Below are 57,671 nucleotides of genomic sequence, written 5' to 3'. Positions count from 1 at the left end.
ACGGCGATGGCGATCAACATCAGCCCCATAGCGCGATAGCCCACCGCCGGGGAAAGCATATAGATAACGCTGGCTGCTGCCAGCCCCAATGCTAAGAGGGTGAGATGATTTTCGGCGCGAGTTCCGGCCATGGTTACGCGCGCTAATTCCATGCGCTCGCCGATGATGGTGGCCACGGCATAAAGCGCGCACAGCGGCATCGCAGTAGCAAACCCTGGCCCCATGGCCCAGAGGGCGGCGGCGACCACTCCCCCAATGACGCTGACTGCCTGCACCAGGATCGCGCGGCTCGTCTGACGGCGGTAGATAGTGGCATAGATGCAGCCAAGGACAAGGAAGCCGGCGGCAAAGAACATGGCTGCGACCCCACGCGGTAGGCCGGCGAGAATGCTGAGCACGCCAGCGACGTGGCACACGGGCCCCGCCCAGGCCCACGTGGTGCGCGCGGCGACGGCGCGTTCGAGGCCTATGGCTCCGCCTACGAAACCAAAGACCATTAGCGGCCCGTGGTCGGCAGCAAAGGATGCTCCCGGGGTGGCGTTCAAACCCAGGAGGGAGGCGCCCGCACCCAGCCCAACCAGCAGGGATACCCCTGCACAGGCGAGAAAAATAAGGCGATGCGCCACGCTATTATTTTGCACGAGTTTTATCGTACTAATATTGGGGTCAGAGCGAAACTAGCACCCCAGTAGAAAGGACTACTTGCCATGCAGCTGCCCATTTCCGATGCCAATAGGCCGCATTCCATCCCCACCCTCAACGCCTCAGAAATTCCGCACGCCGTTCGCCACGGTGCCATCCATGGCGCATTGGGCACCCTTAACGTGGGAGAGTCTATGATCCTCATCGCCCCGCACAACCCCATTCCGCTGCTCAAAGAAGTCGAGTCCCGCGAGGAGAAGTTCGAGCTCGACTACCTCCAGGAGGAAGAAAACGACTTCCACATCAAGTTCACCCGCGTGAGCTAAACCTTTGTTCGGTGGAGGGCTATTCTAGGTAGGTCATACTCACCGCCAAAGAAGCCGAAAAGGAGCTCTCCGCAGATGCACAGACGCGTCACCGCACTCCTCGTTGCCTTGGGAATCGCTCTTTCAGGCTGCGCTCCACACACGTCAGTAACGTCGTCACAGGATACGGCGGATACCACGCTCACTGTACTGGCGGCCTCATCCACCCGCGTTATCAATGATGAACTTACCGAACGCGCCGGCCAGCTCGAATCTCCGGTGAATTTGAGCTTTGAAAATGGCGGCTCTTCCGATCTGGTGAGCAAGCTGCGCGAGGGTGCCCCGGCCGATCTTCTCCTCACGGCTTCCAAAAAGACCATGGATAAGGCGGTCCAGGATGGAACCGTGACCGCCCCCGAGGTGCTCGCCACGAATGTCATGGTCATGGTGGTATCTAAAGGAAACCCGGCGGGAATCCATTCCGTGCACGATCTATCCCACTCCCATCACTTCGTACTCTGCGATCCGCAAGTACCCTGCGGCGATATTTCCTCCCAGATCATCGATGACCAGCATTTGGACGTGCACCCCTCCTCCCAGGAGCGCCAGGTAGCGGATGTTTTAGGAAAGGTGGCCTCGGGTGAAGCCGATGCTGGATGGGTCTACTCCACCGATGCCGCCGCGGCCGGCAATGATGTTGAGGTGATTGATATTCCTGGGGCGGAGAAATTCTCTAATCAGATCCTGGGCGCCGTTGCCACGGACGCCTCTCATCCCGACCAGGCTCGCGCGGTGCTCAATTTGTTGGCCAGCGACTTTGATTCCACCTGGCACCACCTTGGCTTCAGCCCAGCGAAGTAGTCTATGTCCGCCCCTCAGCCTGTCCGCCCCAAGTACCCGCTGCTTATCGGCCTCATTGGTCTCATTGCGGTAGCTACCATCATTGTTCCCGTGGCAGCTCTCGGGCTGCGGGTGCCATGGGCGCGCATCAGCGATTACCTTGGCCGCGAAGAGATTCGAGACATGCTGCTCATCTCCGTGGCGGCGGCTTTCCAATCCATGCTGCTCGCGCTCGTAATGGGCTTGGGCCTGGCATTATGGGTCCAGCAGCTCGGCCGCGGCAGCACCATCATCCGTCTTTTGGTCTACCTTCCTCTGGCTATGCCACCGGTGGTCGGCGGTTTGGCCCTTACCGCAGCCTTTGGTCGCAAGGGCTACCTCGCCCCGCTTCTCGACGCCCTGGGCATCCACCTCGCCTTCGCTTTCCCCGGAGTCGTGGTGGCCCAAACCTTCGTGGCACTGCCCTTTGTGGTGGTAGCGGTCGATTCGGCACTGCGCCAACTAGACCAGGAAATCCTCGCTTCTGCGCGGGGCGTGGGCTTGGGGCGTTGGGAAATACTCGGCAAGATCACCCTTCCTTCTATCGCGCCGGCTGTGGCTACCGGCGCGGCGCTGGCCTTCGCGCGCTCATTGGGCGAATTTGGCACGACACTGACCTTTGCCGGCTCTCAGCCAGGGGTTACCCGCACGATGCCGCTGGGCATCTACTTAGAGCGCGAGGTCGACGCGGACGGCGCCTACGTGCTCTCCGCCCTGCTTATCGGGCTGGCCTTGGTCTGCCTGGCGCTTGCGGGCTTGCCGGCCCTGCGCAGGCGGCGCTACCAGCCGCAGGCAAGGCAGCTGCATTCACTGGACGTGGACAAGCTCCGCGAGCTCACCCAGCCCACGAATGCGCAGGCGGTATCCGTGACGGTCGAAGGCGTGCGCACGGCTTTGTCTCCGCGAGCCATTACGGCCGTGGTGGGCCCGAACGGCTCCGGAAAGACCACTTTCATGGGACGCATTGCTGGGCGCCTAAGCGGCGGTGAGGTTTCTCCAGGCGCAACCGGCATCGTCTTACTCACCCAGCGGCCGGGCTTGCCGCCGCGCTCGACGGCCCAGCAAGCGGTCGCCATGGTTACCCGCGATAGGACCCGTGCGCATGAGCTTCTCGCGGCAGCAGGATTGCACGAGCTTGCCGACGTCCCAGTAACAGCCCTCTCCGGCGGCCAGGCCGCCCACGTGGCCCTGGTGCGCGCGCTAGCCGCACGACCAGCCGTTCTCATATTGGACGAGCCACTTGCCGCAGTCGACGTGAAATCGGCTGAGAGGTGGCGCCACTTTCTGCACGCTGCCCGCGAGGATAGGACCACCCTGCTCGTTACCCATAACGCGCTCGACATTGCGAACCTGGCGCAAGACATGCTGGTCATGGAAGCCGGACAGGTGCGAGCGCACGGCGCTACCGCGCGGCTCCTTGATGCCCCGCCGACTGGCTTCGTTGCGGCACTCGCGGGGCTTAACCGCATTGAAGGAACGGTGACCGCCACAGATGCCTCCACTGTGGAGGTCGCCTGCGGGGAGATTACTATTTTGGCAACGACGGAATACGCGCCTGTTCAGCCCGGGCAGGAGGTGGCGGTGACATTCGATCCGCATGCGGTCACCATCGGTGCCGTGCCGGAAGCCTGCAACCAGTGGGCTGTGCGAGTCCTAGCGGTCGAGGCCACCAGCCTCGCAGCCGCTCAGCTGCGCGTGGATCTGGGCGGTTACGAGGCCACCGTACCGGTAGACCGCGAGTCTGCTTTAGGTTTTGCGGTGGGTAGCACCGTATCCTTGGCAATATCTACAGCAAACGTTTTTGTCCACCCCAAATAAAATCTCTGTTATGCAGACCCCAAGGCGGATTTCCTACCATGCCTGACTCACTACCCCGGCCCACCACCGAACTCTTCCCCGAGGCCCTCAATCTCTCGCCAAAGCAACGCGAGGTACTCGCAGCCTTACAACGCCACCCCAATGGCGCCAAAGCTGGCACCGTGGCCGAGGAGCTTGGCATGCACGTCAACACCGCCCGTGGCCACATCGATGAGCTGGTCAACGCCGGAGCTATAAACGTGCTATCCGCGCCGAGTAAGGGCCGGGGACGCCCTTCCCTGATTTTCCAAGTCCGCGTCCCAGACAATAAGACCGTGGCAGAGGAATACATCACCCTGGTAGAAGTGCTGACCACCATGCTGGCGGGCAAGGAAGAGCTTGACGACGCCGCGTCAGCCAAGGCCATCGAGATCGGGCGCCGCTGGGCACGCGCTGCAGGCGCGGAGGGCTCCGATCGCGCACTCGATACGCTCTTTTCCACGCTGCGCGATATGGGCTTTGACCCCGCCATGCAGCCAGACTCTACCGACATGGAGCTCCGTGCCTGCCCGTTTGTGTCTTCGGGACTCCAGCCTTCACCATTCCTCTGCGCGGTACACGCTGGCTTCCTGCAAGAAACTACCGATGAAGGCACCACCATTAACCTGGTACCGCGCCAGCCGCACAACGTATGCAGGCTGGAAATTAAGCCTGCGTAAGCTCCACGCTGACTGGGCCGGCGATGGCGAGGTCGAGGACGCGGAGGCTTTGCTCGCGGGCGTCGGCAAGAATGCTCTCATCGATGTCCTCGGTATGCAGCACCATTACGGTCGGACCGGCGCCGGAGAGGTAGGCTGCGTATCCTCGGTTGCGCAGACGGTTGACCCACTCCGCGGTCACAGGAAGCACATCCGCTCGGTACGGCTGGTGCAGGCGATCGCGAGTGCCTTCCCACAAAAGGTCCGGATAGTTTTGCAATGCAGCCACCTGCACCGCGGTGCGCGAGACGTTAAACGCCGCATCCGAATGCGTCACGTGCGACGGCAAAACGCGACGCACCGCCTGGGTAGACGCGTGGAAATCCGGCACGAGCGCGGTGGCACGAATATCTTTATGCACCTTGATGGAAGCAGCGCGATAGTCCGGCAAGGAGTGACCATCGACGGGGACATTGGTCCACGACACCACGGCATCACCCAGCACGGAGGCGGCCGCATTATCGGGGTGGCCCTCAAAAGCGGAAGAAAGCTGCACCACCTGCTCTTGTGTAAGGGGGCTTCCCGCCAGTGCATTGCCAGCGGCCACGCCCGCCACAGCGGCAGAGGCGGAAGAGCCTAAGCCACGCGACTGCGGAATATTATTATGCGAAACCACCCGCAGGCCCGGCACGGTAGCATCGGCTGTCGAAAGCGCGGAGCGAATCGCCTTAACCACTAGGTGGGAGCCATCGCGCGGCAGGTCTTCTGCGCCCTCACCAAAAATCTCTACCTCCAGCCCAGAGGTGGTGACCTCTACCTCGACGGTGTCATAAAGGCTTAGCGCCATGCCCAAGGTGTCGTAACCGGGGCCAAGATTCGCCGTAGAAGCGGGAACGGTCACGATTGCTTTGGTGCCGACTTCAACTTCGATACTCATAGCTATTCAGTCTATTGCGTCGGGCTAGCTGCCGAGGCGGATTACGGAATGGACGGCCTTGACCTCATCTAGCTCATCCAAGTCAGCCACGATCTTGTCCAGGGTGGCTTCCTTGGCAGCATGAGTGACCACGATGAGGCGAGCAGTATCTTCGCCGTCCTCTTGGCGTACCGTGCGCAGGGATACGCCATTATTGGCAAAGGCCGTAGAGATAGCCGCGAGCACACCGGTGCGGTCTTGTACCTCCATATCGATGTGATAGCGGGTTTCCACCTCACCAAAGTCGGCGATAGGAAGATTGGCGTAGGTATTTTCACCCGGTGCGCGGCCGCCGTGGACGATATTGCGGGCTGCACCGACGACGTCGCCAAGCACGGCAGAAGCCGTAGGATTGCCACCCGCGCCATTGCCGTAGAACATCAGGGAACCTGCGGCCTCGGCCTCGACGAAGATGGCGTTATAGGACTCGCTGACAGAAGCCAGCGGGTGCTCCTTGGGCACCAAAGTGGGGTGTACGCGGGCGTTGACGGCTTCGGAGCCGTCCTCTCGCTGGAGGCGCTCGCAGATGGCCAATAGCTTGATGGAATAACCAGCGTCATTAGCCGCCGCGATATCCGCGGCCGTGACCTTGGTAATGCCCTCGCAGTGCACGTCTTCAAACTTCACGCGGGTGTGAAAGCCCAAAGATGCCATAATGGCGGCCTTGGAGGCGGCGTCGTGGCCCTCAACATCCGCGGTGGGATCAGCCTCGGCGTAGCCTAGGCGGGTGGCCTCGGCCAGTGCCTCATCATAAGAGGCACCCGTGGACTCCATGGCATCCAAGATGAAGTTGGTGGTGCCGTTGACAATGCCGGAGATGCGCTCTACCTGATCGCCGGCCAAGGAGCGGCGCAACATGCCCACCACCGGGATAGCGGCGGCCACGGCAGCCTCAAAGTAAAGGTCCACGCCGGCACGGTCGGCGGCTTCTGCCAACTCATCCGCATGCGCGGCCACCAGCGCCTTATTAGCGGTAACCACGGATTTGCCGGAATTAAGCGCGGCGAGGACCAGCTCGCGCGGAAAATCAATGCCGCCGATGACCTCGACTACAAGGTCGATATCGTCGCGGGCGACAAGTGCCTTGGCATCATCGGTCAATAGCTCCTGGGGTACCCCTGGGCGCAGCTTATTCTTATTCTGGATGGCGATGCCGCGAATCTCGGCTGGGCCGCCAATGCGGTGAGCAAAGGCATCAGCATTCTCTCCCAGCAAGCGGAAGACCTCAGCACCAACGGTGCCAAAGCCCAGCAGCGCGATACCAACGGTCTCACCCTCGCCCTTGCCGGAATGCTTTTGTGCCTGAAGCTCGCTAGTCGATGCAGCCATAGTCCGTCTCCATATTGAAGTTGGGGTTAACGTGTCGTTCCCGCTCAGTGCGGATACAGGACACTATACAGAACAAGCTGTCTACTTTCGCCCTAAATAGACCCATAGATAGAAAAAGCCCCGCCACAAGGCCTGAATTAAAATAGGTTTTGTGGCGGGGCTCGCGTGCCAGCTAGTCCACTTCGAGGGAGAGAAGATCCTCGATGGTCTCGCGCCGCAGCATTGGCTTGGTATGTCCCACGCGCGTGGCGACGACCGCGGGGCGCACCGCACCGTTATAGCGCGAGGACATCATGTACTGGTAACCGCCCGTAGCCGCAAAGGCAATCAAGTCTCCCGGCTGGATATCATTGGGCAGCTCGCCATCCTCAAGGAGGATATCTCCGGATTCGCAGTGGAAACCCACCACACGCGAGGGCACCTCTTCCCCATCGCTAAAGCGGTTGACCACGCGCACGTCATACGCCGAACCGTAGAGCGCTGGGCGAATATTGTCCGACATTCCGCCATCGACAGAGATATAGCGGCGCAGGGGCAGATCGGACTTGCCGGTTTCTACATCCTTGACGGTACCCACTCGGTAGACGGTCACCGCAGAGCCGGCGACCAAGGAACGGCCAGGCTCGACTAGGAGGAAGGGCGCATCGATGCCCAACTCCTCTGCGGTGTGCTTGACCGCACCGAGCATATCGCTGGCCACGCGCTCGATATCCAGTGCCTCCTCATAAGGCATATAGGGAATGCCGAAGCCACCGCCCAAATCAAGCTCTGCCAGAGTTACACCCAGCTCGGTGTAAATCTGGCGGTACAGGCCCATGACGCGCTCGGCAGCTAGTTTGAAGCCCTCCGCATTAAAGACCTGGGAGCCCACATGGCAGTGCAGGCCGCTCAAGTGCAGGTTCTCGGCTTCCAAGCAGCGCTTAGCTGCGGCGAAAGCCGCACCGGTGGCTAGCGAAATGCCGAACTTTTGATCCTCATGCGCTGTAGCGATGAATTCATGCGTATGCGCATCCACGCCCGGCTTGACGCGGATCATGACCGGCTGCACCTTGCCCGCTTCCCCAGCGATGCGATTGAGTTCTTCGAGTTCGTGCTCATTATCGATGACGACGTGACCCACGCCGGCATCTAGACACAGCTGCAGATACTCTTCGTCCTTATTATTGCCATGCGTAGTAATGCGGCCGGCTGGGAACTCTGCAGCCAGTGCAATCTTGAGCTCGTTAAGGGAGGCCGCATCCAAGCACAGGCCTTCCTCATTGACCCAATTGACAATCTTCTTGGAAATGAATGCCTTGGAGGCATAGTGCACATGCTCCGGGCCGCCAAAGGCACGCGCCATGTCCTGGCAGCGGGACCGGAAGTCATCTTCATCGAAAACGTAGAGCGGGGTGTGGAATTCCTCCGCCAAGTCCGGCAACGGAACGCCGGCGATGGTAACTACGCCGTCTTCCTCGCGCTGCGCATTGCGCGGCCAGACATGGGCGGGCAACTCATTAAAATCCGCCATTTACATCTTCTCCGGGGTGCTTACGCCCACCATGGTCAAGGCATTAGCCAGGACCACGCGGGCTGCCTGCGCCAATGCCAGGCGGGCGCCATGGATAGGAGCCTTTTCCTCGCCGGCCTTGGGCAGGACCTGGCAAGAGTCATAGAAACGGTGGAATACCGCAGCGAGGTCCTCGGCGTAGCGGGCAATGCGGTGCGGTTCGCGCAACTGCGCTGCCTCTTCCACTACGGCCGGGAATTCACCCAGCGTACGGATGAGATCTCCCTCGCGTTCATGGGTGAGCAGGGAAAGGTCCGCACCTTCGGCATCAACGCCCAGCTCGGCTGCCTTGCGGCCGATAGAGCACAGGCGGGCGTGGCCGTACTGCACGTAATAGACCGGGTTATCGGAGGATTGGGATTCCCACAGACCGAGGTCGATATCGATGCTCTGGTCCACAGAGGAACGCACCAGGGAGTAACGGGAGGCGTCCACGCCGATGGCGGCCACGAGGTCCTCCATGGTGATAACCGTGCCCGCACGCTTGGACATGCGCACTGGCTTGCCATCGCGCAAAAGGTTGACCAGCTGGCCAATCAGTACCTCGACAGCATCGGCATCGTAGCCCAGGGCGGCTGCCGCCGCCTTCAATCGCGGCACATAGCCGTGGTGGTCCGCACCCAACATGTAGATATTCAAATCATGGCCGCGGTCGAATTTATCAGCTACATAGGCAATATCGCCTGCGATATAGGCTGCATTGCCATCGGACTTAACCACCACGCGGTCCTTGGAATCGCCGTAGTCGGTGGATTTGAGCCACCACGCATTCTCGGCCTCATACATATTGCCTTCAGCCTTGAGCTTGTCCAGCGCAGCGTCGACCGCACCGGACTCAAAGAGGGAGTTCTCGTGGAAGTAGACATCAAAGTCCACGCCAAACTCATGCAGAGATTGCTTAATCTGCGCAAACATCATCTCTACACCGTCTGCACGGAAGGCTTCCTGCACTTCTTCATCGCTGCCCTCCAAGGCGGATGGATTCTTCTCTACCACGGCCGCAGCGATGTCTTGGATATAGGCTCCGCCATAGCCATCCTCCGGAGTTGGCTCACCCTTCGCGGCCGCCACGAGGGAGCGGGAGAAACGGTCAATCTGGCCGCCATGGTCATTGAAGTAATACTCGCGGGTAACCTCCGCGCCGGATGCCTCCAGCACGCGACCCAAGGAATCTCCTACTGCGGCCCAACGAGTACCGCCGAGGTGGATCGGACCGGTGGGGTTAGCGGAGACGAATTCTAGATTGACCTTCTTGCCTGCAAAGGAATCATTAGAGCCATACTCCTTGCCGGCGCGGAGAATCTGCGCGACGATCTCCCCCTGGGCATCGGCAGCAAGGCGAATATTAAGGAAACCAGGACCGGCAATGTCGGCCTCCGCAATGGCGTCATTTTCCGCCAGGGACTCTGCCAACCAGCCTCCTAGCTCGCGCGGGTTAGCTCCGGCCTTTTTGGCCACCTGCAGTGCCACGTTGGTGGCATAATCGCCGTGTTCAGGATTGCGAGGGCGTTCGACGGTTACCGTTTCGGGCAAGACGGAGGAGTCAAGGTCATGGCTTTCCATGACCTTGGTGGCAGTTTCTTTAATCAGTGTGGCCAAATCAGCTGGTGTCATGTCGCACGATTCTAGTGGACTGAAAAGTCAAGTGTGAAAAGGGCCGTGCCCTAAAAGTCCCCTTTACTGCACAAACGGCTGATAGAGACTTTCTGCAACACTAATATTGCAAAATAATCGCTGGTCAACGAGGAGACGCATTACGCACGTACTGCTTAAAGGGAGTAAGGTTGTGGCTACCCCATGTCAAAAATCAACGAGGAGCACCGTATGCGCATTGCGCTATTTTCCACTTGCATTGGTGACGCCCTTTTCCCGGACGTACAAAAGGCAACGGCACTGGTTCTCTCCCGCTTGGGCCACGAGGTGGTCTTCCCGGAAGAACAGACCTGCTGCGGCCAGATGCACATCAATACCGGCTACCAAAAGGAAACGTTGGGCATGATCCGCTCTTATGCGGATGCCTTCGCAGATCCCTCTATTGACTACGTAGTTGCGGCCTCCGGTTCCTGCGTGGGCGCCGTTCGTGAACAGCACGAGCGCATCGCCGACCGTTTCGGCAACTCCGCCGACGTCGACGGCGCCCGCAAGACCACCCAAAAGACCCTGGATCTACCCGAATTCTTGGTCGACGTTGCCGGCGTGACCAATGTGGGCGCATTCTTCCCGCACCGCGTGACCTACCACCCCTCCTGCCACGGCTTGCGCTTCCTGAAACTGGGCGACCGCCCGCTGCAGCTGCTCCAAGAAGTAGAGGGCATCGACCTGGTCACCCTTCCTAATAAGGAAGAATGCTGTGGCTTCGGCGGTACCTTCGCAATCAAGAATGCGGAAGTATCCCGCGCGATGGTCACGGATAAGACCCGCCACGTTAAGGAGACCGAAGCAGAATTCGTCACCGGCGGTGACTCCTCCTGCCTGATGAACATCGGTGGTGCCCTGAGCCGCCAGCGTTCCGGTGTCCGCGCCGTTCACATGGCTGAGATCTTGGCTTCCACCAAGGAGCACCCATGGACTCCTACCTCCGCCGCCTACTCCAAGGAGACGATGCTCTAATGACCTCTTTCCTCGATACCACCCCACCGCGTGCGCCGGAAGGCTACGGTAACCTGCGCGGCAGCAAGGCCTTTGTTCCCCTCGCACACGTTGGCCTAAACAACGCCACCCAGCGCCACAACCTGCAGCATGCCACTACCTCCATTCGTGAGAAGCGCTCTGGCGCTGTAGAAGAGCTGGATGATTGGCAGGAGCTGCGCGCCGCTGGTTCCGCAATTAAGGAAGATGTCGCCGCCCGCATGCCAGAACTGCTCGAACAGTTCGAAGAGGCAGTTAAGGCGCGCGGTGGCACTGTCCACTGGGCACGCGATGCCAAGGAAGCTAACCAGATCATCGAGGGTCTGATTCGCGCCACCGGCGAGACCGATGTGGTCAAGGTTAAGTCCATGGCCACGCAGGAAATCGGCATGAACGAGCACCTAGAGGCGGCCGGCATCAACGCTCGCGAGACCGACCTCGCGGAGCTCATCGTGCAGCTGGGTGAAGATAAGCCATCCCACATTCTGGTTCCGGCTATCCACCGCAACCGCGCGGAGATTCGCGATATCTTCGTCAACAAGATGCCGAACACCGATGACTCCCTGCAGGCAGAGCCGGCCGAGCTGGCAGAGGCATCCCGCCAGTTCCTGCGCGAGCAGTTCATGAAGGCCAAGGTTGCCATCTCTGGCGCCAACTTCGGCGTAGCAGAAACCGGCACCATCAACATCGTGGAGTCCGAGGGCAATGGCCGCATGTGCCTGACCCTGCCGGAGACCCTCATTACCGTCATGGGCATTGAAAAGCTGGTTCCTACCTTCCAGGACCTGGAAGTCTTCCTCCAGCTGCTGCCGCGTTCTTCCACCGCGGAGCGTATGAACCCATACACCTCCATGTGGTCCGGCGTTACTGAAGGCGATGGCCCGCAGAACTTCCACTTGGTGCTGCTGGATAACGGCCGTACCGCGGCCCTGTCTTCTCCGATTGGCCACCAGGCCCTCAAGTGCATCCGTTGCTCGGCCTGCCTGAATGTTTGCCCGGTCTACGAGCGCGCCGGCGGCCACGCCTACGGCTCGGTCTACCCTGGCCCAATTGGTATTTCCCTGACGCCGCAGCTCACCGGCATGAAGGACCACAACGATCCTTCCGCCAGCCTGCCTTATGCTTGCTCGCTGTGTGGCCGCTGCGACGAGGTTTGCCCGGTTAAGATTCCGCTTTCTGACGTCATTTTGGAAAACCGTCACCAGAAGGTCACCCACGCCACCCCACCAATCGAGCCGAAGCTCTTCAAGACCATCCAGCTGCTGTGGAGCAACCCGAAGCTGTGGAACAAGGCAACACACATGGTCGCCTTGGGCCGCATTTTGGGTGGCACCAACAAGACCATCGAATCCCTGCCACTGTTTATGTCCGGTTGGTCTGAGGGCCGCGATACCGCGGTTCCGCCGAAGAAGTCCTTCCGCCAGTGGTTTGAATCCGAAGAAGGCAAGGAACTTCTTGCCGAGGCCCGTGAGGAGTCCAAAAAGTGAACGCAAAGCAGGAAATCCTAAGCCGCATCCGCTCCGCCCAAAAGCAGGCTGGTCTTCCCGACCACGTTGATGCCCCGCGCGACTACCAGCGCGAAGGCACCCTGAACGCGGACGAACTGCGCGATATGCTCATTGACCGACTCGAGGACTACAAGGCCGAGGTACACGTCACCGAGGAAGGCGAGCTCAAGCAGGCCATCGCCAAGATCCTCAAGGACCGCAAGTGCAACGACATCCGCTATGCCGAGGGCATGGATGCCAGCCTATTCGAAGGCTTCGACGCGAAGCCGGACGATAAGAGTGTCGATCCGCGCACCCTCAATGAGACCGACGCAGTGGTCACTTATTCCCACGTCACCTCCGCCCAGACCGGCACCATCGTGCTCGAGTCTGATGAACGTTGCGGTCGTCGCGCGCTCACCCTGGTTCCGGATCGCCACCTGTGCATCGTCCACCAAGATGAGATCGTCTACGGCATCCCCGAGGTCATTTCCCGCATGGATCCAGAGAAGCCTGCAACCTGGATTTCCGGCCCTTCCGCCACCTCTGATATCGAGCTCACTCGTGTCGAGGGCGTACACGGCCCGCGCGATCTCATCGTCCTCATCGTCAAGTAGGTGCATAGCCCTCGCCCCGGCCGGTGAGGGCACCCACCTACTGTGAATATGATGCCAAAAGCATCAAAAAAGCATAGGCTAGGTCTACCAATAATTCTTATTCTGGAGACCTAACCTATGCTTTCTTTTTCTTCGAAGCTGGCGGCCACGCTTGGTGCTGCCGCACTGACCATGGGCATCACTGCACCGATTGCCACGGCCGCGCCTGCACCTGCACCACAGGCAGCCAAGCCCACCATTTCCTGGGAAGACTGCCCTGAACAGGTAGACATCGACAACGCCGAATGCGGACGCATCGAGGTTCCTACGTACTACGACAACCCAGAGGCCGGCACCATTAGCGTCGGCTTCGTGCGCGTTCCCGCCGCCAACCCAGGCGCCCGCCGTGGCGCGTTGTTTACCAACCCTGGTGGCCCAAGTGGCGATGCCTATGGATGGGCCGGCAATACCGCCGTTCCATGGCCACAGGCCGTACGCGATGAGTGGGACACCATTGGTGTGCAACCGCGTGGCCTGCCTGGCTCCACTCCAGTCAAGTGCGATGCTTCGGCTGCTAGTGACCCACTCCGAGATAGCCTGCAGATAGGAAAACTCACTCGCGATGCTTGCGAGAAGAACACCCCGGGCTATACCAATTCTTTAACCACCGCCAATACCTTGGAAGATTGGGAGATGGTTCGCCGCGCCTTGGGCGAGGACAAGATTGACATCGCTGGTACTTCTTATGGCACCTACCTCGGTTCCGCTTATGCCACCAAATATCCGGAGCACACCGGCAAGGTCTTGTTGGATTCCGGAATGAGCCCCAAGCTGGCGTGGAATGGCATCTTTGCTTCGCAACAACGCGGCTATGAAAAGGCACTGCACGATCTCTTCGGGTTCATTGCCAAAAATGATGCCAAGTACCACCTCGGCACCACCCCGCTGCAGGTCTATGAAAAGTGGTCTCAAAAGGTAGCTCGTGAGGCAGGTGTACGCCCTACCGTATTGCCACCGAACGCCAAGATTGGTGACCTACCTCCAGGACTCGAGTTTGCCGGTCAGCCTGGTGCGAACATCATGACTGCCACCGGCCCATTGCGCGTGCAGGCGGAGTTCCTCAGCCAGAAGATTCACAACCCCAACGCCGTGCAGGCAGCCTCCCCGTTACTGAACATGACGCGCCTCCTTGTTGTACCGACCCCTTCACGATGGGATGCCTTTGCCAAGCACCTCAACGGTAGCGAACCTATCGATGCGGAGCAGGCCGATCCGGACGCCGTGCAGAAACAACAGGAGTCCTTCGCGCAAGCAATAAATATGCAAAACCTCATCGTTTGCAATGAAAACACCGTGCCCGGAAATCCGCTGCTGTACCCGAGCTACCTGTGGTCCAACTTCGTCAGCTTTGATCCCTTCACCCAAGTCAACTCTCTCTACGGCTCCGGCGCAGGCTGTGGTGGACGTGCGCCGGTCACGGGCCAGGCGCCTCTCGACGGCTCCAAGCTCGCCACCAAGCCCCTCCAGATTCAAGCAACCGGCGACCCACAAACGCCGTACCAATACCACACGAGCCTCTCCAAGCCGATGCAGTCCCGTGTGGTCACCGTCCATGGCCCCGGCCATGCGCACTTTGCCTCTGGGAATAAGGTTGTCGATGACATCGGCGTGCACTACTTGCGCACCGGTGAAGTCACTACCACCGACGCCCCCGGGTTGATTTAGTCCCCCACTACCCCATGCGCTAAAATCACATCGTTGGGAATTTTCCCAGCGATGTCTCCGTAGCTCAGCGGATTAGAGCATCGGTTTCCGGTACCGAAGGTCGCAGGTTCGATCCCTGTCGGGGACACGGTTACCGCTGGCCACCAGTACTTTCCGGTGGCCAGCGGTTTATTTATCTTCCGGCCCGCTAGCTATTTCCACTCCGGATTGGCGGTATCCACCCCTTGTGCCTTAGCCGCATGCTCAATCGCGTCCGCCAACCACTGGGCCAGCCCTTCCTGCTGCGCCTCATAGTGCGCACGGAAGCGCTCATCGGCAACGTAGCCGCGGGAGATTAAGAAGTGCTTTGCCGGCGTTACAGGAAAGAAGGCGCTGAGTGCTGCGCGGTGCTTTTCGACGAGCCCCTGGGCCTCCTCCGAGTCCGGTGCCACTCCACTGGCTACAGCCTGGGCCAGCTCCTTTTCCACCTCAGCAACTGCCGCCTGAGCTTCGCTCCAGTTCTGCTTCGACCAGTCGGCAGTGCGTTGCTGATACATTGCCCAGTCCTCGCTCGATCCATAGGCCTCTTCCGCCTCTTGCTGATATGCGGCGAAATTTCCATCACCTACAATTTGTCCAATTTCTTCCACAGTGAGCTTTCGTTTATTCATTGCATCCTCCATCAAGGTGTCAATCGCTGCCAGCATTTCAGTGAGGTTGTCGCGCTGGGCAAGCAAGCTTTCCCTCTGCCTCTGCAAATGTTCTATATCGGAGGCAGCGCCATCTAGCAGCTGTTTAATATCGGTCAATTTCATACCAGTGGCGCGGTAGATGAGAATCTTCTGCACTCGGGCACAGTCTTCCTCGGTATATAGCCGGTAGTTGGACCAGCTGCGCCACGTGGGTGACAGCAAACCTTGCGCCTCCCAGTGATGCAGCGTGCGCACCGTAATACGGAAGAGCGCTGCTACCTCGCCAACGGTATAGAGAACTTCATCGATGTCGTCCATGATTTTATTGTCGCGCCTTACGCTACGTCAGGGTCAACCCAGAGAAAATCTGCAGAATCTCTTGCCAGAGTGTTGGGTTTATGCAACACTTGGGTGCATGACAGCAAACGACAACCCTGTTTCTACAAAGATCCGTGCCGAGCGGTTCCGCCGACCAGGCCCCACCCGTGGATTAATCGCGTCTATGTATCTGTGCGTAGCCATTTCCGCGATTTCCCTCATCTGCGCACTAGCGTTTTCCTCCTACTGGTCTCTCTTGGCCATGTCTGTAGCAATGGTCCTCTCGTGCGTCCCGTGGACCATTCTGCGCATAACCATCGATTCCAAGGACAGCAAGCCGCTGTCTTTTCTCGATGAATATGAAGCCCAGGTCCTGGATGAGTGGCGCCGCAGGGCCTTCAAGCTGTCTACTTCCCTGCTATTTGTCGGCGGTTTCGCCACGCTCCTCGTGGGAAATTGGTTCCTCGGAGGAGGGATTACCGGCACTATTGGTACCAAATACTTACTTGGGGCCGGCTATTTTCTGCTTTTTAGCTTCTTCATCTCTACCACCCTGCCCGCCGTCGGCTACGCACTAACCTTCAACCAGAACACGGAGCACTAATATGCCCACCTTGACCATTGACCACCTCAATAAGTCCTTCGGGGAGACGCAAGCCCTGCGGGATATGACCTTTACGTTGGCGAGGGCGAAATCTTCGGGTTTGTCGGCTCCAACGGCGCCGGAAAGTCCACCACCATGCGTATCGCGCTTGGCGTGCTGTCTAAAGACTCCGGCGAAGTCTACTTTGATAACGCCCCAATTAATGACGATAATCGCCGCCGCATTGGCTATATGCCAGAAGAGCGCGGACTCTACGGCAAAGAGCCCCTGCTGAGCCAGCTGGTCTTCCTCGGCACGCTGCATGGCATGGATAAGTCGGCTGCTAAGCGGGCCGGCACTGAACTCCTAGAACAGCTGGGGCTCGGTGAGCGCATGGACGATAAGCTCGATGATCTCTCCCTAGGCAACCAGCAGCGAGTGCAGCTGGCCGCCTCCCTCATCCACGATCCGGACATGCTGATTTTGGATGAGCCTTTCTCTGGACTCGACCCGGTAGCGGTCAACGTGATGTCTGACATGCTGCGTGAACGCGCCGCCCGCGGCGTACCGGTTATATTTTCTTCGCACCAGTTGGACTTGGTGCAGCGCTTATGTGACCGCGTGGGCATTGTGACGAAGGGGCACATGGTGGCCGAAGGGGGCGTCGATAAGCTGCGCAGCCAGGGCCCGCCGCGCTTTGAGGTCGCTACCCCAGCACGCGGCTGGTACCCGGAGGGCACGGAGCTGGTGGCCGAAACTCCCGACGCCGTGGTAGTCCAAGCAGATCCCAGCGTTGATGACCAGACGATCCTGCAGGCTGCCCTAGCCGCTGGCCCAGTCCACTCCTTCGGCCGCAAGATCCCAGACCTGACCGAGCTTTTCCAGGACGTCGTCACCAGCAACCAGAATGAGGAGGCCTAAGCCATGCAGTATTCCGCAATGAAGACCATCGGAGTTGTAGCCAAGCGCGAAATGGCAGTCGCACTGAAGTCGAAGATGGTAGTGGGCACAATGCTGCTGCTCATTCTCGGCGCCATTATCGCCCCGATTGCTATCAGCTTCTTCAGCGGCGATGATGAACCTGATTCCGTAGCCGTCGTGGGGATGGAAGCAACTGCCTTCAAAGATTCCGGCATCGATGCCACCGCGGCGAAAGACCGCGCGGAAGCCCAGCAATTGGTAGAAAATGACGAGGCCGATGCCGCGCTCGTTCCGGCAGAAAACGACGGCTGGGATCTTTTGAGCAAGGGTGATACGCCTGCCACGGTAACGACCACCGTCAACCAAATCGTTTCTTCTCAAGCACAAGCAACGGCGCTGGATAAGCTCAATATTGACCCGCAAGAGCTAGAAAAGGCTACCCCTTCTACCGCTGTAAATCAGGTGAACCTAGAAGAAGAGGATGGCACTGAACAAAAGATGGCCGGCGTGGCCACGGTCCTCATTGGCGCAATGGCGGTGGTCTTTTCCATCATGACTTTCGCTGGCCTGATTGGCGGCCGCGTCACGGAGGAAAAGTCCTCCCGCGTGGTGGAAATTATCTTGTCCTCCGTGCGCCCAGTAGACTTCCTGGCCGGCAAGATTTTGGGCAATACCATCATCGGTTTCTTGGCTACCCTCCTCATTCTGGGCGGTGGCGCAATCTCGCTTACTGCATCCGGCCTGGCTAGTGATTTCGAGCTAGATTATGGCTTGGTAGCCGTCCTCCTTGTGGGCGAGATTCTAGGCCTGCTTTTCTTTGGCAGCCTTTACGCTGCAGCCGGCTCCATGGTGCAGCGCACCGAGGATCTCCAGTCCACGCAGGCACCTATTTTATTCCTTGTCTTTGCCACCATGTATGTACCAATGTTCGGCTGGATGCATCTGGATGCCACGTGGATGCAGGTCATGACCTGGTTGCCGCCGGTTTCCATGCTGGTCGCTCCGATGCAGGTGGCCGGAGGAAACCTCAGCTGGCTAGGCTTGCTGGCTAGCTACGTGCTCATGGCTGTGGTGACCGCACTGATTATCGTGCTAGTCGGTCGCATCTACCGCCGCGCCATTTTGAATAATGGACGCAAGATGACCTGGCGCCAGGCGGTGGGCAAATAAAAATAATCCGGCTCCCCTGCCGTGTGCAAGGGGGAGCCGGATTCTTCTATGAGCCGAAGCTACTGAGTAATGAACTCGTTGGTGATCGGCTGGGTGATGTCCAAGGTGCCGTGCTCGATGTAGTACATACCGAAGAACATGGCTGCCAGCATCACTACGGCTAGCAGCATGGAAGGAATCCACTGAAGGAATACGGGAACCCAGCCCTTGCCCTTATCGCGAGCTGCTGCTTCGCGCTGTTCCTGAGCCTCACGCTCGTTCATAATGATAAAACCTTTCGATCCACCGAGGATTAACTACGGATATCTTAACAGTTAAGTGCTTATAAGGCCGCATTCCTCGCACTTTTGATTGACGCCGAAATTTCGCCCTTAGATTCCGGGGTCCTCGTTATTGAGCAGTGCCTCTACGAAAGACTCGCGGTCCGCGAGCATGCGCTCGATGTCCTCTTCCGCGCCGACAATCCATAGCTCGGTGTCTTGGTCATAGGTCAACACGGAGTCTGGGTAGGCCTCTAGGGCCTCTTCCATAGCGGAGACTTGTTCCTCGCTGGCGGCATCATCCAGGTGCGCTTCGGGGTCACCGATGCGTGGACTAAGCTCCTCCAACGCGGTGATTCCGTAGGTCTTATATTGTTTCTTTGGGTGCTCAAAGAGCTCTTGTCCCATCATGGAGCTTAATCCCTTCCGTGTAGTAGCGAATCTGGCACGTATCCCTCATAGCCTGGGAGGTTTTTGGCCTGCAAAACGCCGTTAAAAAAGCGCCGCAGCGCAGGCACGTCCTCGGGCTGCAGGTGGTCAAAAACCATGCGGCGGACTGATTCCACATGTTCGGGGGCGGCGCGCCGCAAGTGTTCTATGCCCACGTGAGTAACGCACACATTGATCCCACGGGCATCTACCGCGTCTGGTTCTTTATAAAGCAGGCCGCGCTTTTCCATGCGGGTTACTTGGTGGGAGGCGCGGGAGCGATCCCACTCTAGCTGCGTGCACAACTCGTGCAGGCGCAGGTGCTGCTCCGGTGCCTCAGACAAGGCAACGAGGACAGCAAACTCGGAGGCAGATACCTCGCCGCCGGCCTTGAGCGTTTCATCCATTCCCCTATTAATCTTGCGCACAGCGCCAAGGAGCAGGCGCCATAGTTCCTGCTCCTCGTCGTCTAACCAGCGAGTTTGAGAAGGCATGGCACTAGATTACCCCTTTGAGGGAAGCAATGGCGCGCTCGCTGCGCCCCGGCACGCGAGAATAGCGCTCCGGCATGCAGGTAAAGACCAATACCTGGTTATCCCGTCCCACGTGGGAAAAGAGCGTAGCCATGAGTTGCAGGCGGTGCGCGTCGGTAGAACCCAGCGCATCGTCCACGATGACCGGCACCGACTCCGCCCCTACCAATTGCGCAATGGCAAAGCGGGTGAGGATGGCCAACTGCTCGCGAGCACCGCCGGACAAGCTGGCCAGGTTCACCGTCTCTTTATCCTGGGTACGGGCGGTCACGCGGAGATCTTCATCGAGTTCGAAGGTGATATCGCCACCATAAACGGTGCGAGCCAGCTGTGAGAGTGCGTCCACGAAGGGCGCGGCGTAACGCTGGCGGGCGGCATCGCGGTGCTTGAGTAAAAGTTCGCGCAGATAGCGAGCTGCTTGCGCGCGCTTGTCTACGCTCTCGTACACCGCGCGAGCCATCTCTACCGCTGCGGTGGCCTGCTGGGCGCGCTCGGCGGCACCAGAGTGGAAGTTGATTTCGCTCGACAGCCTGCCAAGGTCCACCTCACAACGCTGGATGCGTCCAGTGAGGTATTCCAGGTGGGACTTCGCGCCTTCTACCAGCGAATTGGCGGTATCAAGATCAACCGCTTCCATCTGCTCCAGCTGCCCGCGCAGCTCCGCCACGACGGTCTCCAAACGGGTGACCTCGGCATGGAGCGCCTCGTCGGCGGCATGCTCTCGCGCGGAGGAGAGCTCCCTGGTCACGCGCTGTGCATTCTCGCGGGCGGCGGTCAGCTCGGCGTTTAAGCGCACTACCTCGTGGGCAAGACGGCTTTCGCGATACGGCACAAGCTTGCGGTCGAGCGCATTGACTTTTTCGCTGGCTGCTTCTTCCGCGGCTTCGGCGGCAGCGAGATCGACCTCACCCGCATCTTCAAGGTCCGCCACCTTCTCGGACAAAGCGGAATGCTGGGCGCGGAGGTCACCTAAATCATCCGGCCCCAGTTCCACGGCAAGAGCCCGGGTGGCGGCATCCAGAGTGTCGTTGAGCGCGCGGTGCTCCTCATGGGTCTTTTCGGCCGCTTCGACAGAATCCACGCCAAGGGTATCGAGCAGGTCCTGCAGTCGTATGCGAGCCTGTTCCACATCGCGCAGGGTGTCTTCGGCTGAGTAGGCCCCAGCGGAGAAGCGAGCGGTAATTTTTCCGATGGTGATAACTCGGGCGTCGACAAGCTCGATGGCGGTGTCCTCGCCTATCTCGACGTCCTCCCCATCAACACGGATCCTAGAACCATCCGGACCCGAAAAGTGCACCTTGGTGGCCGCAGCCTCGTGCAGGCGCGTGGCCACAGACAGCGCCGAGTCCGCCTTATGCAGGCTGCTGATATCGGCCGCGGTGATCTCGCGTCCGCGCTGGGCAATGGCTGCACGGGCCTGGTCTACCTCGGCGGCGAGGGCGTCGAGCGATTCCAACCGGGCGCTTAACTGTTCAAAACTCTGCCTATCTTGCAGGCGGCGAGCCTGTTTGAGAGTGCTGCGGGCCGCGGCATAGTCCTCTTTTGCCTCTGCCAGGCGCTTGTCCAGTGACTTCTTTTCCGCGGCTTCTTTTTGAGCTTTTTCTTGCGCGCTGGTGAGCTTCTGCTCGGCGTCCTTGGCAGCCGTGGCAGATTCATCGGCTGTGGCGACGAGCCCGGCGCGCTCGGTAACCGCTGCTTGGGCGCGGGCGAGGTCCTCGATGGCGCGCTCAAGCGTGGCTTTGTGGGAATCCAGCGTGGCCTGCGCGGTTGCGGCTTCCTCCGCCTGGGTCTGCTTTTCGCTGAGATCGGCTCGGGCGGCGGGAAGCTCGGCTTCGGCGGCGGATTGGTCGCGCTGGAGTTGCTCGTAACGCTCAACCACGGAGTCCAGCTCCCGCAGCACGCGGGTGGCCTCGGCGTGTTCTTCTTCGGCGTGTGCAAGGGCTGCGGCGGATTCCTTGTATTCGCCGGCTGGGTTGCCCTTCGCGGCGGTGAAGTAGCGCTGGTATTCCTTGTCCACGCGGGCAAGGAGCGCGGAATCATCGCCGGAGACCTCTTCCTCGGCCAGGCCAGATTCGCGCTCCAAGGCGCGGGTGAGGCTGGGTATGCCGACGGCCGAGATGGCCTCGCCGGTGTCGTCTTGGCGCATAAAGAGGGCGTCGACAAGCGAGCGGTCCAAGTGTTCCGAGAGGATACGCTCCAACTCATCATCGGCCTGACTGCCGGTAAATTGCGCCGGCCGCGGGGAAGAAATGTGCAGCTCGCAGGATTTCTTGGAAAGCCAGCGCTTGGCAATGCGAAAGCGGTAGTCGCCTACGCTAAGTTCAGCCGTGATTTCCGGGGCCACGTCTTTGCCCACCGGTTGCAGGGCGCGAATGCGTTTGGACCGGCCGCTGTGCTTTTCGGTGAGCACCACGTCGAGCGCCTCCACGATGGTGGATTTGCCGGCCTCGTTTTCGCCGTGGATGACCACGACGCCGGACTCGGGCAGATCATCGAGGACCAAGTGCTCGATGCCCCGGACGTTATTAAGTTCTAGGCGGTGGATGCGCATTAGGACTGTCCCTCCAGGCGGAATAGCAGGTTGGCAGCGTCGCGGGCGACGGGATCCTCGCGGTTATCCAGAAGCTCCTGCAGGGCCTCGGCCGCGTAGCCGGAAATATCAAGGCTAGCTAGTTCTTCCTCGCTGGGCTCGAGGTAGAGATCCATGGTGCGCTCGCGGGGGCGAAGGGAGGCAAATAAAGCCTCGTACTCATCTAGGCGGCGCTGAAGGCGGGCGTGGGCCTCGACGCCGAGCGTGCCGCGCAGGCTATATTTCACGGCCGCGCGCACCTTATCCGGGTACTCGTCCAAGCGTGCCAAGAACAGGTCCACGTCTTCGGCGGAATCCACGGCGGCATCGACTGCCTCAAAAGTCCAGCGTCCGATGCGGCGCTTCTCGACGTCCACCTCATCCCCCACGCGATCCCCCACACGCACCACCAGCGCATTGCCAGAATCTGACTCGCCGCCGCCGGTGCTCGTTTCCTTAAAATCCGTGGTCTCCGGGCTGCCGGAGAACCACACCCGGCCGGTGGTGCCGAGGCTGGCAGTGGAGTGAGTATCGCCGAGCGCAAGGTAGTCAATCACCCCGCGGTCCAGGCAGTCTTCAACGAAGGCTAGATCGATGGTATCGGCGTCATCCTCGCCAGAGCGGGAATCCACCTGCCCGTGACCAACGGCGATGCGAATGCCCTCGGCCGGCTCCAGCGGCTCGAGAGCGTGGCGGACTAAGTCGTGGTTCGCGCGCTTGGACAGATAAGGCGCGCCAACCAGCTCCACGCCGGGGGCCACCTCAATCGGCTGGGAGTCCGCAATAACGTGAACATTATCGGCGCTGGTCTTATAAAAGACCGAGTCCGCCACCAGCGGGTCATGATTGCCGGGCAGGACGTAGACCGGTACAGGTAGGCGCTTAAACATTTCCGTGGCGCGGGCGAGGATTTCGCGGGAGAGGGAATTGTGCTCAAAGACATCGCCGGCTACGACGATGAAATCCGCCCCGGTGTCCTCGGCCAGCTCGCCCAGCCGCATGATCGCGGCCTCGCGGTCATCATTAAATCGGCCCTGGGCCTCGCCCTTCAAGAACCAGCGGGTCATGCCCAGCTGAAAATCGGAGGTATGGATAAACGTGGTAGCAGTCATTAGTGCGTGAGGTGGTAGTAGAGGTCTTCAATATCGGATACCGCGCGCAAGAGATCCAGGTTGGTATGAGAAACCGAACGCATGGCCTTGCGCAAGAGGTCCGGATCGGAGTCATCGATGGCCGGGGCGACCTTGGGCTGCGGCAGTTTGGGCAGCTCGCGGCCGTTCCAGAAGATCTCATTCTTTTCTTCCTCGGACAGCCCGCTTGGGGTAAAGCTTTCGCGGCTGACTGTCTTAGCCTGTTCGAGGACCATGCGCTCCAGGCGGGCAAAGTCCAAGCCACGCATATTAAAAATGACAGCCGGGTCCGCATCCGCCCGGGTGGCGAGCTTATCGCCCACCGCCACGATGTGCTTGCACACGTACTCGCCGTCCGGGCAGTCACAGGTCAGGCGCAGGTCTTCGGCCTCGGGGGCGAAAAGGGTGTCTAGGGCGGCGTCGGCAAGCAGGCCTTTGCGTGCATTGGCAATGGAGTTGGGGGTGCGGGCGAATTCGGTGGCCAGCTGGGCAATATCGTCATTATTGCGGTAGGGCAACTGGATGAGCACCGCGAAGGGCTCATTCTGGGAGCCGGCCACGCGGCCGTGGATGGCGCCGTTGCGCACCTCCAGTCCCACGACGTGGCCGCCCTCGGCATACTGGCGGCCGCGGGTAATCCGGCCGCGATCCGCACCGTGGGAGGTAAAGGCCGCGATACGCGAGGCCGTCGTGGACAGGATGCGCCCGCTGCGGTCGACGTGATTGACCTCAGCCGGGGTGCTTACCCGCTTGCGGGTACCAAAATTGGCATAGATAACGTTGTCATCGCCTTTAACAGCCATGGATTACTCCCTCCCCCGGTAGCTCATGAGTGCGGCCAGCTGATCTGGGTCCAGCTCGGTGAGCCAACCCTCGCCCTCGCCCACGACGGCGCCGGCCAGCTGCGTCTTACCATCCAAAATGTCCTGGATAGATTCCTCCAGCGTACCCGCGGTGATCATCTTATATACCTGCACATTGCGGCGCTGGCCAATGCGGAAGGCGCGGTCCGTCGCCTGGTTTTCCACCGCCGGGTTCCACCAGCGGTCCATGTGGACGACGATGGAAGCAGCCGTCAGGTTCAGGCCGGTACCGCCGGCCTTGAGCGAAAGGATCATCGCCGGCGGACCATCCTCGGACTGGAAGTCTTCCACCATCTGGTCGCGCTTATTTTTGCTCACCCCGCCGTGGAGGAAGGGGATCTCCCGGCCGAGCTGATCGCTAAGGTATGGCTGCAGGATATCGCCAAAGGCCTTGTATTGGGTAAAGACCAAGAGGCGCTCGCCGGATTCAGTGGCCTCGTCCACGATGCGCATGAGTTCTTTAACCTTGCCGGAGCGATGCTTGCCCTTGAGCGTCACCGGCGAGCTATCGCCCAGGTAATGCGCGGGGTGATTACAAATCTGCTTGATACGGGTGAGCGAGGACAACACCAGCCCACGCTTATTCATTCCCGTAGCTTCCTGCAGGTCTTTTTTCACCTGGTTGACCAGTGCTTTATACAGGGCGGCCTGCTCGGTGGTCATGGACACGGTAAGGATTTGCTCGGACTTTTCAGGCAGATCGTCGATAATATTCGGATCCGTCTTCACACGGCGAAGGATAAACGGCGCGGTGAGCTGGCGCAGGCGTTCAGACATCTCTTCGTCATCATTGCGCTCGATGGCCTTAGCAAAGTGATTGCGGAAGAACGAGGCGGAGCCCAATACTCCGGGATTACAAAAGTCCAGGATGGAGCGCATCTCCGAGAGGCGATTTTCCACCGGGGTACCGGTCAGCGCCACGCGGTGCTCCGAGGGCAGCGAGCGCACGGCCTTGGATGATCGCGTCGCGGAGTTCTTGATGGCCTGGGCCTCATCTAGAACAACGCGCTGCCAGCCTACCTCGCCCATGTCCTTAAAATCGCGGCCCACGGTGCCATATGTGGTGATAACCAGGTCGCACTCAGTAGCGGCTTGAGCGAAGTCTTCGCCCCGCGGGCGGCTTGGACCATGTTGCACCATAACCTTGAAATCCGGGACGAAGCGCTGCGCCTCGCGCGCCCAGTTTCCTACCACGGAGGTTGGCGCCACGACGAGCGTGGGGCCAGTCTGCTCACCGCGCTCCTTTTCCACCGCGAGAAGGGACAGTAGTTGGAGGGTTTTGCCGAGCCCCATGTCGTCGGCAAGCACGGCGCCTATGCCATTGCGAGACATCCAATACAGCCAGTCGACGCCGCGACGCTGGTACTCGCGCAGCTCCGCATGGACAGTTTTGGGAATGTCCACGCGCTCTGGGGCGACCTTGTCCACCCCGCCGAGCAGGGCCGTATGCCAGGTACTGCCAGTGAACTCGATGGGTTCTTGGGTCATGGACTCGAGCGCCAGCTCGCGCAGCTCAGCCATGGTAACCTGCTCGTGTTCTTCGCCACCCTCGTTGAACTCTTGGCGGCGCTGCTCCACGTCCGCCATTAAGGCTTCCCAACCGGGTTCGCCGAGCTGCTTGGCTATCTCCGCGGTAGCGGCCAGCTGCTCAAGTTCCTTCTTCTTGCGCGCCAGGGACTTCTCCCGCAGCGCATCCATGTATCCGGAGACCTGGGAGACAACCTGCTTATCGGCCATGACCCACTTGCCGCGTAACTGGATAAGTCCGGACTTGGAATTGACCAAGTCCTCCATTTCTTCCTCGGTCAACTCCACATCGCCCACGGACATGCGCCAGTTATAGTCCACCAGCTTATTCATGCCAATGTGCTTTTTAGTGGCGGCCTCGGCCGGATCGCGGGCCTCGTGGGTTTCCAGCTTGGCCTTCGTTTCCATCTGCGCCCAGGCCTTGGGCAGCATGACAGTCACGCCACTGGCCTTGAGCTTGTCCACCTCGTGCGTAACAAAATGGGTAAGTTGGTGGGTTTCTAGGTAGACATCCCAGTCGCCGTCGCCGGGCTGCGGCAGCTGTGCGGTCTCCCCCAGCGTGGGCGCGATGCGCACAGCCTTGCGGTGGGCTTCCCGCAGCTTTTCGACGCTCGCCCTATCCAGACTCTGCGCTGACACCGGCCGCGGAGCATCCGTGCCCGAGCGCACCCGCACGCGCACCGGCCACTTGGCCGCATCCGGGTCATCTTCTGCCGGTTCTTCCACGATGTAGACCAATTGGAGTTCCACCTCGTAGATGGAATTCTTCCACTCATTGAGCCCGCGCAAAAGCTGCGCGCGCCCACGCCGGATCGGCCGCGTATCGAGCAGGGCGCGGGCGAACTCGTGCCACGGCATCGGCCGCGGTGCTTCCGCCACGGGCCGCAGCTCTCGAAACGCGATCCAGTGCGTGAGCTCATCGGCCATGTCATCCGACAGTGCCCGATTATTAACATGCAAGATGCCGGGCGCGGCTGCCATCATCTCTGCAAGCCACCCGCGCTCCCCCAAGCCGGAGGCCAGCTGCCACATGGGGAACCACTCATTGGCCTGGTAGGCCAGCCGGAACGTCACGCGCCCGGCGCGCACGAATTTGCATAGGCCACTGTAGGCATGGAGCAGCCACTGGAGGTCAGGGGCGATGGTGGCAGGCGGCTTGTGATTCAGGTGTTCCATCTGAGTAAGCGCCGCGACGGCCTCTTCTGGGCCGAACATTGCCATCGGCACCATCAAGGACACGTCCTTGCCCTTGGGCGTGCGCAGCGAGACCCGCGCCCGGTTGCGGAAAGATTTCTTCCCCAGGATGGACTCTACCGCCGGCGGGAAGGTGCCTTCAGGAACGGCATTGGGCATGACAATCTTGTGCCCTTCTACCTGTTCAATCCACAGACCAAGCCCCGTAACGGGGAGCCACAGTCCATGCACGAGGTAAGAAGCCATAACCGCCAGCATAGCAGCCCTTCCAAGTTTGTTACACGCTCGTTATATTTTCCTCTTTCCCCAGTTGAACGATAGAAAATCCAAACGGAGACATGCGTCACACCTGTATTTTCGCTTGGGTTAACCTTGTGACCCCGTTAACGTGAATATGTCCTACATATCACTACAAGGAGTAAAACGTGCAAGATTCAACTTGGTACGTCATTGCGATGATCGTGTATCTCCTCGCAATGGCAGCCATTGGCTACTGGAGCTACAAACAAACCGACCAATATGACGATTATGTTTTGGGCGGCCGTGGCCTGCACCCATTCGTAGCGGCTCTTTCCGCTGGCGCATCCGATATGTCCGGCTGGCTACTCATGGGCCTGCCCGGAGCTCTATTCCTTTCCGGCATGTCCGAGCTGTGGATGGCCATCGGCCTGCTCGTCGGCTGCTGGGCTAACTGGAAGTGGGTCGCACCGCGCCTGCGTTCTTACTCGGAAATCGCGGCCAACTCCATTACCGTGCCGTCCTTCTTTGAAAACCGCCTGCACGATAAGTCCCGCCTGCTGCGCATCATCTCCGCAGCCATCATTATTTTCTTCTTTACCTTCTACGTCTCCTCCGGCATGGTTTCCGGTGGCCGCTACTTCGAGTCCACCTTCGGTGGCGACTACCTCACCGGCATGCTCGTCATCGCTGCGGTGACCATCTTCTACACTTTCGTCGGCGGCTTTTTGGCGGTGTCTTACACGGACGTCGTCCAGGGCGTTCTTATGTTCGTCGCCCTGATGATCGTGCCGATCATGGCCATTGTCTCTCTCAGCGATCCATCCTCGATCTTCTCGTTTGCCGCCAATAATCCCTATGGCACCGATGGCGTAGTAGAAAATGACAGCTACTTCTCCATGTTCGCAGGCGTATCCGCCGGCGTTATCATCGGCAACCTGGCCTGGGGCTTGGGCTACTTTGGCCAGCCGCACATCGTTGTCCGTTTCATGGCGCTGCGTAAGCCTTCCGACGCCAGCCAAGGCCGCTTCTACGGCGTGACTTGGATGGGCCTGTCCGTCATCGGCGCAATCTTCGTCGCGCTCTCTGGCACCGTTTACTTCACCCAAACCGGCCACAGCATCACCGACCAGGACAATTTCGAAACCATCTTCCTGGACATGGCACAGGCCATGATGCACCCGTTGCCCGCAGGCTTCGTCCTGACCGCGGTTCTAGCCGCCATCATGTCCACCATGTCTTCCCAGATGCTCGTCGTCTCTACTTCCCTCATCGAGGACCTCTTCCTCATCTTTGCCAAGAAGAAGCCAGGCGAACAGGTCCTCATCAACCTCTCCCGCACCGCAATCGTTGCCATCGCGGTCATTGCCGCCCTCTTGGCGATCAACCCGTCTGACTCCATCCTTGGCCTTGTGGGCTTTGCGTGGGCAGGCTTCGGTTCCGCTTTCGGCCCAATCATCTTGCTGTCCCTGTACTGGAAGCGTTTCAACGCCACCGGCGCGATTGCCGGCATGCTCACCGGCGCCATCGTAGCCATCGGCTGGGGCATGTCTCCGCTTTCCGATACCCTCTACGAGATGGTTCCTGGCTTCTTCCTGGCCCTCATTGTGGCGGTCATCGTCACCAAGCTCACCAAGGAGCCAGCACCGGAAGTTGTTAGCGAGTTTGAAGAGGCCACCAAGCTGGCCAAGCTCGTGGAAAATGACTCCAGCCTCGACTTCGAGGAGGCCGCGGAAAAGGTCACCGATAAATAATCGGAACCATCACGGACTCCACGCAGTCCAATAGGACATGAAGTCCTATTATCTGGCCGCGCTATCATGCGTCACCGTCCTTATCGGCGCATGGTATGCGTGGCCTTTTCCACGTTTTGAGGTCGATACCGTAGCTGCACGCCCTAACGCCGCTGGTTACAATCGCGATGATTTCGGCATCTGGCAGCCCCACGGTGCCTGTAGCACCCGCGAGGCCATTCTGGAAAGCCAGGCCAGCGATCCCCTCCACGATTGCCATGCCCGCAGTGGGACCGTCTATGACCCTTATAGTGGCACCACCATTCCTGCCACTTCACCCATAGAGATCGACCACATCTTTCCGCTCTCCGCGGCCTATGACATGGGCGCTTCCGAGTGGGACCGCGAGACCAAAGTGCGCTTTGGCAACGATCCGCTCAATCTCGTAGCCACCAGCCGCAAGCTCAACCAAGAAAAGTCAGATGCTCTTCCTGCCGAATGGCTTCCGCCGACCAACCGCTGCGAATATTCTCGCCGCCTCGCAGACATCGCCCGCAAGTACTCGCTTCCGCTCCCTTCCGCGGACGTGCGCGCCATGCAAAGGCAATGTCGGATAGCCCTACTCACCGGAAATTGATTAGGGTAAATGTGGCAACTTTCCGCGATTGAAGGGTTCTTTCAATGACTACTTTCCTTGTATTCCTCCACGTGGCTGCAGCTATTCTCTTAATCGGTCCAGTCTGCGTATCTACCTCCAGCTTCCAGACGCAGATGGCAAAGGCAGCACAAGGTGAGCACGCAGCACTAGGCTCCGCCCGCGTTCTGCATAACATAACCAATACCTATGGCTACATTTCCGCTATTGTGCCTATCCTCGGGCTCGGCGTATTTCTCTCCGATATCAGCGCCTACAAGTCCGAGGTAAACTTCCACATCGCCATCTTGGTTGCCATCGTCGCGTGGTGCTTGCTCTTCTTCGTCATCATCCCTAAGCAGAAGAAGGCAATGGCCTCCCTCGAGTCAAACGAAACCTTTGACTACGCGGCGGCAAAGAAGCCACTGTCCGCGTTCGGTGGCGTATTTAACCTCCTATGGATCATCTGCCTAATCCTGATGTACGTCCACTTCTAATTGGTCTTCTAGAAGGCCATCTACTCTTCCGGGACAGTTTCTTCGCTGTCCCGTTTCTCGTTTTCCAGCTCTTCTTTCAATCTCTGTGCATCCTCGTGCGCATTGTGCCGACGCCGCTGTGTCGCCTGCGCCACCGTCTGCGCCCACCTCCGATTTTTCGCTGCGAGTGGCCCGCTAGCTTCGTCATAGACCCACGTGGAATCCTCAAAAAGCCAGACTATGTCCCCACTAATCGGATCCTTTATATAAAAGGCCCGCCCATCAGTCTTGATGTTGTGGTGATGTTGGCATAGGCACGCAAGATTGGCCGCCGCCGTAGGCCCTCCTTCGGCAAAGTCGTGTCGATGGTCCATCTGGGAAGCCATTGCTGGCCGCGTGCAGCCGGGCCATCGGCAGGTTCCGTCGAGTCCTTCCACAAAGGCACGGATATGGGGCGGAGTTACGTAGTTTCCACTTTCGTCCTGTGCTGCCTTTTCCATATCGCGGACGGTTGTCGCCCGCGTTTGCATTTCGTCGGCAACCTCTGGCGAGACCCAACCCAAACTTTGAACGAAGGCTGGCGCATCAGGAAGATCGCAGCGGTACATATTGAGCACCACCTTCGCCTTGGCTTCAGCCTTGCCGGTGAGCAGAGCAACTGCCGCTTGGGCCAAGGAAATGTCCTTCTCCGTAGCCACGCTGCGGATATTTCGGTCAATGATTTCGGCGGTTTCTAGGCCCACGTCGAGACAAACTGCAGCCCACTCCCCTCCCGTGGGCTCGAGGTTATAAGACTCCTTACGGCGTGGATCGCGTGCGGCGATAGTGGGATCGAGGCGGACAATAAGCTCCCGCAACTTACGCCGCAGGTTGCGATGGGAGGGCAATTTTTGGTTGGGGCGCTTGGGGGTGAGGTAGGTGGTTAATTCGGCGTCGATAAGCAGCCGTTTATCGGCGTCAATCTCCCCTAGCTTGGAAAGTGTCTGGTCGATAGTAATTAAGCGGTCTAAATCTAGGTGATAGAGCTCTTCCTGCCGCGCTTGAAGGTGTGGTAGCTCCTTTAAGCGCTCAAAGGCGAAGATAATATTTCTAATTCGAGACTGCCGCGTACCAGTAAGGTCCGACAACGATTGGCTGATGATTTCGATATCCTCATCCGGATCTGGATGCAGGCGCCTCCATAACAAGTATTCGGCCTTGCGTATGGTTGTAGCTGCTCGTGAGGTTGAATTTTGTGAATTGGTATTGGCAAAGTAGGGCGCATTCATAGACTTCCCCCGCAGAAGTTTCCCTAGAACATGTTTGCGCTTTTAGTATATAAAATCGCTCCGACACGCTACCCCCGTTTATAGTAAAACTGCTGGTCACAGCGCATGAAAAAATGGGCCTCCGAAGAGGCCCATTGAGTCGAAAAATTTAGTCGCGCCAGCGTCCACCGCGCTTGCGTCCACCGCCGTGATCACGGCGTGGTGGTCGGCCGGTGTCCTTTTGAATATTGATGAGCTGGCCGGAAATGCGCGTATCTTTTAGGCGCTTGAGCACAGCTGGATCCAAATTCTTCGGCAGGTCCACCAAGGTGTGGCCTACCGCGATGGTGATGCGGCCAAAGTCCTTGGCGGACAAGCCACCCTCATTGGCGATGGCACCCACGATGGCTCCCGGGCGCACATTTTGCCGCTTGCCGACGTCCAATCGGTACGTCTCAAAGTCACCATCCGGCCGCTTTGGCCCACGGCCCTTGCCGCCACCCTTGAAGTCGCGGTCGCGCTTGCGATCGTCACGACGGTCGCGCTTTGGCTTCGGAAGCGGTTTGTCTTCCATCAGGAAGTTCTTGCCGCCTTGCAGCATAACGGCGAGGGCTGCAGCAATATCGTCCATGGCCGCGTTGTTCTCCTCGGAGTACTTGCGTACCAAAGAGCGGAAAAAGTCCGCCTGCTTATTGTCCATGGAGTTGGTAATGGACTGCGCGAACTTTTCCTTGCGCTTTTCATTGACCTCATCGACGGAAGGCAAATCCATTTCTTCCAAGCGGGCATTGGTTACGCGCTCAATGGAACGCAGCATGCGTCGCTCGCGCGGAGTGACGAACAGGATGGCTTCGCCAGAGCGCCCCGCGCGGCCGGTGCGGCCGATGCGGTGCACGTAGGACTCGGTGTCGTTAGGAATATCGAAGTTAACCACGTGGGTGATGCGGTCGACGTCGAGGCCACGAGCGGCAACATCGGTAGCCACGAGGATGTCCAGACGGCCATCCTTGAGCTGATCGACGGTACGCTCGCGCTGCGCCTGCGCAATATCACCGTTGATGGCTGCGGCGCTAAAACCGCGGTCCCGCAGGGTCTGGGCTACCTCTTCGGTCTCGTGCTTCGTGCGGCAAAAGACGATGATGGCATCATAATTAATGACCTCAAGGATGCGGGTGAAGGCATCCATCTTCGCGCGATGCGGGATAAGAAGGAAGCGCTGCGTGATGTTGTCATTGGTGCGGCGCTCGGACTTCACCGTGACCTCGGCAGGGTTGTCGAGGTAGCGCTTAGACAGGCGACGGATAGCGTTCGGCATGGTGGCCGAGAAAAGCGCCACCTGCTTGCGGTCCGGGGTATCCTCCAAGATGCGCTCAACGTCTTCCTGGAAGCCCATGTTCAGCATCTCATCGGCCTCATCAAGGACAAGGAACTGCAGCTGAGACAGGTCCAGCGAGCCCTTCTCCAAGTGGTCGATGACGCGGCCTGGGGTACCCACGATGACCTGCGCACCGCGACGCAGCCCGGACAGCTGAATGCCGTAGGCCTGGCCGCCGTAGATAGGCAGTACCTCGACGCCCTTGAGAGATTCGGCGAAGGACTGGAAGGAGTCTGCCACCTGCAGGGCCAGCTCACGGGTTGGCGCGAGCACAAGTGCCTGCGGGTGACGGGCCTTGGCATCAATTTGCGACAGAACCGGCAGCGCGAAGGCCGCGGTTTTGCCGGTACCGGTCTGGGCAAGGCCGACTACGTCGCGGCCTTCCATCAAGATCGGGATGGTTTCTTCTTGAATGGGGGACGGCTTGGTAAAGCCTACTTTCGCAACGGCTTCCAGAATCTTCTCTGGCAGGCCAAGATGCGCGAACCCCTGGGAATTGTCGTTGGCCGAGTCTTGAGACTCAGCGCCGGTGTCCTCAGAAGTATTCGCAGCCCTGGTGTCCTTGGTGACACCTTGCGAGTTGTCCTGAGATTCCGACTTTTTAAAATCTTCCGGCTCGTTGACGCCGCCGGTGGCGTTATCGGTAATGCTCATTGCTTCACCAACCCTACGCGATTGCGGCTATAAACTCCATTGCGCAGCTCCTAGATTTTCCTAGCCCAGATTTCCTGCCCTGTTCGAAGCAGTTCGAAAACACCGAAGTGTGGTGTCGGGGCGGTCTTCTACTGTGCAGCCTATGAGTCATCCACGCCCACGATTCCTTGACGACCAAGCACGTATCCGTGCCAAGCTAAGTTCTTATCCAGGGTTCAGCACGGAACTGGACCCGCCGGTAGACCTTTATCTGTCCTCGCTGTCTACGGGCCTGATCTATCCCACTAGGCGCAGCCCTCGGCCACAGAGCGGAGGGTATGTACACATTACAGACCGGCGTTTTCATCTAAACCCCGTCTTTCGCATAACCGGGGTGGAGGATAATTTTGAATTTTATGTGGTGGAGCTAGATCCAGTGCGCTTTCACCGCACGGAATACGCCGCACGCCCAAAGCTTCTTAGCCTCGGCAGCGTGGTGGACAACGAGAACACAACCTACTTTCCGGTGGAGTTTGATTTCGCACCCCGTGGCAAGTTTGTGACCTTTAGTGCCGTCGATAAGCCTAAGATAGGCCACCTATACTCCTGCTTTACTTCACGGCCTCGGCACCCTTTATGCCTGCGCATAGAATCCACGGAGGACAAAAATGGGCTGGTGCGTGCCCAAGTGAGCGAGGTCTATAGCGATTTTGAACGCGGAGAAAGAAAAGGACCGCGAAAGGACTATGGGCCCGACAACCTCCCCTACCGGCCACCGGCTATCACCCGCAGGGACGTAGAGATAGAGCTAGGGCGCTTTCGTCGCCTCTACGACCCAGAGTCGTGGACTGTCCACGGTGCACAAGACGAAGAAACCCTCTTTATGGTGGAAGATCCGGATGGATCGCGCGCAGTCTTTATCGGCAAGAAGGATGCGTGGCTACATATGACAAAAGAAAAAGGCCGCCGGCTATATCAGATAGCGGCGACCTTTCTAGAAGAGCGCTAGGCTCCGGCGATAAAGGTGCGATAGCTCAGCGGCATGCCTGGGCGGTAGGCCAAATGCACGGCGCTGGGGGCGTCGAGCACGTGCAGGTCGGCGGCGGCGCCTTCCACGATGGTGCCCTTAGCGGGTCGGCCCTGCGGGTCGAGACCATTGCCCACGTTGTGGCGACGCAGGGCGGTAGCCCCACCGGTGGTCGCCGCGTGGATGGCCTCATCAACGGACAGGTACTGCTGGAGGACCGCGGTGGTCACGCAGTAGTTCATCGAGGAGGTATAGGACGTGCCGGGGTTGAGGTTGGAGGCGATGGCGAGGGTTGCGCCGGCGTCGAGAAGCTTGCGGCCTGGGGCTAGCGGCTCGCGAGTGGACAGATCGCAAGCCGGCAGCATGGTGGCCACTGTATCGGAATTAGCCAGCAGTTCTACGTCCTCGTCGCTCAAGTGATTGACGTGGTCTACCGAGGCCGCACCCAACTCCACGGCTAGGGCCACGCCTGGGCCTTCGCCCAGCTGGTTGCCATGCACACGCAGGCCAAGGCCTAGCTTCTTACCGGCTTCCAGTACGCGCCGGGATTGTTCCTCGTTGAAGGCTCCGCGCTCGCAGAAGACGTCGATCCACTGCACATAGGGAGCGACGCCCTCGAGCATCGGGCCAACGACTTCGTCGAGGTAGTCTTCCGCGTCTGCCCCTGGCGGCACCAAGTGGGCGCCAAGGAACGTCACGTCATCTACGTGGCGGGACGCGACCTTTGCGGCCTCTACCTCGGACTCGGTGTTGAGGCCGTAGCCCGTCTTGGTCTCGAAGGTGGTGGTGCCGCCGCGACGGCCAGCGGCCACGCGATCTGCCACCAGCTTGTCCAGGCGGTCGGTACCGGCCTGGCGGGTGGCGTCCATGGTTACGGCAATGCCGCCAGCCTCATAGGAGCCGCCGGAGATGCGGGCCTCAAACTCAGCGGAGCGGTCACCGTCGAAGACCATGTGGGTGTGCGAATCGACCCAGCCGGGCAGGACGGCGCGGCCACCCAGGTCCACCTTCTCATCGGCGGCCGGCGCTTCGGATGCCGGGCCAATCCAGGAGATGGTGCCGGATTCGGCTACCAGGGCGGCGTCGTTAAGCGTGCCACGCTCGCTGACCGTACGGAGTTCTGAAATGCCGGTAAAAAGTGTGCTCATCTAGTCCCTTGCCTTGAATTCCATCGGAATGCGGACGCCGCGCTCATCGGCGACTTCCTTTGCGCGAGTGTAGCCGGAATCGACGTGGCGGATAACGCCCATGCCCGGGTCATTGGTGAGCACCGCGCGCAACTTGGCTGCGGCGAGCTCGGTGCCGTCTGCAACGGTAACCTGACCGGCGTGGATGGAACGGCCCATGCCCACGCCGCCGCCGTGGTGCAAAGATACCCAGGTAGCACCGGAGGACACAGCGGTCATGGCGTTGAGCAGCGGCCAGTCGGCCACGGCATCGGTGCCATCGAGCATGGCTTCGGTCTCACGGTACGGGGAGGCCACGGAGCCGGAGTCCAGGTGGTCGCGGCCGATGACAATAGGAGCCTTGATCTTGCCCTCGCGCACCAGGTCATTGAAGAGCAGGCCGGCCTTGTGGCGCTCGTTATAGCCGAGCCAGCAAATGCGTGCCGGCAGGCCCTCGAATTCGACGTACTCCTCAGCGGCATCGAGCCAGTTGTGCAGGTGCTCGTTATCCGGGAAGAGCTCCTTGAGCGCTTGGTCGGTGACCTTGATGTCCTCTGGGTCACCGGACAGGGCGGCCCAGCGGAACGGTCCTAGGCCCTCGCAGAAGAGTGGGCGGATATAAGCCGGGACGAAGCCTGGGAATTCGAAAGCGCGCTGGTAGCCAGCCTTACGGGCCTCATCGCGAATGGAGTTGCCATAGTCAAAGACCTCGGCGCCCTCATCCTGGAATTCGACCATGGCCTGGACCTGGGCCGCCATGGACTCACGAGCCTTCTTGGTAAAGGTGGTCGGGTCTGCCTTGGCCTCGTTATGCCAGTCCTCCATGGTGATTTCAGAGGGCAGGTAAGACAATGGATCGTGGGCCGAGGTCTGGTCGGTGACGATGTCGACGGTAAATTCCCCGGCGCGCTGGCGGCGCAGGACCTCTGGGAATACCTCGGCGGCGTTGCCTACCAGGCCTACGGAGAGCGGCTTCTTGTTTTCCTTAGCGTCAAGAACCAGCTTGAGTGCTTCATCTAGGTCGGTGACGACCTCGTCCAGGTAGCGCTTGTGCTGGCGGCGCTTCAGGCGGGTTTCATCAACGTCCACAATGAGGCAGGCGCCACCGTTAAGGGTGACAGACAGCGGCTGTGCGCCGCCCATGCCGCCGCAGCCGCCGGTCAGGGTGAAGGTGCCGGCCAGGGTGCCGTTGAAACGCTTCTTGGCCACGGCTGCGAAGGTCTCGAAGGTGCCCTGCAGGATGCCCTGGGTAGCGATGTAAATCCAGGAGCCGGCCGTCATCTGGCCGTACATCATCAGGCCTTCATCCTCGAGCTTGCGGAAGTGCTCCCAGTTAGCCCAGTCTCCCACCAGGTTGGAGTTAGCAATAAGCACGCGCGGTGCCCACTCATTGGTCTTCCAGATGCCCACCGGCTTGCCGGACTGCACCAGCAGGGTTTCATCGGATTCGAGGTCCTTGAGGGATTCTACGATGGCGTCAAAGGCTTCCCAGCTGCGCGCTGCACGACCGGTGCCGCCGTAGACCACGAGGTCCTCGGGGCGCTCGGCAACCTCGGGGTCGAGGTTATTCATGAGCATGCGCAAGGGCGCTTCGGTCTGCCAAGACTTGGCGGACAGTTCGGTTCCGCGCGGCGCGCGTACTTCGCGTGGTTGAGACATGGCTTCCTTTCTTCGTGCTTTTTCGACGCCCTCCCAAGTCCCCTAGGCCGGTGTCCCGGGGCTGTCCCCGAGGACTTGTTCGGCGTCACATGTCATAAAGTACTGTGACATAGCTCTGTGTACCATGCCACATGAACCCTAACTGTCTCGTATATGAGACACAGGCGGGATGATCTACGATGGCCTGCATGCGCCGGTTCATCCCCTTCCTTTCCGTGGCCCTCCTCGCCGCTTGTTCCACCCCCGCCGAGGAGCCGCAGCCACCCCACTATGTCGCCCTGGGGGATTCCTATGCGGCCATGGGCTCAACCACGCTGCCGCTCGATCCGCCCAATACCTGCGTGCGCGCTCAGGATTCCTACCCCGAGCTTGCAGCCAAGGAAATGGACGCGGAGCTCACCAATGTAGCCTGCCAGGGCGCTAGCACCCTCGATGTGCTTTCCTCGGCCGGCGAACACCCCGCCCAGGTCGACGCCCTGCGAGAGGACACCGACCTGGTGAGCCTTTCCATCGGCGGCAATGACGCCAGCTTCGTACGCCTTACCCAATGCGCCACGGATGATATCTGCCAGGCGGAATCCGGCCCGCAGATAGACCTGGAAATTCGCGATCTACCCCGCCGTCTAGACAAGGTCTACGAGGAGATCCACCGCCGCTCCCCTGACGCGAAAGTCCTGGCTACTGGTTATCTTCCGCTAATTAAGCGCGGCGAGACCTGCCCCTACATAGAAAAAATCCCGGCCAGTGACCGGGAATGGTTGGCACGCTCCATCGAGCGCATCAACCAGGCGGTGCGCGAGGCCGCCGAGCGCAATGGGGCTATATACGTGCTTGCCGACGCCGCCTTAGACCACACCGCCTGCTCCCCCTCACCGTGGGTGGATTTCACGGGCCAGGAGACTAATTCCTTTCCCATGCACCCCACCCACGCGGGCCAACAGGCCATGGCCGATGCACTACGCGCTGCCCTCTAACCCGGCGCGCGCGGCGTCGTCGGAACCAGGCACGCGCATCTCGAACTTTTCTGTGACCACGGTGTAGTCAAAGTAGCCCATGCGCGCGATGGGCTTGATCTTGAGGATGTCGAGCTTGCCTTCCTCATCGATGACGGATTCATCGATATGGATGGTCTTTACATCCGCTACCACGAGGTCGATGCTGCCCACCTTGGAATTACCGGGCACGCGCAGCGTGGTTTTGTACTGGCACTCGAACTTCACCGGCGATTCTTTCACCATGGGAATGCGGTGATTGTCCGCATACTCCTTAGTAACGGAAAGGCGGTCCCACTCGCTGTCGCCATAGTCAAGCACCTGGGCGGATTTATTGACTTCCTCACGCAGGTCATAGGTGGCCATATTCCACACAAACCAGCCGGTTTCCTCCGCGTTAAGCACCGTGTCCTTGCGGCGACCATCCGGGTATTGGTTGGCCGAAAACATCACCATGGGTGGATCGAAAGTGAGGTTTTGCCACTGGCTATAAGGCGCGATGTTTTCGCGGCCCTCACCGTCCACGCTGGAAAGCCAGCCAATGGGGCGCGGCACTGTGCTCGCTTTAAAAGGGGAAAACGGCAAGGGGTTGGGCTCAGATTGTGGGTGCCAAGAAATGGTCGCCATATTAATCACGCAGCTTTCCGGTAGCGTTCTCAACGGCTTCGACAAGCGCACCCTCCTTAACCAGGCGCACGGTCTCCTCGATTTCCGGCGACAGGTAGCGGTCCACACCTGGCCCCTTGACGGTCTCGCGCAGCTTGGCGATGACCGCGCCGGTTCCCTTGGCTGGGGTGCCCTCGCGCATGTCGATAGCGCGGGCGGCGGTGAGGATTTCTACGGCAAGCACGCGCTGCAGGCCATCGACGGCCTTGCGTAGCTTGCGGGCGGCGGACCAGCCCATGGATACATGGTCTTCCTGCATGGCCGAAGAAGGAATGGAATCGGCCGAAGAGGGGTTGGCTAGGCGCTTCATTTCGCTCACGATGCCGGCTTGGGCGTACTGGGCGATCATGTGGCCGGAGTCAACACCGGGGTCGTCGGCAAGAAAGGCGTTCAGCCCGCGGTTGCGCGCCGGGTCCAGGAAGCGGTCGGTGCGACGCTCAGAAATGGAAGCCAAGTCCGCGGTGACAATTGCCAGGAAGTCAAGCGCATAGGCCACCGGCGCGCCGTGGAAGTTGCCGTTAGAGACCACGCGGCCATCCTTGGTCACCACCGGGTTGTCCACCGCGGCAGCCAGCTCGCGCTCGGCCACCTGGGCGGTGTGGGTCAACGTATCGCGGAATCCGCCAGCTACCTGAGGGGCGCAGCGCACGGAGTAGGCATCCTGCACTTGGTTCTTCTTAAACTCCTCGAGCGCGGCCTCCAAGATCTCAGAGCCTTCGGCCACCTGGAGGATATTAGCCGCAGCATCGGCCTGGCCCGGATGCGGCCGCAGCTGCTGCAGGTCATCCGCGAAGACCACGAGGGTACCCAGCAGGCCTTCCACGGTCATGGCGGTGGCAATATCGGCGGTCTTTGCGGCCGCGCGCAGGTCAGTGATGGCCAAGCAGAGCTGTCCCAGCATGCCATCGGTGCCGTTGATAAGCGCTAGGCCTTCCTTCTCGCGCAGCTGCAGCGGCTCGATGCCAGCTGCGGCCAAGGCTTCGCCCGCATCCTGCAGCTCGCCGTTCACGCGCACCTCGCCCTCTCCCAACAAGGCCAGCGCACAGTGAGCAAGCGGCGCCAAATCGCCGGAACAGCCCAGCGAGCCATACTCGCGCACCACCGGCACAATGCCGGCATTAAGGGCCTTGGCATACGTTTCCACCACTACGGGGCGCACGCCGGTGCGGCCAGTGCACAAGGTGGACAGGCGCAGCAGCATCAGTGCGCGGATGACTTCTTCTTCCACTTCCGGGCCGGTACCCGCAGCGTGCGAACGCACCAGGGACAGCTGCAGCTGGGCGCGCATCTCCTCTGGGATATGGCGGCGAGCGAGCGCGCCAAAGCCGGTGGAAATGCCATAGACCGGGGTGGGATCTTGTGCTAGTTCTTCCACGCGCTCGCGGGTAGCGGCTACCTCTTCTAGGGCTGCAGGCGCAATCTCCACCTGCGCGCCATAGCGGGCAACGGCAACAACATCCTCGATGCTCAGCGCGCCGACGTTTACGGTCACGGTGGTTGGGTAGGCGTTAGGCATGGCAAATACTCCTCTAAATAAGGGATCAACAATTGTGATGTGTCGCGCGACAGCCTAACGCGATGAATGTATGCTACCTCACTTTTTGCGATTGCGGTACATTTTGGCCGCGACCTTGTCCGATACCTCTAGCAAGGCCCGAATGGCGGCGTCCACCTTCACATCCGGCGTCCCTACCGGATACGTCACCGCCACCGCCGCTGCAGGGCGGTCCAAGTGGTCCAGGATGGGCGCCGCTACAGAGGCCTGACCGCGAGTAATCTCTTCGATCTCTTGATCCCACCCGCGTGCAGCCACCAAACTCAAGCGCTTTTTCAATGCAGCAAAGCCGCTACCTCCTGCGGTATCAAAGGCGGCGCGCACCTCCGCTTCAGGCAAATGCGCCAGCATCACGCGCCCAGACGCCGTCTTATGTGCCTGCAGGCGCACACCCACCTCAGTGACCAAGGAGGTAGCACCCGCCGCACGCACCTCTTGCAAATACAAGATTTCCGAGCCGGCCATACGTGACAGGTGCCCCGATCCACCCACCAGCGCCGCACACTGTTCCAAATCCCGAGTGGCCATGCGCACCAAGGGCTGCTGCGTTACATAGGCCGAAGCCATGGAATACGCCGCCAGGCCCAGTCCATACGTCTTGTGCTCCGGCAAATGGGCTACAAAACCAGCATCAACCATCTCCGCCAGCAGGTGGTATGTAGACGAGCGTGGCAGGTTGAGCTCACCTTGGATGCGGGCGGCGGATATAGGGACGTCGATGGTGGACAAAAGCCTGAGGATCTCCATCGCATGACGCGCCGCTGGGACTCTGTTGGTGCTCACGGAGGGCAATTTTAAGCACCACTGTGGCGCTTATCAGTGCAGCACACGGCACCAAGTCTGAAATTCCAGACAAATAAATATGTTCCACGACACACCTGGGACAAATAGAGACTTAGACTACATAAAACTTTTCATACGCTAGGAGATGCCATGTCCCAACACGGCCTTAAACACAGGCACCTGCACTCCATCGCCCTCGGATCCGCGATCGGCACCGGACTGTTTTATGGTTCAGCCGGTGCCATCCAAGCCGCTGGCCCCTCTGTCCTCGTCGTCTATCTCCTCGCCGGCGCGGTGGTGTATTTCATGCTCCGCGCCCTAGGTGAAATGGCCGTGCGCCACCCCATCACCGGCTCCTTCGCCGGCTACGCCCGCATGTTCATGGGCGGATCGGCGGGCTACATCACCGGCTGGATGTTCGCCTTTGAGATGGTCATCGTAGCGCTTGCGGACCTCACCGCCATCGGCGTTTATATGCGCTTTTGGTTCCCAGACGTCTCGCAGTGGGTTTGGGTTGCAGCCACCTTGCTCATCGTGGGCGGCGCAAACCTCGCCACTGTCAAGGCCTTCGGTGAACTAGAATTTGCCTTTACCATCATCAAGGTCGGCGCCGTACTCGCCATGATTGCCGGCGGCCTTGCGGTATTAGCCTTTGGGCTTTCTGATGCCCACACCACCGGCCCCGTCAACCTCGTCAACGACGGTGGCTTCTTCCCCAACGGCCCCACGGGCATGATCGCTTCTTTCATCCTCGTTCTCTTTGCCTTTGGCGGCACCGAAATCATCGGTGTGGCCGGCAGCGCCGCCCAGCACCCAGAAAAATCCGTACCCAAAGCAATCAATACGGTGCCCATGCGCATCCTGCTTTTCTATGTGCTTGCCATCGCCGTCATTCTCATGATCACCCCATGGCGCGACATCACCGGCGAGCAGTCCCCCTTCGTCCAAATCTTTAATACCCTCGGCGTTTCCTGGGCTGCAGGTTTGCTCAACTTCGTGGTCATCACCGCCGCTTTATCGGCCATCAACGCCGACCTCTTCGGTGCAGGACGCGTTATCACCGGCCTTGCCCACCAAAAGCACGCCCCTAAGTTCATGTCCAAGGTAGTGCGTGGCGTACCCGTAATGACCACCATCATCCTCATCGCCACCATGATCATTGGCACTATCCTCAATGCCCTCCTGCCGGAAAATATCTTCGAGGTCATCGCCTCGCTAGCTACCTTTGCCACCGTGTTTGTCTGGCTCATGATTCTGCTGGCTCACCTATACTCCCGACGCGGAATGAGCACACAAGACGTAGCGAACCTCAAATACAAAGTTCCCTTCTGGCCCTATGGTCAGTACCTGTCCATCGCATTTATCCTCATGACCTTCGGCATCATGGTCTGGCAAGAGGAATACCGCATTTCCCTCGTTGTGGGTGTGGCCTTCATCGCCATTATGACGGCGGTTTATTTCCTCACCAACCGGCACGAGGTAACACATGAGAATGAACCCACCGAAGAGCCAGAAGAACTCGTCGTTTCCGCCTAACATCGAAAACCATGAACACTGAAAAAGCTGAACTTTTCACCCCCGCCCCCGAATGGTCCGGCCGCTCCGATGGCCCTGGCCCAGAGCATGCCCGTTGGCATAGCGTTATCAATCAGTCCACCGAATCCCCCGCCCCAGTAACCCTCCTGGGGTTTGCCTCCGATGAGGGCGTGCTGCGCAACGGCGGCCGCCAGGGTGCAGCCGCAGGCCCAGCCGCGCTGCGTTCCGCGCTTGGCTCCTTGGCGGTGCACCATGAGCATGCGCTTGCCGACGCCGGCACGATCACCACCCAGGCCGACGACCTCGACGGCTCCCACGACGCGCTCTCCGATAAAGTGCAGGAACTCGTCGAAGCCGGCACCCTCCCCATCATTTTGGGCGGCGGTCACGAGACCGCCTTCGGCTCGCACCGCGGCCTCTACCGCGCGGTAGGCGCCACCAAGATCATCAACCTGGATGCTCACTTCGATCTGCGCCGCGCGAACCAAGCCACCTCCGGCACCCCGTTCAAGCAGATTTCGGAGCTTTCCGACGACTTCGACTACACCGTGTTGGGAATCTCCCGCCCCAATAACACCGCTGTGCTTTTCGACGAGGCAGAGAGCCTGAACGTCGCCATCACCCTGGACGAGGAACTAGTCAATCTCACCCCAGCCGAGTGCGCTGAGCTAGCCGCCAAGGCTACCGAGGGCAAGGACAAGGTCCACTTGTCCATCGACCTCGATGTCCTACCGGCTTCTACCGCGCCGGGCGTATCTGCCCCAGCTTCCCTGGGTGTGAGCTATGAGCGCATCCGCGCCATGGCCGTAGCAATCGCGCGGACGGGCAAGCTGGCCCTGGTGGACGTCGTCGAGCTCAATCCCACCTTTGACATAGATAACCGCACCGCCAAAGCGGCGGCGCGGCTTATCGATGACATCGTCACGGCCCACCTCGGGGCCTAGCTCTTAAATCAAAACAGCAGGTGAGCAATCGGCGTGGCGATAAGAATGGTCAGCGCCACGCGCTCGAACCAAATGATGACCAGGTGACTCAGCTTCACCGGAATCTTGGTAGCCAGGATGCAGGGCACCAGCGCGGAGAAGAAGATAATGGCAGAGACTGCCACCACGCCGATGACGAACTTGAGCACCATGCTGTCGCTGCCTGCCACTGCGGTGGCGGGCAGGAACATCTCCGCAATTCCCATGGCCGCACCCTTGCCGGCTTGTACCGGCTCCGGCAGCCGCACTACCCAAGCGAATGGGTAGAACAGGTAACCAATCCACTCAAAGATGGGCGTAAAACGCGCCAGCAGCAGGCCAATGAGACCCACCGACATAATGGAAGGCACAATGGCCGCCGCCATGCGGACACCATCGCGCAGGTTCTCCCAGATGGATTCCCACAACGACGGCGCGCGCTGTAGCGCCAGCATGGCCTCGCGCCACGCGTTTTTGATGCGCGAGCCTTCTACCGGCTTTTCCGGATCTGGGTGCGCATCCGCAAAATACTCGTCCGGAATCGTCCGCAGCGGCGGAATCCGCACGGTAATGGCGGTAACCACAAAGGTCACGATGAGCGTGACAATGAAGTAGGTGCCCCAGACCTTCATCAGGTCAAGCTGCTTGGCCACGATGACCATGAAGGCCGCAGAGACCGTCGAAAAGCCTGTGGCAATAATCGCTGCCTCGCGGCCGGTATAGCTGCCCTTTTGGTAGACGCGGTCCGTGACCAAAATTCCGAGCGAATACGAGCCTACAAACGAGGCCACCGCGTCAATTGCTGAGCGCCCCGGAGTCTTCCACAGTGGCCGCATGATGGGCTGCATAAGCACGCCAACAAATTCCAGCAAACCAAAGCCAATGAGAAACGCGAGGAAAGCACCGCCAATCGGCACGATAAGCCCAACCGGAGTGGCAATGGAGTTCCACAAGAATGGCACCAGGTCCTCGTCACCGAGCACCCACGGCAGTGCGTCGATGACCATCAGGAACGAAACCACCGCACCCACAATATTGAGCACCGCAAAGACTGCCTGCAGCACGCTTTCTTTAAACGCGCCGGTAGTAAAACTGCGCACCGTTCCGTACACGGCCAAGGCAAAGATAATCCACGGCACCGCCGCAGGAATCCCCTCACGCACCATCGTGACCATGTGGTCCAAAGGAATGGAGCGCTTATCCTGATACGTCACCGGCAGGAAGAATACGAACGCGCCAATCGCGCTATATAAAAAGAGTTTCCACCGTCCCCCAGGCTGCGGGATTTCCCCGTCATGGCTCTGGATGGAGGAGTAAACCGATTCGGTAGAAGTCACAGTAAAACCGTCCCCTCAAGCTTGCCTACAAAAATCAAGCCCGCGTGACAGCCTTACGCGAACATTGGGGACATGTTATCTAAGTAACAGCTCACTGTCTAGACGTTTTCGAGATCCAAGGCACAATAGAGTCATGTCTAAACCCATTCGCGTCGTCGGCGCCGTTTTCCATGACGGCCAGCGCTTCCTCGCCTGCCGAAAGAAACCGGGCAAGCCATTAGAAGGCCACTGGGAATTTCCAGGTGGAAAGATTGAGCCTGGTGAAACGCCTCAGCAAGCTCTAGCTCGGGAGATACACGAAGAGCTTAACCTCAAAGCCGAGGTGGGAGCGAAGCTCGCGACAACAACTTACGAGTACGAATTCGCGACCATTGAGCTAACGACTTTCTATTGCACGCTTGTCGACGGCGACCTCCGCCTGACCGACCACGACGAAACGAAGTGGGTTACCCCCGCAGAGGCCGCCAGTTTGAACTGGGCTCCCGCTGATATTCCAGCGGTAGAAGCATTAGCTTCTAATCACATCTAAGGAACGAAAGTTCCTTTCTTTCATAGTATCCTTTCGCCAGAATTCGGCGGATATCCTCCGCTAAACGCAACACCAGCGGGAGAACACTTAGTCACTAATGCTCTCTTATGCCAATTTAGGATGCCCAGCCTTTAGAATTTGGTCATTATGAGCATCAGTCCCGACTCTTCCCTACCTTTCGGTGTATACGAAACCCCCATTACGTCCCGTATTCGCGAACGAATGGAGGAAACGTTAAACCAACATCCTGCTGCAGGATTCGGTATCGGGCGAAGCTCCGATCAGGAAGCTCAGGGCCGCTATACTTCGGCGGTTTCTCAACACATCGGCTCACTCTTAGAGCACCGTCTCCGTAGTTTGAAGTCGCCCGAGGACCGCGTTGCCCTCATCAACACCATTGCGCTTCTGCTGGGCGATGATGAAGGAATCGATTCCGAGGAGCTCCTCTATGCTGTGTACAACTCCGGATTAGCGGATCCTCCCCTCCTTCCTGACGTTTCACTCACCAAGAGCGCACTATTTACCAATGCCCGGGGAGAATCTAGTTTAACCAGCGAGATCGAAAGAGAAATTAAAACGGCCGATTCGGTAGACCTGCTGTGCGCTTTCATCAAGAATTCCGGCATTAGCGTCCTCGATAGACAGCTGGAGTATCTTCGCGATAACAAAATCCCATTCCGTCTTCTTACTTCTACGTACTGCGGTGCGTCTGACGCAGCAGCGCTCAAGCGATTGGTCGAGAAGTATCAGGCAGACGTGAAAATTTGCTATGAACACAAATCCACTCGCCTTCATGCCAAAGCTTGGCTGTTCCGACGAAAATCCGGTTTCGACACTGCATTTATTGGTAGTTCTAACCTGTCAAGGTCCGCTCTTGTCGATGGTTGGGAATGGAATGTCCGCGGCTCTAACACCGCAACACCGGAAGTGATTGATAAGTTCATCAAGACTTTCGATAGTTACTGGCACGACAGCCACTTTAAAACCTTCGTCCCAAATAGTGACATGGAGCGTCTCGAGCGGTCTCTACGCATAGCCAAAGGCGGTGAATCGTCCGGAGCACTTCGCCAATTGGAGCTTTCTGGCCTAGAGGTAACGCCTTACCCATACCAAGAAGAGATGCTCGAGGCTTTGCGGTCAGAGCGGGAGATAAAGGATCGACATCGAAACCTTCTGGTAGCTGCGACAGGAACTGGAAAGACCGTAGTTGCTGCACTAGATTATCGAAATCTTTGCGAACAATGGAAGCGACGTCCCCGATTGCTCTTCGTGGCTCACCGGAAGGAAATTCTTCACCAAGCCCGACGGACATTCCGAGAAGTTCTCAAAGACGCAGACTTTGGCGAGCTGCTTGTCGACGGCGCCGAGCCGCACCGTTGGGATTTTGTCTTTGCCAGCGTGCAATCCCTACGTGCTTCCCGTCTAGAACAGCTAGATCCCAAACGCTTTGATGTCGTAATAATCGACGAGTTTCATCACGCACAAGCTCCGACCTATAACACGCTTTTAGACCACTTCCAACCACGAGAGCTCTTAGGCTTAACAGCTACGCCGGAACGTGGTGATGGCGAAAACATTCAGAAGTACTTTGACTATCGCGTAGCCCATGAACTGCGTTTGTGGGATGCTTTGCGTTTGCAGCTGTTAGTTCCCATGCATTACTACGGGATCGCTGATGGGACGGACCTTTCTTCGTTGACCTGGATCCGAGGCAAGAAAAACTATAACTCCAGAGAGCTCTCCGAGTTCTACATCAAAGCAGGAGAAAAGCGCACCCGCTTCATTATTAACGAGCTGAACCGGCGCATTTTCGATCTCTCGGAGATGAAAGCGATCGGATTTTGCGTCACTATCGCTCACGCAAAATATATGGCAACGCAATTCCAACAATTTGGAATCCCAGCGCGCGCTGTAACGAACGAACTCTCTGCCGCCGAGCGGGCCCAGGCCATTAGAGATCTGGAGACGGGTGAGGTCAAAGTTCTGTTTTCTGTAGATATATTTAACGAGGGCGTAGACATTCCTGCTGTTAACACCTTACTTTTGCTCCGCCCGACGCAAAGCCCCGTGGTCTTTCTGCAACAACTAGGTCGCGGTCTCCGTCTATCTCCAGGTAAAGACTCCTGCGTCATTTTCGATTTCATTGGCCAACAGCATGCGGATTTTGATTTCGAGCGCAAGTTCCGTGCCCTAACTCGGAAACGGGGCAAGCGCTTGACCGAAGAGATTGAACAGGGATTTCCCACAACTCCGCCGGGGTCACATATTCAGCTAGACCAAACGACAACCGAGCAGGTTCTTCGCAATGTCAAGAAGATCTCACGAAATTCACTACGCAAAGTACGTGCATTACTTTCTGAAATTCGAACTACAGATCTTAAAGAGTTCCTTGAGGAATCAAATCTCCAGCTAGAAGATATCTACCGCCCCTCAAAGTATTCGTGGACGCGGCTTCTTCGTGAAGAAGGCCTTATTCAGCAGAACACCAATGAGACTGAAACATTTCTGCTCAATCGGATTCGGGTTTTCCTGCACGTCAACGATCCGCACCGAGTCGACGCCTATCTGCGCATCCTTTCCACCCCAGATCTCCACTACGCCGACATGGCTCAATCCGATCAAGCCTTCACCCGAATGCTCGTCCTCGGGTTCTGGGCGAACTCAAATTCTCCGCATCCCGGTTCCTATGACAAGGCTCTGTCAATTTTGCGCCAGCACCCGCAGGTCGCTTGGGAATTGCAACAGGTTATGCAACTGTGCAGTGACTCTTCTCGAATCATTCCGCAGCATAGCGAGACTTCTGTGTTGGAAACGCACGCGGATTATTCATTGGCCGAACTAATTGGTGCTTTGGAGACTGGGAGCCTTGCACAACTTGTAAACCTTCCCCGCGAGGGCGTGAAATACTTCCCGGATATCAATACGGACCTGTTCTTGGTGACGTTTCAAAAAGACGAACAACTAAGTGCCTCTACGAATTACCGAGACTATCCAATTTCACCCGATCTATTGCACTGGGAATCTCAATCAACAACGACGCTGAAGTCGAAGGCGGCAAAACGCTACATCGGCCATCAGAATCGTGATGGCAAGATTCTCATAGCCTCGCGCTTTAATAAGAAAAACGAAGTTGGTACAGCGAGCGCCTATACCTATTTAGGCGCTGTGGATTATGTGTCACACCATGGAGAAAAGCCGATCCAATTCGAATGGAAGCTCCAGCGAGCAATGCCCAAGGCGCTCTACGCTGCCGGAAGAACGGTGGCATAGACGGCCGATCGAAAACTGAAATCTGCGTTTTCCTGATAGAAAAGCACCACCCTCCCTATAGTGATTAGAAACACAACTAATCGAGAGGGCGCCATGAGTCATTCCCGCGAATCAAATTCTGCCCGACCTGCAGGCAGCAGGCACGACGCCGCAACGACAGACCAGGCCAGAGTGAAATGGGCTTTAGTCGGTCCAGGATTAGTGGCCGCAGCGACAGGTGTCGGTGCTGCCGACCTAGTGGCCACCATGATCGCCGGCCAGCGCTATGGCTACGCGCTCCTTTGGGCGGTCATCATCGGTACGATTATGAAGATTGTATTGGTCGAAGGTGTCGGACGGTATAGCCTTGCCACCGGAAACACGATGTTCCATGGTTGGCGTGAGCTAGGGCGTTGGACTGCTTGGTACTTTGCCCCTTATATCGTTATCTGGGGACTCGTATACGGCGCCGCCGCGATGTCCGGCACTGGACTGGCCCTCAGCGCTCTTTTCCCGAACACCAGTCTCGAAATGTGGGCAATTATCACCGGCATTTCCTGTTTTGTCCTGACTTGGCTTGGCCAATATCAGCTTTTTGAAAAACTTTCAGCCATCTTGGTCGGGATTATGTTTGTCACTGTAGTCGGCATCGCCGCCATTACTGCCCCTAACCTTCCCGAAATCATCGGTGGCTTAGTGCCACAAATTCCGGATGGATCCTTTGTCTATGTACTATCCATCGCTGGCGGAGTGGGCGGGACTATTACTCTAGCTGCCTACGGCTACTGGCTGCGGGAAAAGGAATGGTACACGCCGAAATGGATGAAGGTTATGCGTATGGACAATGCGGTAGCTTACGCAGTCACCGGAATCTTCGTTCTGGCTACACTCGTGCTGGGCGCCGAGCTTCTTTACAGCGCCAACGTCGCCGTATCCGATAACGATCAGGGCCTCGTTGATATGGCGGATGTACTTGAGGACCGCTACGGAACCTTCATCTCCAAAATGTTCATCATCGGATTTTTCTCTGCCGCATTCTCCTCTTGCCTTGGTGTTTGGAACGGCGTTTCCCTCATGTTCGCCGACTATATTGGCCACCTCAAAAAGATTCCGCAAGGCGATCCGAGGACAAGTACCGGTGGAAAGTATTACCGCGCTTATCTCATCTGGCTAACCTTTCCACCAATGTTGTTGCTTCTCCTTGGAAAGCCAACTGGGCTCATCATCGCTTATGGAGTCCTCGGCTCACTTTTCATGCCCTTTTTAGGCCTGACCCTCCTGGTATTGCTGAATACCAGACACACGCCAAAGAAATGGAGAAATGGCTGGTTCGTCAACACCTTGATGGCGATTATCTCCGTCGCCTTCGTTTATCTATGCGTCTCCCAATTGGCTGAACTTTTCTAGCCCAACTCCAAATGCTTAGTTCTCCTGCGGCACCCGCTTCGGCTTATTCCCCACCTCAGCGTGCGGGTCGCGGCCGAATGCCCAGGCAATGATGCCGATGAAGGCCATGGCGCCGCAGACGGTGAAGGCGAGGGGGAAGCCGGAGGCGTCGGCAAGCAGGCCAATGAGCATGGGGCCTAAGATTTGGCCGAAGTCTCCGGCCATCTGGAAGGTGGATAGCACCTTGCCGCCGGAGCGCTCATTGCCCACGATGTCTCCCACCGCGGCCTGCTGGGAGGGGTTAATGAGCCCGGAAGATGCGCCGGCGAAGGCGGACACGAGCAGGAGGAACCAGACACTGGTAGCCATGCCCATGAGAACCATGAAAATGGCGGAACCGACCAGGCCGATAAGGATGAGTGGCTTGCGGCCGTGGATATCGGACCACCTGCCCGAAAATTGCAAGACGATGGTGTTCCCAGCAGCAAAGACCGCGAGTGCAAGGCCGGATGCCGCGGCGCCATTGTGGAAGATAGAGGCGGCAAATAGAGGAAGGACGGACACCCGCACGCCCATGTTGATCCAGCTGTGCGCGAAGTTGGAAGTTAAGACCGCACGATAGGCGGTGTCACCCCAGGCTTCCTGCAGGCGCATGGGCGGCAGTTCATCCTTGTTAGCCTGCTTGTGGTTGACGCGGGGCATTTGCCACCAGACAACGAATGCGGCGAGTGCGACACCCACACCGTAGATGAAAAATGGCCAACGAAAGCCCAGGAAGGACAGGCTGGCCCCAAGAACCGGGCCAGCAACATTACCTAGCAGGAAGGCCGTGGCATAGGTGGCAGAACACTTGCCGCGAATCGACGGGGGGGACATGCGCACAATAAGGCCCATGGCCGAGACCGTGAACATGGTCGAGCCAATGCCGGCTAGGGCTCGCAGGGCCACGATGTGCCAGTAGCTTTGGGCAATGGAGACGAGTCCGGTGGTTACCGCGACGGTCATGAGGCCAATGAGGTAGACGCGGCGTGAGCCTACGCGATCCACCAATGAACCGGACATCGGCGCGAAAAGCAGGCGCGAGGCAGCGAAGATGGAAACCACCAGGCCCGCGGCGGCCATGGAGACATCGAAGCTCACCACAAACTGCGGCAAGAGCGGAGCGATGAGACCGTATCCCAGCGCGATGATGAATGCGGCGGTGACCATAACCCAGATCTCGCGTGGAATTTGCGGCTTTTGTTCTGGGCTTATTTCCCCACTTGGCGTATTCATCATATCGGCTGCAACTCTAATCCTTCAGTTACAGGAAAGCCATTTTCAATCTCTGTTCGTACAGGTGTTCTACTAGCGTGGGCGAGTGTCCGCGCAGGGTTCTAATGTGATGGCCATGTACAACGCAGAAAAGAACTTTCCCCAGTCCACCCCGATGTTCCTCCCACGTTCCGCCAGCGAGATTGCCGCAGATTTGCTCTACCACGAATACGACACCATCGAGTCCATTACCGCTATCCTGCACCACCCACGTTCCCTGGCCCGCCCTACTCCCACCTGGCGCCCACCACTCAAGCAGCTGCCGACGGCCGCGGGTGGACCGGGCGGAGACTACTGCATGAGCATTACCCGCCACCGCGTGGGTTCACGCGTAAAGGCCCGAGTGCGCGGCTTTGGGCAAGACCGCATTCCCGCATACCTCATCACCATCCGCATAACCGAGAACTTTGGCCAAACGGTGGAACCTGCCGTGGCCGAAGGCTGGGTACGCACGCTTGTGCCGGCGGAGATGGTTGATGCCGTCCACGAGGTCTCTCGCGGCCCCAATGCCACCTATGTATGGCTCGTGGATAGCTCTTTTCAACCCGTCCGCTCCCCCGAGTCGTTATTCGCCGGCTTAACCCAAGCCGCCTAAGCGGTCACGAGCTGTTTTGTCTGCTGCCCCGGCACATCCGGTGCTGCATGCGGGTCAGGCGCGTGCAGGATCTTTTTCAATACTTCGCGGTTAAAGGTCACCGTGTAGTGTCGAGCGATTGCCTTGGGCATAAAACGCAAAACCAAGCAGGCGATGAGAACGGTAAAGACCTTGTCCAAGATGTCAGAGGTAAGGCCTTGCAGGATGATGGCCAGGCGCTCATCTTGAAAGATCAGCTCATAGAACTTGGTAAGGTTTTGCGGTTCCTGGCGTGGACGCCCGCTGAACGAAAAGATCAGGACATATACGCTCATCACGCCGGAGCCGATGCCCATACCGAGGCCGGAAAAAATGATCGACGAGAGCCTATTAAATACCCCGCGGCGGGCCATCAAACCCACGGCGGCGCCGATAAAGATGCCCACAGGAGCAAAGGCGAGATCATAGGCAAAGTACACTCCTCCCAACACCGTGGTGGTCAAGCCCGTGGCCATACCCAGCACAGGACCGGCGATGATTGCCACGATGGAGGTGCCCACGGCATCGAAGAACAACGGGGCTTGCGAGCGCACCGTCAACGAGCCCAGCAATAAATTTATCGAGGCACCGAAGATGGGATACAAGAGGATGCAATTGGGCACCAACCCATACTGCGAGGTGTATAACAGCACCGCAGCCACCAAGAGCAGCACCCAGACGCTGGCGGTCAGATAAGACTCAAAAGTCACGCTCACCGTGGAGTACACGCCAAGCACGGTGCAAAACCACGCGGCAAGCGAGAGTGCTACGGCAACAACGACAAGAACGTATCGCCACGTAGTATCGCGGTTCACTGCCATGGTTTTCTACTCCTCATAAGGTTTGGCCTGGGGCGGATTTTCAGTCCCAGGCCGGGAACCTTCTAAAGCCTAGTTGCCGGCGCGTGAAAGTAGCAAGACAATAAGGAATATATAATCTATACCCCTACCTGCAATGATGCTTTGAAAAAGAGAAAGGCCCAGCCCCACCGCAAGAAGGCGGTGAGCTGGGCTATGGGAGGTAGGGTTTACTTATCTTCAGCTGCTTCGGCCTCGGATTCATCGTCCACGTCGGCATCATCGGTGTCGAAGTAGTCCTCCTCTTCGTCCCCGTCATCCTCACCGAAGATGTCGTAGACGTCCGGTTCTTCATAGTCTTCGTCATCGAAGGATACGAGCTGCGCTTCCCAGTCCAAAGCTTGCTCAGAAACAAGCCCCAGGACGTCGAAGAGGCGATCGAAATCGGTGTAGGTACCAAGCTCGAGGGCCTCGGCAGGAACCTCCACGATGGGGACATCATCAAAGTCGGCGTTATCAAAGAGGGCGAGGCGGTCGGCCTCATCGAGATCCTCATCCTCTTCATCAACTTCCCAGGCGAGGGTGACGGCCTCATCTTCCATGTCATCTAGATCGTCTTCGTCGAAGTCGAAAGCGAGGAAGCGGACGATGGCAGAAGGGACACCGTCTATGGTTTCCACAAGCACGCGCAGCTCCGAGTCATTGGCTACTTCAGCCACGACAAGGTGTGGGTTGAGCTCATCTTGGGAAAATTCTAGTTCCGCAATGCGTTCATCGGTGCCCTCCAGCAGGTCGCGCAGGACGGTGACCACTTGGTCGGTAGCGATGTGGCGAGAAACCGCCTCCACGGCGTCATCTACAGAGAAGGCGACGGAGACCAAGACTGCCTCAAATTCCTCATCGTCTTCATCAACGTCTGCCGCAGCGATATAGACATTTGCTGCAGGCAGGAGCGGATCGATTTCAATAAATTGGATTTCCAGATCAGAGGTGATTGGAACGAACATGACGTCATCATTGACGCGGGACTCGATGCCCTCGGCATCCAATGCAGAAGCAATATCTTCGAAAAAGCTCATGGTGGTTTAAAATCCATCCTTCGGAAGCAGAGGTCCCCACGGCTAGCAAGACGCCGCCCGTGGTCACTGTGGAGTCTACCTTCATTCCCACCCGGATGGTTGGAAGCCCAAAGATTTCACCAGCTCTGGACGCCCACTTCCCCACTCCAACATGTGGTATCCCTCCCACGCCTGGCGCTTGAGCTCGTGCGGGGCGTTTTCAATATAGGCCTCGGCATCAAAGATCATGGTGGCCCGCTGCTTGAGCCCGTAGCGCGGCCAGCTCATCTTCGGACGGCCACCGTGGATAAAGGCGGACCAATGCTGCTGCATGGTGGCGGTAAGTTCTTCCATCTCCGCGCGCGAGCCCCAATTAGTAAGGAAGGACGCGCGCGAAGAATGTGGGTCACCAAAGACGTTGCCCAGCTCCATCGAGTGCATGGCCCCTAGGCCCAACCACTTGAGTACGGCAGAGGCGAAGTCGAAGCGGTACATCCACGTTGGTGCCACCTGCGCGTGGGCGGCGGCGATGCGGGTGGAGGGTGCCCAAAAGAGGGCGTCGGCAAGCAGGTGCGCAAAGTCTTCGCGGGCCACTGCGCCGTCATAAGCGGCAACCACCTCAGGGGCATGCTGGGGATCGAAGGAGGCCAATAGGCGCAGGGCGGCGCGCTCACGGGAGCTTTGGCGCTGGAAGAGGAATTTGCCAAAGCTAGCCTCGTCCGAGTTCGTGCCGATGAGCAGCGGAACTTGATGCTGGTGGCCGTTTTCAAAGGCGGCAATGGGGTGTTCTGGAATAAGCTCCTCATCCACCGTGGGCGCATAGCAAGAATTAAGGTGAATGAGCTCTCCAGCCCGCCACATCATGGACTGGCCGGAGCGCACCAAATCAGCAAAGTTTTCCTGCCGCAGATCCTCTACCGAGGTGCGGCGCGGCAAGGCCAACCGGTGAACCAGCTCGCGCGCCCACAAGGTGGATTGAGCCCGGGAGTGAATCATGGCGATCGGCGGGGACTGGGCGATGGCGCGATGGAATAGGCCCTCCGCGGGCGGGCTCGTCATCAAGGTCAATACGGCCGCACCGCCGGCAGACTCGCCCATGAGGGTGACAGAGTCAGGGTCACCGCCAAAGGCGGCGATATTATCGCGCACCCACTGCAATGCCAAGTTCTGGTCAGCCACCGCCGGGTTGGCACTGCAGTCGCCGCCTAGGCTGCGCAGGTCCAAATAACCCAAAGAGTTAAGGCGGAAATTGATGGATACGTAGACCACGTCCATGCGGGTGGCTAGCTCGAAACCACGAAGCATGAGCATATGAGACGAACCCATAATGAAGCTGCCGCCATGTAAATAGACCACCACAGGAAGCTTCTCCTCGGTGCGCGGGCGCACGATGTCGAGGTACAGGCAGTCCTCGGAGCCGATAATGCGGTCGGTCCAGGAGTACGTGGGCTGCGGGGCCGGCGGGCCGAACTGACTGCAATCGCGCACGCCCTCCCACGCCGGCGCGGGCTGCGGGGCGCGGAAGCGATTGTCCCCAGCGGTGGTATCTCCAAACGGGATACCGCGCCACGTCAACACCGGCCCGGCGCTAATGGGGCGATCGGGGCGCAGGTCCTCTTCAATAACACCGCGCACCCAACCAGAGGTGGTGCGCACCGTCAGCTCATCTGCCAGGGCGTTTCGAGCTTCCTCGTAGGCGCGGCGAGCGCGTTCGTGCGCCTGCTCCGCCTTCAGTCGCGCCGCCGCGGAGGACTCCTCCGGGAAGACATCCCCGGAATCGCGGTAATTCTCGTGCGGCCTAACCATGTCCACTAGCTTAGGTGGCCTGCACGCCCAGGGCGATCTGATTGCGGCGCGGCGGCACATTAATACAGCCTTTACTATGCTGGGCACGGATAAGTTTTAGCGAAAGAGAAGGACACATGGGTTTATTCACTAAAGATAAAAAGGACAACTCCACCGAGGTGGATACCGTCGATACCTATGACATCGATCCGGAGGACAGCAACCGCTTTACCTCTGCCCTGCTCAACTCTTTGGACCGCGCGGTATCGATACAATCTGGCGTCATCATCAAGTATGTCGAGAGCCTGAAAAAGCGCAATAAGGGCGCAAGCCCACAGAAGCTGCAGGAGCTCATTGACAAGCACTTCCTTAATATCACCTCCGGTACCGGTGCGGCCGCAGGTGCATCCGCCGCCATCCCGGGTATTGGTTTGGTAACCGGCGCTGCCACCATCGCAGGCGAGTCCGTGGTTTTCTTAGAGGCCGCAGCTTGGTACATCTTGGCTTCTGCCTACCTGCGTGGCGATGACATCAAGTCCCCCGAGCGCCGCCGCGCCCTTGTACTCGTCGTGCTCACCGGCTCGAAGGGGTCCGCTTTGGTCGATACCTTTGTCGGGGACCTCAATAGCGTTGCTGGTATGCGCTCGGCCGCTAGCCTGTCCCGATTCTCCGGCCCCACTCTATCTGGCATCAACGGCCGCCTGACCAAGCTTTTTACCAAACAAGTCACCAAACGCCTCAAGTGGGCGTGGGTAAGCAAACTGATGCCCATGGGCATTGGCGCGGTATTAGGCACCACCGCCAATCGCAAGCTGGCCAAGCAGGTCATCGAGCACGCCGGCGAGCAGCTTTCCCCCCTTACCTAAGGCTAGGGGTAGCCAGAAACCGGAAAGTGGGGCTATTGATACCCCTAACATAGTGAGTTTAGGGGTATGCCCCGTATCATGTAGGCAGACTCTTTGGCGGGTGACGTATGCGCTCGTACAAAGGCCGCACTAAAGCCGAATAAACGACCATTTTAAAGCAGAGAAATGAGGCGAATACCTGCCGTGAGCACATCGAATATCTTCGGCCCCAATGCGTGGCTGATAGACGAGCAGTTCCAGCAGTACTCCAAGGACCCGAGCTCCGTAGATAAGGAGTGGCGCGACTACTTCGAGGCAAACGGCGCGCCTAAGTCCAAGGCCCCAGCCAAGGAGGCCGCGAAGCCGTCTAAGCCAGCCGCGAAGAAGACTGAGGGTACTACTACCGCCCGCAAGCAGGAGGTCCGCGAAACCAACGTGGATAAGTCCGTGTCCAAGGCACAGGAGAAGTCCGCTAAGGCACAGCAGTCCGTAAAGAAGTCTGAGTCCCCGCTGGACCATATTGCGGACTACAAGGGCGGCGAAGAGCGCCAGCTCAAGGGCATGTTCAAGGCCATTGCTAAGAACATGGAAGAATCCCTGGAAATTCCTACCGCTACCACCGTGCGCGATATGCCGGTCAAGCTCATGTGGGAAAACCGTTCCATGATCAATGACCACCTCAAGCGCACCCGCGGTGGCAAGATCTCCTTTACCCACATCATCGGCTACGCCATGGTCAAGGCCGTGCAGCTGCACCCAGATATGAACGTGCGCTACGAGCTCAAGGACGGCAAGCCTTATGTCATCCAGCCGGAGCACATTAACCTAGGCCTGGCCATTGACCTGCCGCAGAAGGATGGCTCCCGCGCTTTGGTCGTCGCTGCCATCAAGGAGTGCGAGACCAAGTCCTTCTCCGAGTTTGTTGCGGCATATGAGGACATTGTTACTCGTTCTCGCAAGAACAAGCTCACCATGGATGACTTCTCTGGTGTGACCATTAACCTCACCAACCCGGGCGGCATCGGCACCCGCCACTCCATCGCCCGCCTGACTAAGGGCGCAGGCTCCATCATCGGCGTGGGCTCTATGGATTATCCGGCCGAGTTCGCCGGTGCTTCCGCAGATCGCTTGGCTGACCTAGGTGTAGGCCGCCTGGTTACCTTGACCTCCACCTATGACCACCGCGTTATCCAGGGTGCAGAGTCCGGCGAATTTTTGCGCACCATTGGCCAGCTGCTTGTCGACGGCGCGTTCTGGGACGACCTCTTCTCCTCCATGGGCGTGCCTTATGAGCCATT

48 protein-coding genes, 1 tRNA gene and 3 pseudogenes (2 of these 52 cut by a window edge) are annotated in these 57,671 nt (G+C 58.8%); 27 read left to right on the top strand and 25 right to left on the bottom strand.

The window, feature by feature from the left end; translation table 11 throughout:
- On the bottom strand, window positions 1-641 hold the 5' portion of the coding sequence (locus tag WMQ00_RS08600) for a hypothetical protein (RefSeq protein ID WP_340440887.1). 439 nt of this gene lie to the left of the window's left edge; the window shows 641 of its 1,080 coding nt (coding positions 1-641); its start codon is at window positions 639-641; its stop codon lies off the left edge, out of view.
- A gap of 66 nt (window positions 642-707) precedes the next feature.
- Between WMQ00_RS08600 and WMQ00_RS08595 the strand changes: the two genes are divergently transcribed.
- The 6 genes and pseudogenes from WMQ00_RS08595 to WMQ00_RS08580 all read left to right on the top strand — a co-directional run bounded on the left by WMQ00_RS08595 (window position 708) and on the right by WMQ00_RS08580 (window position 4,342).
- Complete coding sequence (locus WMQ00_RS08595) at window positions 708-968, top strand: DUF2249 domain-containing protein (RefSeq protein ID WP_086588034.1); 261 nt, start codon at window positions 708-710, stop codon at window positions 966-968.
- A gap of 75 nt (window positions 969-1,043) precedes the next feature.
- Window positions 1,044-1,808, top strand: a complete 765-nt coding sequence (gene modA, locus WMQ00_RS08590; protein WP_316360103.1) for a molybdate ABC transporter substrate-binding protein — start codon at window positions 1,044-1,046, stop codon at window positions 1,806-1,808.
- A 3-nt stretch (window positions 1,809-1,811) separates the two neighbouring features.
- A pseudogene (locus tag WMQ00_RS12025) lies at window positions 1,812-2,567 on the top strand (ABC transporter permease); the annotation flags it as partial.
- Between the two features lie 75 nt (window positions 2,568-2,642).
- Window positions 2,643-3,059, top strand: a pseudogene (locus WMQ00_RS12020) (ATP-binding cassette domain-containing protein); the annotation flags it as partial.
- A gap of 129 nt (window positions 3,060-3,188) precedes the next feature.
- On the top strand, window positions 3,189-3,644 hold the full coding sequence (locus WMQ00_RS12015; protein WP_369707473.1) for a TOBE domain-containing protein: 456 nt from the start codon (window positions 3,189-3,191) through the stop codon (window positions 3,642-3,644).
- A 38-nt stretch (window positions 3,645-3,682) separates the two neighbouring features.
- Window positions 3,683-4,342 (top strand): helix-turn-helix transcriptional regulator, encoded by a 660-nt coding sequence (locus tag WMQ00_RS08580; RefSeq protein ID WP_200287705.1) that lies wholly within the window; start codon window positions 3,683-3,685, stop codon window positions 4,340-4,342.
- Here WMQ00_RS08580 and thrB read toward each other — a convergent pair.
- The 4 genes from thrB to argS form a co-directional block, all read right to left on the bottom strand.
- On the bottom strand, window positions 4,329-5,258 hold the full coding sequence (thrB, locus tag WMQ00_RS08575) for a homoserine kinase (protein WP_200287707.1): 930 nt from the start codon (window positions 5,256-5,258) through the stop codon (window positions 4,329-4,331). The genes WMQ00_RS08580 and thrB overlap by 14 nt on opposite strands.
- Before the next feature lie 24 nt (window positions 5,259-5,282).
- A complete protein-coding gene (locus WMQ00_RS08570; protein WP_200287709.1) occupies window positions 5,283-6,626 on the bottom strand; it encodes a homoserine dehydrogenase in 1,344 nt (447 codons plus the stop codon).
- Between the two features lie 172 nt (window positions 6,627-6,798).
- On the bottom strand, window positions 6,799-8,136 hold the full coding sequence (lysA, locus tag WMQ00_RS08565; RefSeq protein WP_340440886.1) for a diaminopimelate decarboxylase: 1,338 nt from the start codon (window positions 8,134-8,136) through the stop codon (window positions 6,799-6,801).
- On the bottom strand, window positions 8,137-9,789 hold the full coding sequence (argS, locus tag WMQ00_RS08560) for an arginine--tRNA ligase (protein ID WP_023021777.1): 1,653 nt from the start codon (window positions 9,787-9,789) through the stop codon (window positions 8,137-8,139).
- A 210-nt stretch (window positions 9,790-9,999) separates the two neighbouring features.
- On the opposite strand from argS, the gene WMQ00_RS08555 reads away from it, so the two are divergent.
- The 5 genes from WMQ00_RS08555 to WMQ00_RS08535 all read left to right on the top strand — a co-directional run bounded on the left by WMQ00_RS08555 (window position 10,000) and on the right by WMQ00_RS08535 (window position 14,738).
- A complete protein-coding gene (locus tag WMQ00_RS08555) occupies window positions 10,000-10,785 on the top strand; it encodes a (Fe-S)-binding protein (protein WP_049361528.1) in 786 nt (261 codons plus the stop codon).
- Window positions 10,785-12,290, top strand: coding sequence for a lactate utilization protein B (locus WMQ00_RS08550; protein WP_049361405.1), 1,506 nt, complete (start codon window positions 10,785-10,787; stop codon window positions 12,288-12,290). The genes WMQ00_RS08555 and WMQ00_RS08550 overlap by 1 nt, the downstream gene beginning before the upstream one ends.
- Window positions 12,287-12,907: a LutC/YkgG family protein gene (locus WMQ00_RS08545; protein ID WP_023021780.1), complete on the top strand. Its 621-nt coding sequence runs from the start codon at window positions 12,287-12,289 to the stop codon at window positions 12,905-12,907. Before WMQ00_RS08550 ends, WMQ00_RS08545 begins: the two co-directional genes overlap by 4 nt.
- Before the next feature lie 117 nt (window positions 12,908-13,024).
- The gene (locus tag WMQ00_RS08540) at window positions 13,025-14,611 is read left to right on the top strand and encodes an alpha/beta fold hydrolase (RefSeq protein ID WP_023021781.1); all 1,587 of its coding nucleotides are present in this window, start codon (window positions 13,025-13,027) and stop codon (window positions 14,609-14,611) included.
- A 53-nt stretch (window positions 14,612-14,664) separates the two neighbouring features.
- Window positions 14,665-14,738 (top strand) — tRNA-Arg (locus WMQ00_RS08535).
- Between the two features lie 64 nt (window positions 14,739-14,802).
- Here WMQ00_RS08535 and WMQ00_RS08530 read toward each other — a convergent pair.
- Window positions 14,803-15,600, bottom strand: a complete 798-nt coding sequence (locus tag WMQ00_RS08530) for a MerR family transcriptional regulator (RefSeq protein ID WP_023021782.1) — start codon at window positions 15,598-15,600, stop codon at window positions 14,803-14,805.
- A gap of 97 nt (window positions 15,601-15,697) precedes the next feature.
- Here WMQ00_RS08530 and WMQ00_RS08525 point away from each other — a divergent pair, with 97 nt between their 5' ends.
- The 3 genes and pseudogenes from WMQ00_RS08525 to WMQ00_RS08515 all read left to right on the top strand — a co-directional run bounded on the left by WMQ00_RS08525 (window position 15,698) and on the right by WMQ00_RS08515 (window position 18,274).
- Window positions 15,698-16,204 (top strand): hypothetical protein, encoded by a 507-nt coding sequence (locus WMQ00_RS08525; protein WP_340440885.1) that lies wholly within the window; start codon window positions 15,698-15,700, stop codon window positions 16,202-16,204.
- 1 nt (window position 16,205) lies between these two features.
- Window positions 16,206-17,104 (top strand): annotated as a pseudogene (locus WMQ00_RS08520) (ABC transporter ATP-binding protein).
- A gap of 3 nt (window positions 17,105-17,107) precedes the next feature.
- On the top strand, window positions 17,108-18,274 hold the full coding sequence (locus WMQ00_RS08515; protein WP_023021786.1) for an ABC transporter permease: 1,167 nt from the start codon (window positions 17,108-17,110) through the stop codon (window positions 18,272-18,274).
- Between the two features lie 59 nt (window positions 18,275-18,333).
- Here the strand turns inward: WMQ00_RS08515 and WMQ00_RS08510 are convergent, their stop codons facing one another.
- The 7 genes from WMQ00_RS08510 to WMQ00_RS08480 form a co-directional block, all read right to left on the bottom strand.
- Window positions 18,334-18,537, bottom strand: a complete 204-nt coding sequence (locus tag WMQ00_RS08510) for a hypothetical protein (protein ID WP_023021787.1) — start codon at window positions 18,535-18,537, stop codon at window positions 18,334-18,336.
- 108 nt (window positions 18,538-18,645) lie between these two features.
- The gene (locus WMQ00_RS08505; protein ID WP_023021788.1) at window positions 18,646-18,945 is read right to left on the bottom strand and encodes a hypothetical protein; all 300 of its coding nucleotides are present in this window, start codon (window positions 18,943-18,945) and stop codon (window positions 18,646-18,648) included.
- Window positions 18,946-18,950: 5 nt separating this feature from the next.
- Window positions 18,951-19,457 carry a MarR family winged helix-turn-helix transcriptional regulator gene (locus WMQ00_RS08500; protein ID WP_023021789.1) on the bottom strand — a complete coding sequence of 169 codons (507 nt, stop codon included), beginning with the start codon at window positions 19,455-19,457 and terminating at the stop codon, window positions 18,951-18,953.
- 4 nt (window positions 19,458-19,461) lie between these two features.
- Window positions 19,462-22,047, bottom strand: coding sequence for an AAA family ATPase (locus tag WMQ00_RS08495; RefSeq protein WP_340440884.1), 2,586 nt, complete (start codon window positions 22,045-22,047; stop codon window positions 19,462-19,464).
- Entirely contained in the window at window positions 22,047-23,177 is a 1,131-nt protein-coding gene (locus tag WMQ00_RS08490; protein WP_284835737.1) for a metallophosphoesterase family protein, read from the bottom strand. The genes WMQ00_RS08495 and WMQ00_RS08490 overlap by 1 nt, the downstream gene beginning before the upstream one ends.
- Window positions 23,177-23,998 carry an SWIM zinc finger family protein gene (locus WMQ00_RS08485; protein WP_023021792.1) on the bottom strand — a complete coding sequence of 274 codons (822 nt, stop codon included), beginning with the start codon at window positions 23,996-23,998 and terminating at the stop codon, window positions 23,177-23,179. The genes WMQ00_RS08490 and WMQ00_RS08485 overlap by 1 nt, the downstream gene beginning before the upstream one ends.
- A gap of 3 nt (window positions 23,999-24,001) precedes the next feature.
- Window positions 24,002-27,037, bottom strand: a complete 3,036-nt coding sequence (locus tag WMQ00_RS08480; protein WP_340440883.1) for a DEAD/DEAH box helicase — start codon at window positions 27,035-27,037, stop codon at window positions 24,002-24,004.
- A 167-nt stretch (window positions 27,038-27,204) separates the two neighbouring features.
- On the opposite strand from WMQ00_RS08480, the gene putP reads away from it, so the two are divergent.
- From putP to WMQ00_RS08465, 3 genes are read left to right on the top strand one after another with little or no spacing between them, the layout of a single operon-like run.
- Window positions 27,205-28,770, top strand: coding sequence for a sodium/proline symporter PutP (gene putP, locus WMQ00_RS08475; protein ID WP_023021794.1), 1,566 nt, complete (start codon window positions 27,205-27,207; stop codon window positions 28,768-28,770).
- 37 nt (window positions 28,771-28,807) lie between these two features.
- Complete coding sequence (locus WMQ00_RS08470) at window positions 28,808-29,386, top strand: HNH endonuclease family protein (RefSeq protein ID WP_023021795.1); 579 nt, start codon at window positions 28,808-28,810, stop codon at window positions 29,384-29,386.
- A gap of 44 nt (window positions 29,387-29,430) precedes the next feature.
- Window positions 29,431-29,880 carry a hypothetical protein gene (locus WMQ00_RS08465; protein ID WP_023021796.1) on the top strand — a complete coding sequence of 150 codons (450 nt, stop codon included), beginning with the start codon at window positions 29,431-29,433 and terminating at the stop codon, window positions 29,878-29,880.
- A gap of 20 nt (window positions 29,881-29,900) precedes the next feature.
- On the opposite strand, the gene WMQ00_RS08460 is transcribed toward WMQ00_RS08465, so the two are convergent.
- Together WMQ00_RS08460 and WMQ00_RS08455 are read right to left on the bottom strand one after the other, a co-directional pair.
- Window positions 29,901-31,127 (bottom strand): HNH endonuclease signature motif containing protein, encoded by a 1,227-nt coding sequence (locus WMQ00_RS08460; RefSeq protein ID WP_308767343.1) that lies wholly within the window; start codon window positions 31,125-31,127, stop codon window positions 29,901-29,903.
- A gap of 148 nt (window positions 31,128-31,275) precedes the next feature.
- Window positions 31,276-33,135 carry a DEAD/DEAH box helicase gene (locus WMQ00_RS08455; RefSeq protein ID WP_239208277.1) on the bottom strand — a complete coding sequence of 620 codons (1,860 nt, stop codon included), beginning with the start codon at window positions 33,133-33,135 and terminating at the stop codon, window positions 31,276-31,278.
- A gap of 373 nt (window positions 33,136-33,508) precedes the next feature.
- On the opposite strand from WMQ00_RS08455, the gene WMQ00_RS08450 reads away from it, so the two are divergent.
- Window positions 33,509-34,123: a hypothetical protein gene (locus tag WMQ00_RS08450; protein WP_200287728.1), complete on the top strand. Its 615-nt coding sequence runs from the start codon at window positions 33,509-33,511 to the stop codon at window positions 34,121-34,123.
- Here the strand turns inward: WMQ00_RS08450 and hutI are convergent.
- Both hutI and WMQ00_RS08440 read right to left on the bottom strand, forming a co-directional pair.
- Window positions 34,120-35,289, bottom strand: coding sequence for an imidazolonepropionase (hutI, locus tag WMQ00_RS08445; protein ID WP_023021800.1), 1,170 nt, complete (start codon window positions 35,287-35,289; stop codon window positions 34,120-34,122). The two genes, WMQ00_RS08450 and hutI, sit on opposite strands and share 4 nt — an antisense overlap.
- Window positions 35,290-36,966 (bottom strand): urocanate hydratase, encoded by a 1,677-nt coding sequence (locus WMQ00_RS08440; RefSeq protein WP_086588060.1) that lies wholly within the window; start codon window positions 36,964-36,966, stop codon window positions 35,290-35,292.
- 188 nt (window positions 36,967-37,154) lie between these two features.
- Here WMQ00_RS08440 and WMQ00_RS08435 point away from each other — a divergent pair, with 188 nt between their 5' ends.
- Window positions 37,155-37,940, top strand: coding sequence for an SGNH/GDSL hydrolase family protein (locus WMQ00_RS08435; RefSeq protein WP_248098965.1), 786 nt, complete (start codon window positions 37,155-37,157; stop codon window positions 37,938-37,940).
- On the opposite strand, the gene WMQ00_RS08430 is transcribed toward WMQ00_RS08435, so the two are convergent.
- From WMQ00_RS08430 to WMQ00_RS08420, 3 genes are all read right to left on the bottom strand, one after another.
- Window positions 37,923-38,513 carry a flavin reductase family protein gene (locus WMQ00_RS08430; RefSeq protein WP_259824381.1) on the bottom strand — a complete coding sequence of 197 codons (591 nt, stop codon included), beginning with the start codon at window positions 38,511-38,513 and terminating at the stop codon, window positions 37,923-37,925. The genes WMQ00_RS08435 and WMQ00_RS08430 overlap by 18 nt on opposite strands.
- A 73-nt stretch (window positions 38,514-38,586) precedes the next feature.
- Window positions 38,587-40,140 carry a histidine ammonia-lyase gene (gene hutH / locus WMQ00_RS08425; protein ID WP_023021804.1) on the bottom strand — a complete coding sequence of 518 codons (1,554 nt, stop codon included), beginning with the start codon at window positions 40,138-40,140 and terminating at the stop codon, window positions 38,587-38,589.
- Between the two features lie 78 nt (window positions 40,141-40,218).
- A complete protein-coding gene (locus WMQ00_RS08420; RefSeq protein WP_284798708.1) occupies window positions 40,219-40,926 on the bottom strand; it encodes an IclR family transcriptional regulator in 708 nt (235 codons plus the stop codon).
- A 186-nt stretch (window positions 40,927-41,112) separates the two neighbouring features.
- On the opposite strand from WMQ00_RS08420, the gene WMQ00_RS08415 reads away from it, so the two are divergent.
- Window positions 41,113-42,498 (top strand): amino acid permease, encoded by a 1,386-nt coding sequence (locus WMQ00_RS08415; RefSeq protein WP_340440882.1) that lies wholly within the window; start codon window positions 41,113-41,115, stop codon window positions 42,496-42,498.
- An 11-nt stretch (window positions 42,499-42,509) separates the two neighbouring features.
- The gene (gene hutG / locus WMQ00_RS08410) at window positions 42,510-43,442 is read left to right on the top strand and encodes a formimidoylglutamase (protein ID WP_023021807.1); all 933 of its coding nucleotides are present in this window, start codon (window positions 42,510-42,512) and stop codon (window positions 43,440-43,442) included.
- Window positions 43,443-43,450: 8 nt separating this feature from the next.
- On the opposite strand, the gene WMQ00_RS08405 is transcribed toward hutG, so the two are convergent.
- Window positions 43,451-44,797 carry a YjiH family protein gene (locus WMQ00_RS08405; RefSeq protein WP_340440881.1) on the bottom strand — a complete coding sequence of 449 codons (1,347 nt, stop codon included), beginning with the start codon at window positions 44,795-44,797 and terminating at the stop codon, window positions 43,451-43,453.
- 133 nt (window positions 44,798-44,930) lie between these two features.
- On the opposite strand from WMQ00_RS08405, the gene WMQ00_RS08400 reads away from it, so the two are divergent.
- The 3 genes from WMQ00_RS08400 (at window position 44,931) to WMQ00_RS08390 (ending at window position 49,982) form a co-directional block, all read left to right on the top strand.
- Window positions 44,931-45,326: a (deoxy)nucleoside triphosphate pyrophosphohydrolase gene (locus WMQ00_RS08400; protein WP_248098971.1), complete on the top strand. Its 396-nt coding sequence runs from the start codon at window positions 44,931-44,933 to the stop codon at window positions 45,324-45,326.
- Window positions 45,327-45,473: 147 nt separating this feature from the next.
- Complete coding sequence (locus tag WMQ00_RS08395; protein WP_340440880.1) at window positions 45,474-48,596, top strand: DUF3427 domain-containing protein; 3,123 nt, start codon at window positions 45,474-45,476, stop codon at window positions 48,594-48,596.
- A 201-nt stretch (window positions 48,597-48,797) separates the two neighbouring features.
- Window positions 48,798-49,982, top strand: a complete 1,185-nt coding sequence (locus WMQ00_RS08390) for an Nramp family divalent metal transporter (RefSeq protein WP_340439954.1) — start codon at window positions 48,798-48,800, stop codon at window positions 49,980-49,982.
- Window positions 49,983-49,997: 15 nt separating this feature from the next.
- Here WMQ00_RS08390 and WMQ00_RS08385 read toward each other — a convergent pair whose 3' ends face one another.
- Complete coding sequence (locus WMQ00_RS08385; protein WP_340440879.1) at window positions 49,998-51,239, bottom strand: MFS transporter; 1,242 nt, start codon at window positions 51,237-51,239, stop codon at window positions 49,998-50,000.
- A 106-nt stretch (window positions 51,240-51,345) separates the two neighbouring features.
- Between WMQ00_RS08385 and WMQ00_RS08380 the strand changes: the two genes are divergently transcribed.
- On the top strand, window positions 51,346-51,870 hold the full coding sequence (locus tag WMQ00_RS08380) for a hypothetical protein (protein WP_275434376.1): 525 nt from the start codon (window positions 51,346-51,348) through the stop codon (window positions 51,868-51,870).
- On the opposite strand, the gene WMQ00_RS08375 is transcribed toward WMQ00_RS08380, so the two are convergent.
- From WMQ00_RS08375 to WMQ00_RS08365, 3 genes are all read right to left on the bottom strand, one after another.
- Entirely contained in the window at window positions 51,867-52,709 is an 843-nt protein-coding gene (locus WMQ00_RS08375) for a hypothetical protein (protein ID WP_340440878.1), read from the bottom strand. The genes WMQ00_RS08380 and WMQ00_RS08375 overlap by 4 nt on opposite strands.
- Before the next feature lie 206 nt (window positions 52,710-52,915).
- Window positions 52,916-53,764 carry a hypothetical protein gene (locus tag WMQ00_RS08370; RefSeq protein ID WP_023021822.1) on the bottom strand — a complete coding sequence of 283 codons (849 nt, stop codon included), beginning with the start codon at window positions 53,762-53,764 and terminating at the stop codon, window positions 52,916-52,918.
- A gap of 81 nt (window positions 53,765-53,845) precedes the next feature.
- Complete coding sequence (locus WMQ00_RS08365) at window positions 53,846-55,549, bottom strand: carboxylesterase/lipase family protein (protein WP_340440877.1); 1,704 nt, start codon at window positions 55,547-55,549, stop codon at window positions 53,846-53,848.
- A gap of 116 nt (window positions 55,550-55,665) precedes the next feature.
- Between WMQ00_RS08365 and WMQ00_RS08360 the strand changes: the two genes are divergently transcribed.
- Window positions 55,666-56,394, top strand: a complete 729-nt coding sequence (locus tag WMQ00_RS08360) for a hypothetical protein (RefSeq protein WP_200287751.1) — start codon at window positions 55,666-55,668, stop codon at window positions 56,392-56,394.
- Between the two features lie 183 nt (window positions 56,395-56,577).
- Window positions 56,578-57,671: the beginning of a multifunctional oxoglutarate decarboxylase/oxoglutarate dehydrogenase thiamine pyrophosphate-binding subunit/dihydrolipoyllysine-residue succinyltransferase subunit gene (locus WMQ00_RS08355; protein WP_445293063.1), read on the top strand. 2,626 nt of this gene lie beyond the right edge of the window; the window shows 1,094 of its 3,720 coding nt (coding positions 1-1,094); its start codon is at window positions 56,578-56,580; its stop codon lies beyond the right edge, outside the window.

The sequence above is a fragment of the Corynebacterium sp. KPL2825 genome, from assembly GCF_037908445.1.
Taxonomy (GTDB): Bacteria; Actinomycetota; Actinomycetes; order Mycobacteriales; family Mycobacteriaceae; genus Corynebacterium; species Corynebacterium kefirresidentii.
The sequence above is the reverse complement of the archived record's forward strand: the minus strand, read 5'-3'. Positions and strand labels throughout refer to the sequence as shown.

Bases quoted from the DNA above. Each gene is read 5' to 3' on its own strand.
- WMQ00_RS08595 (WP_086588034.1), top strand. From the start codon at position 708: ATGCAGCTGCCCATTTCCGATGCCAATAGGCCGCATTCCATCCCCACC.
- modA (WP_316360103.1), top strand. From the start codon at position 1,044: ATGCACAGACGCGTCACCGCACTCCTCGTTGCCTTGGGAATCGCTCTT.
- WMQ00_RS12015 (WP_369707473.1), top strand. From the start codon at position 3,189: ATGCTGGTCATGGAAGCCGGACAGGTGCGAGCGCACGGCGCTACCGCG.
- WMQ00_RS08580 (WP_200287705.1), top strand. From the start codon at position 3,683: ATGCCTGACTCACTACCCCGGCCCACCACCGAACTCTTCCCCGAGGCC.
- thrB (WP_200287707.1), bottom strand. From the start codon at position 5,258: ATGAGTATCGAAGTTGAAGTCGGCACCAAAGCAATCGTGACCGTTCCC.
- WMQ00_RS08570 (WP_200287709.1), bottom strand. From the start codon at position 6,626: ATGGCTGCATCGACTAGCGAGCTTCAGGCACAAAAGCATTCCGGCAAG.
- lysA (WP_340440886.1), bottom strand. From the start codon at position 8,136: ATGGCGGATTTTAATGAGTTGCCCGCCCATGTCTGGCCGCGCAATGCG.
- argS (WP_023021777.1), bottom strand. From the start codon at position 9,789: ATGACACCAGCTGATTTGGCCACACTGATTAAAGAAACTGCCACCAAG.
- WMQ00_RS08555 (WP_049361528.1), top strand. From the start codon at position 10,000: ATGCGCATTGCGCTATTTTCCACTTGCATTGGTGACGCCCTTTTCCCG.
- WMQ00_RS08550 (WP_049361405.1), top strand. From the start codon at position 10,785: ATGACCTCTTTCCTCGATACCACCCCACCGCGTGCGCCGGAAGGCTAC.
- WMQ00_RS08540 (WP_023021781.1), top strand. From the start codon at position 13,025: ATGCTTTCTTTTTCTTCGAAGCTGGCGGCCACGCTTGGTGCTGCCGCA.
- WMQ00_RS08530 (WP_023021782.1), bottom strand. From the start codon at position 15,600: ATGGACGACATCGATGAAGTTCTCTATACCGTTGGCGAGGTAGCAGCG.
- WMQ00_RS08525 (WP_340440885.1), top strand. From the start codon at position 15,698: ATGACAGCAAACGACAACCCTGTTTCTACAAAGATCCGTGCCGAGCGG.
- WMQ00_RS08515 (WP_023021786.1), top strand. From the start codon at position 17,108: ATGCAGTATTCCGCAATGAAGACCATCGGAGTTGTAGCCAAGCGCGAA.
- WMQ00_RS08510 (WP_023021787.1), bottom strand. From the start codon at position 18,537: ATGAACGAGCGTGAGGCTCAGGAACAGCGCGAAGCAGCAGCTCGCGAT.
- WMQ00_RS08505 (WP_023021788.1), bottom strand. From the start codon at position 18,945: ATGATGGGACAAGAGCTCTTTGAGCACCCAAAGAAACAATATAAGACC.
- WMQ00_RS08500 (WP_023021789.1), bottom strand. From the start codon at position 19,457: ATGCCTTCTCAAACTCGCTGGTTAGACGACGAGGAGCAGGAACTATGG.
- WMQ00_RS08495 (WP_340440884.1), bottom strand. From the start codon at position 22,047: ATGCGCATCCACCGCCTAGAACTTAATAACGTCCGGGGCATCGAGCAC.
- WMQ00_RS08490 (WP_284835737.1), bottom strand. From the start codon at position 23,177: ATGACTGCTACCACGTTTATCCATACCTCCGATTTTCAGCTGGGCATG.
- WMQ00_RS08485 (WP_023021792.1), bottom strand. From the start codon at position 23,998: ATGGCTGTTAAAGGCGATGACAACGTTATCTATGCCAATTTTGGTACC.
- WMQ00_RS08480 (WP_340440883.1), bottom strand. From the start codon at position 27,037: ATGCTGGCGGTTATGGCTTCTTACCTCGTGCATGGACTGTGGCTCCCC.
- WMQ00_RS08470 (WP_023021795.1), top strand. From the start codon at position 28,808: ATGAAGTCCTATTATCTGGCCGCGCTATCATGCGTCACCGTCCTTATC.
- WMQ00_RS08465 (WP_023021796.1), top strand. From the start codon at position 29,431: ATGACTACTTTCCTTGTATTCCTCCACGTGGCTGCAGCTATTCTCTTA.
- WMQ00_RS08460 (WP_308767343.1), bottom strand. From the start codon at position 31,127: ATGAATGCGCCCTACTTTGCCAATACCAATTCACAAAATTCAACCTCA.
- WMQ00_RS08455 (WP_239208277.1), bottom strand. From the start codon at position 33,135: ATGAGCATTACCGATAACGCCACCGGCGGCGTCAACGAGCCGGAAGAT.
- hutI (WP_023021800.1), bottom strand. From the start codon at position 35,289: ATGAGCACACTTTTTACCGGCATTTCAGAACTCCGTACGGTCAGCGAG.
- WMQ00_RS08440 (WP_086588060.1), bottom strand. From the start codon at position 36,966: ATGTCTCAACCACGCGAAGTACGCGCGCCGCGCGGAACCGAACTGTCC.
- WMQ00_RS08435 (WP_248098965.1), top strand. From the start codon at position 37,155: ATGCGCCGGTTCATCCCCTTCCTTTCCGTGGCCCTCCTCGCCGCTTGT.
- hutH (WP_023021804.1), bottom strand. From the start codon at position 40,140: ATGCCTAACGCCTACCCAACCACCGTGACCGTAAACGTCGGCGCGCTG.
- WMQ00_RS08420 (WP_284798708.1), bottom strand. From the start codon at position 40,926: ATGGAGATCCTCAGGCTTTTGTCCACCATCGACGTCCCTATATCCGCC.
- WMQ00_RS08415 (WP_340440882.1), top strand. From the start codon at position 41,113: ATGTCCCAACACGGCCTTAAACACAGGCACCTGCACTCCATCGCCCTC.
- hutG (WP_023021807.1), top strand. From the start codon at position 42,510: ATGAACACTGAAAAAGCTGAACTTTTCACCCCCGCCCCCGAATGGTCC.
- WMQ00_RS08400 (WP_248098971.1), top strand. From the start codon at position 44,931: ATGTCTAAACCCATTCGCGTCGTCGGCGCCGTTTTCCATGACGGCCAG.
- WMQ00_RS08395 (WP_340440880.1), top strand. From the start codon at position 45,474: ATGAGCATCAGTCCCGACTCTTCCCTACCTTTCGGTGTATACGAAACC.
- WMQ00_RS08385 (WP_340440879.1), bottom strand. From the start codon at position 51,239: ATGATGAATACGCCAAGTGGGGAAATAAGCCCAGAACAAAAGCCGCAA.
- WMQ00_RS08380 (WP_275434376.1), top strand. From the start codon at position 51,346: ATGGCCATGTACAACGCAGAAAAGAACTTTCCCCAGTCCACCCCGATG.
- WMQ00_RS08375 (WP_340440878.1), bottom strand. From the start codon at position 52,709: ATGGCAGTGAACCGCGATACTACGTGGCGATACGTTCTTGTCGTTGTT.
- WMQ00_RS08370 (WP_023021822.1), bottom strand. From the start codon at position 53,764: ATGAGCTTTTTCGAAGATATTGCTTCTGCATTGGATGCCGAGGGCATC.
- WMQ00_RS08365 (WP_340440877.1), bottom strand. From the start codon at position 55,549: ATGGTTAGGCCGCACGAGAATTACCGCGATTCCGGGGATGTCTTCCCG.
- WMQ00_RS08360 (WP_200287751.1), top strand. From the start codon at position 55,666: ATGGGTTTATTCACTAAAGATAAAAAGGACAACTCCACCGAGGTGGAT.